Annotated in this window: 41 protein-coding genes, 1 pseudogene and 1 riboswitch (1 of these 43 running past the window's edge); of the genes and pseudogenes, 16 read left to right on the top strand and 26 right to left on the bottom strand. The window is 71.1% G+C overall.

Translation table 11 applies throughout. The annotated features are described in order from the left end of the window. Positions 1–452 carry the final stretch of a diguanylate cyclase gene (locus ACTHK2_RS09825; protein WP_440245530.1) on the top strand. 604 nt of this gene lie to the left of the window's left edge, so only the last 452 of its 1,056 coding nucleotides appear in the window; its start codon lies beyond the left edge, outside the window; it ends in the stop codon at positions 450–452. Between the two features lie 165 nt (positions 453–617). Beyond that, the gene (locus tag ACTHK2_RS09820) at positions 618–3,209 is read left to right on the top strand and encodes a putative peptide modification system cyclase (RefSeq protein ID WP_440245529.1); all 2,592 of its coding nucleotides are present in this window, start codon (positions 618–620) and stop codon (positions 3,207–3,209) included. Between the two features lie 8 nt (positions 3,210–3,217). Here the strand turns inward: ACTHK2_RS09820 and ACTHK2_RS09815 are convergent, their stop codons facing one another. Continuing rightward, positions 3,218–3,505 carry an NHLP-related RiPP peptide gene (locus ACTHK2_RS09815; protein WP_440245528.1) on the bottom strand — a complete coding sequence of 96 codons (288 nt, stop codon included), beginning with the start codon at positions 3,503–3,505 and terminating at the stop codon, positions 3,218–3,220. Positions 3,506–3,665: 160 nt separating this feature from the next. Here ACTHK2_RS09815 and ACTHK2_RS09810 point away from each other — a divergent pair, with 160 nt between their 5' ends. Then, positions 3,666–4,829: a putative peptide maturation dehydrogenase gene (locus ACTHK2_RS09810; protein WP_440245527.1), complete on the top strand. Its 1,164-nt coding sequence runs from the start codon at positions 3,666–3,668 to the stop codon at positions 4,827–4,829. A gap of 125 nt (positions 4,830–4,954) precedes the next feature. Continuing rightward, complete coding sequence (locus ACTHK2_RS09805; RefSeq protein WP_440245526.1) at positions 4,955–7,507, top strand: putative peptide modification system cyclase; 2,553 nt, start codon at positions 4,955–4,957, stop codon at positions 7,505–7,507. Here ACTHK2_RS09805 and ACTHK2_RS09800 read toward each other — a convergent pair. After that, complete coding sequence (locus ACTHK2_RS09800; RefSeq protein ID WP_440245525.1) at positions 7,485–7,748, bottom strand: hypothetical protein; 264 nt, start codon at positions 7,746–7,748, stop codon at positions 7,485–7,487. The two genes, ACTHK2_RS09805 and ACTHK2_RS09800, sit on opposite strands and share 23 nt — an antisense overlap. Positions 7,749–7,882: 134 nt before the next feature. Between ACTHK2_RS09800 and ACTHK2_RS09795 the strand changes: the two genes are divergently transcribed. Next, positions 7,883–9,085, top strand: a complete 1,203-nt coding sequence (locus tag ACTHK2_RS09795) for a putative peptide maturation dehydrogenase (protein WP_440245524.1) — start codon at positions 7,883–7,885, stop codon at positions 9,083–9,085. A 35-nt stretch (positions 9,086–9,120) separates the two neighbouring features. Here the strand turns inward: ACTHK2_RS09795 and ACTHK2_RS09790 are convergent, their stop codons facing one another. The 7 genes from ACTHK2_RS09790 to ubiK form a co-directional block, all read right to left on the bottom strand. Then, positions 9,121–11,235, bottom strand: a complete 2,115-nt coding sequence (locus ACTHK2_RS09790; RefSeq protein WP_440245523.1) for a molybdopterin cofactor-binding domain-containing protein — start codon at positions 11,233–11,235, stop codon at positions 9,121–9,123. A 73-nt stretch (positions 11,236–11,308) separates the two neighbouring features. Then, positions 11,309–11,782 carry a (2Fe-2S)-binding protein gene (locus tag ACTHK2_RS09785; RefSeq protein ID WP_440245522.1) on the bottom strand — a complete coding sequence of 158 codons (474 nt, stop codon included), beginning with the start codon at positions 11,780–11,782 and terminating at the stop codon, positions 11,309–11,311. Positions 11,783–11,894: 112 nt separating this feature from the next. Continuing rightward, complete coding sequence (locus ACTHK2_RS09780; protein WP_440245521.1) at positions 11,895–12,485, bottom strand: nucleotidyltransferase family protein; 591 nt, start codon at positions 12,483–12,485, stop codon at positions 11,895–11,897. Then, positions 12,469–13,500: an XdhC family protein gene (locus tag ACTHK2_RS09775; RefSeq protein ID WP_440245520.1), complete on the bottom strand. Its 1,032-nt coding sequence runs from the start codon at positions 13,498–13,500 to the stop codon at positions 12,469–12,471. Before ACTHK2_RS09775 ends, ACTHK2_RS09780 begins: the two co-directional genes overlap by 17 nt. A gap of 75 nt (positions 13,501–13,575) precedes the next feature. Next, positions 13,576–15,354 carry a potassium/proton antiporter gene (locus tag ACTHK2_RS09770; RefSeq protein WP_440245519.1) on the bottom strand — a complete coding sequence of 593 codons (1,779 nt, stop codon included), beginning with the start codon at positions 15,352–15,354 and terminating at the stop codon, positions 13,576–13,578. Between the two features lie 60 nt (positions 15,355–15,414). Continuing rightward, complete coding sequence (locus ACTHK2_RS09765) at positions 15,415–16,914, bottom strand: YifB family Mg chelatase-like AAA ATPase (RefSeq protein WP_440245518.1); 1,500 nt, start codon at positions 16,912–16,914, stop codon at positions 15,415–15,417. A gap of 204 nt (positions 16,915–17,118) precedes the next feature. Next, on the bottom strand, positions 17,119–17,385 hold the full coding sequence (ubiK, locus tag ACTHK2_RS09760; RefSeq protein WP_440245517.1) for a ubiquinone biosynthesis accessory factor UbiK: 267 nt from the start codon (positions 17,383–17,385) through the stop codon (positions 17,119–17,121). A 298-nt stretch (positions 17,386–17,683) separates the two neighbouring features. Here ubiK and ACTHK2_RS09755 point away from each other — a divergent pair, with 298 nt between their 5' ends. Then, positions 17,684–18,022 (top strand): P-II family nitrogen regulator, encoded by a 339-nt coding sequence (locus tag ACTHK2_RS09755; protein ID WP_131993732.1) that lies wholly within the window; start codon positions 17,684–17,686, stop codon positions 18,020–18,022. An 18-nt stretch (positions 18,023–18,040) separates the two neighbouring features. On the opposite strand, the gene ACTHK2_RS09750 is transcribed toward ACTHK2_RS09755, so the two are convergent. The 4 genes from ACTHK2_RS09750 to ACTHK2_RS09735 all read right to left on the bottom strand — a co-directional run bounded on the left by ACTHK2_RS09750 (position 18,041) and on the right by ACTHK2_RS09735 (position 29,593). Next, entirely contained in the window at positions 18,041–21,151 is a 3,111-nt protein-coding gene (locus tag ACTHK2_RS09750; RefSeq protein ID WP_440245516.1) for a diguanylate cyclase, read from the bottom strand. 61 nt (positions 21,152–21,212) lie between these two features. Continuing rightward, positions 21,213–21,770: a TMEM165/GDT1 family protein gene (locus ACTHK2_RS09745; RefSeq protein ID WP_440245515.1), complete on the bottom strand. Its 558-nt coding sequence runs from the start codon at positions 21,768–21,770 to the stop codon at positions 21,213–21,215. Between the two features lie 87 nt (positions 21,771–21,857). Continuing rightward, positions 21,858–21,945: riboswitch (yybP-ykoY riboswitch) on the bottom strand. Positions 21,946–22,004: 59 nt separating this feature from the next. After that, complete coding sequence (locus ACTHK2_RS09740) at positions 22,005–27,035, bottom strand: S8 family serine peptidase (RefSeq protein ID WP_440245514.1); 5,031 nt, start codon at positions 27,033–27,035, stop codon at positions 22,005–22,007. Between the two features lie 167 nt (positions 27,036–27,202). Further along, positions 27,203–29,593: a winged helix-turn-helix domain-containing protein gene (locus ACTHK2_RS09735; protein WP_440245513.1), complete on the bottom strand. Its 2,391-nt coding sequence runs from the start codon at positions 29,591–29,593 to the stop codon at positions 27,203–27,205. 305 nt (positions 29,594–29,898) lie between these two features. Here ACTHK2_RS09735 and hemP point away from each other — a divergent pair, with 305 nt between their 5' ends. Then, on the top strand, positions 29,899–30,099 hold the full coding sequence (hemP, locus tag ACTHK2_RS09730; protein ID WP_440245512.1) for a hemin uptake protein HemP: 201 nt from the start codon (positions 29,899–29,901) through the stop codon (positions 30,097–30,099). A 33-nt stretch (positions 30,100–30,132) separates the two neighbouring features. Beyond that, positions 30,133–30,774, top strand: coding sequence for a hypothetical protein (locus ACTHK2_RS09725; protein ID WP_440245511.1), 642 nt, complete (start codon positions 30,133–30,135; stop codon positions 30,772–30,774). A 24-nt stretch (positions 30,775–30,798) separates the two neighbouring features. Here ACTHK2_RS09725 and ACTHK2_RS09720 read toward each other — a convergent pair whose 3' ends face one another. From ACTHK2_RS09720 to bioB, 5 genes are read right to left on the bottom strand one after another with little or no spacing between them, the layout of a single operon-like run. Continuing rightward, a complete protein-coding gene (locus ACTHK2_RS09720) occupies positions 30,799–31,794 on the bottom strand; it encodes a multidrug resistance efflux transporter family protein (RefSeq protein WP_440245510.1) in 996 nt (331 codons plus the stop codon). Next, entirely contained in the window at positions 31,791–32,651 is an 861-nt protein-coding gene (gene bioC / locus ACTHK2_RS09715; protein ID WP_440245509.1) for a malonyl-ACP O-methyltransferase BioC, read from the bottom strand. Before bioC ends, ACTHK2_RS09720 begins: the two co-directional genes overlap by 4 nt. Further along, positions 32,648–33,409, bottom strand: a complete 762-nt coding sequence (gene bioH / locus ACTHK2_RS09710) for a pimeloyl-ACP methyl ester esterase BioH (RefSeq protein WP_440245508.1) — start codon at positions 33,407–33,409, stop codon at positions 32,648–32,650. The genes bioC and bioH overlap by 4 nt, the downstream gene beginning before the upstream one ends. A gap of 11 nt (positions 33,410–33,420) precedes the next feature. Further along, positions 33,421–34,680, bottom strand: coding sequence for an 8-amino-7-oxononanoate synthase (gene bioF / locus ACTHK2_RS09705; RefSeq protein ID WP_440245507.1), 1,260 nt, complete (start codon positions 34,678–34,680; stop codon positions 33,421–33,423). 28 nt (positions 34,681–34,708) lie between these two features. After that, the gene (bioB, locus tag ACTHK2_RS09700) at positions 34,709–35,722 is read right to left on the bottom strand and encodes a biotin synthase BioB (protein WP_440245506.1); all 1,014 of its coding nucleotides are present in this window, start codon (positions 35,720–35,722) and stop codon (positions 34,709–34,711) included. A 110-nt stretch (positions 35,723–35,832) separates the two neighbouring features. On the opposite strand from bioB, the gene ACTHK2_RS09695 reads away from it, so the two are divergent. After that, positions 35,833–36,552 carry a double zinc ribbon domain-containing protein gene (locus ACTHK2_RS09695; RefSeq protein WP_440245505.1) on the top strand — a complete coding sequence of 240 codons (720 nt, stop codon included), beginning with the start codon at positions 35,833–35,835 and terminating at the stop codon, positions 36,550–36,552. An 84-nt stretch (positions 36,553–36,636) separates the two neighbouring features. On the opposite strand, the gene ubiA is transcribed toward ACTHK2_RS09695, so the two are convergent. Next, on the bottom strand, positions 36,637–37,620 hold the full coding sequence (gene ubiA / locus ACTHK2_RS09690) for a 4-hydroxybenzoate octaprenyltransferase (RefSeq protein WP_440245504.1): 984 nt from the start codon (positions 37,618–37,620) through the stop codon (positions 36,637–36,639). 401 nt (positions 37,621–38,021) lie between these two features. Here ubiA and ACTHK2_RS09685 point away from each other — a divergent pair, with 401 nt between their 5' ends. Continuing rightward, positions 38,022–39,662, top strand: a complete 1,641-nt coding sequence (locus ACTHK2_RS09685; protein ID WP_440245503.1) for an FMN-binding glutamate synthase family protein — start codon at positions 38,022–38,024, stop codon at positions 39,660–39,662. Between the two features lie 49 nt (positions 39,663–39,711). Here ACTHK2_RS09685 and ACTHK2_RS09680 read toward each other — a convergent pair whose 3' ends face one another. Then, positions 39,712–40,116: a hypothetical protein gene (locus tag ACTHK2_RS09680; protein WP_440245502.1), complete on the bottom strand. Its 405-nt coding sequence runs from the start codon at positions 40,114–40,116 to the stop codon at positions 39,712–39,714. Between the two features lie 208 nt (positions 40,117–40,324). On the opposite strand from ACTHK2_RS09680, the gene ACTHK2_RS09675 reads away from it, so the two are divergent. From ACTHK2_RS09675 to ACTHK2_RS09655, 5 genes are all read left to right on the top strand, one after another. Further along, positions 40,325–43,297 carry a ligand-binding sensor domain-containing diguanylate cyclase gene (locus ACTHK2_RS09675; RefSeq protein WP_440245501.1) on the top strand — a complete coding sequence of 991 codons (2,973 nt, stop codon included), beginning with the start codon at positions 40,325–40,327 and terminating at the stop codon, positions 43,295–43,297. Between the two features lie 117 nt (positions 43,298–43,414). Further along, positions 43,415–44,890, top strand: a complete 1,476-nt coding sequence (locus tag ACTHK2_RS09670; protein WP_440245500.1) for a hypothetical protein — start codon at positions 43,415–43,417, stop codon at positions 44,888–44,890. Positions 44,891–45,027: 137 nt separating this feature from the next. Further along, positions 45,028–46,464, top strand: a complete 1,437-nt coding sequence (locus ACTHK2_RS09665; RefSeq protein WP_440245499.1) for an amino acid permease — start codon at positions 45,028–45,030, stop codon at positions 46,462–46,464. A gap of 67 nt (positions 46,465–46,531) precedes the next feature. Continuing rightward, positions 46,532–47,506: a hypothetical protein gene (locus ACTHK2_RS09660; RefSeq protein ID WP_440245498.1), complete on the top strand. Its 975-nt coding sequence runs from the start codon at positions 46,532–46,534 to the stop codon at positions 47,504–47,506. A 204-nt stretch (positions 47,507–47,710) separates the two neighbouring features. Next, positions 47,711–49,423 (top strand): alkaline phosphatase, encoded by a 1,713-nt coding sequence (locus ACTHK2_RS09655; protein WP_440245497.1) that lies wholly within the window; start codon positions 47,711–47,713, stop codon positions 49,421–49,423. Between the two features lie 73 nt (positions 49,424–49,496). On the opposite strand, the gene ACTHK2_RS09650 is transcribed toward ACTHK2_RS09655, so the two are convergent. From ACTHK2_RS09650 to ACTHK2_RS09640, 3 genes are all read right to left on the bottom strand, one after another. After that, positions 49,497–50,591 carry a hypothetical protein gene (locus tag ACTHK2_RS09650; RefSeq protein ID WP_440245496.1) on the bottom strand — a complete coding sequence of 365 codons (1,095 nt, stop codon included), beginning with the start codon at positions 50,589–50,591 and terminating at the stop codon, positions 49,497–49,499. Between the two features lie 134 nt (positions 50,592–50,725). Continuing rightward, positions 50,726–53,062, bottom strand: coding sequence for a winged helix-turn-helix domain-containing protein (locus ACTHK2_RS09645; protein ID WP_440245495.1), 2,337 nt, complete (start codon positions 53,060–53,062; stop codon positions 50,726–50,728). After that, on the bottom strand, positions 53,059–53,667 hold the full coding sequence (locus ACTHK2_RS09640) for a class I SAM-dependent DNA methyltransferase (protein ID WP_440245494.1): 609 nt from the start codon (positions 53,665–53,667) through the stop codon (positions 53,059–53,061). The genes ACTHK2_RS09645 and ACTHK2_RS09640 overlap by 4 nt, the downstream gene beginning before the upstream one ends. 96 nt (positions 53,668–53,763) lie before the next feature. Between ACTHK2_RS09640 and ACTHK2_RS09635 the strand changes: the two genes are divergently transcribed. Beyond that, positions 53,764–55,257, top strand: a complete 1,494-nt coding sequence (locus ACTHK2_RS09635) for a hypothetical protein (RefSeq protein WP_440245493.1) — start codon at positions 53,764–53,766, stop codon at positions 55,255–55,257. A gap of 2 nt (positions 55,258–55,259) precedes the next feature. On the opposite strand, the gene ACTHK2_RS09630 is transcribed toward ACTHK2_RS09635, so the two are convergent. The 3 genes and pseudogenes from ACTHK2_RS09630 to ACTHK2_RS09620 all read right to left on the bottom strand — a co-directional run. Then, positions 55,260–55,919 carry a hypothetical protein gene (locus ACTHK2_RS09630; protein ID WP_440245492.1) on the bottom strand — a complete coding sequence of 220 codons (660 nt, stop codon included), beginning with the start codon at positions 55,917–55,919 and terminating at the stop codon, positions 55,260–55,262. Between the two features lies 1 nt (position 55,920). Further along, a complete protein-coding gene (locus ACTHK2_RS09625; protein WP_440245562.1) occupies positions 55,921–56,418 on the bottom strand; it encodes an RNA polymerase sigma factor in 498 nt (165 codons plus the stop codon). A gap of 230 nt (positions 56,419–56,648) precedes the next feature. Beyond that, positions 56,649–57,671: pseudogene (locus ACTHK2_RS09620) on the bottom strand (hypothetical protein); the annotation flags it as partial.

Raw genomic sequence — 57,671 nt, 5'->3', positions numbered from 1 at the left:
AGCGGCTCGGCGAGCATCGCCTGCCCGGCACCGTGCTCGCACTGCTGCTCGTCGACCTCGACCGCTTCAAGCAGATCAACGACCGCTGCGGCCACCTCGTCGGCGACCAGGTGCTGCGCGCGATCGCCGAGGAAGTGCAGAACGCGGCCTCGTCAGTCGACGTGCCGTGCCGCCTCGGTGGCGACGAATTCGCGCTGCTCATGCAGGTCACCGGCGAAGAAGAACTCTGCGCGCGCGCGACCCAGGTGATCGGCGCGGTGCGTGCGTTGCGCTTCCCCGGTTGCAAGGAAGGTCTTTCGGTGACGGTGAGCATCGGCGGCAGCCTGTGCGGCGAGCATGCCGACTGGGCGGTCTGGTACAGCGATGCGGACGCCGCATTGTACGAGGCGAAAGGTCGCGGCGGCGACGGATACCATGTGGCGACGCCCGGCAGCGTGCGCTGCGTCGTCTGACACGAAGACTCCCTGCGCGCGGGAGCGAGAGCGGACCAGCGCGCACATGCGGCGAATGCCGGCCTCGGGCCCGCATCGCCGATGCACCAATCCGGTGGCGTCGCATGCCCCGCCGCACCGGATCAGGACGCGCGGCTCGCGCAGCGCGCTGGAAGGCAGCCAGGCATGAACGCATTGCTCCACCCGTCAGCATCGACCCCGCACGCCGCAGCGATCCCGCTGCTGCGTACGCTCGTGCTGTGCGACCTGGTGGATTCGACGGCCCTGACCCAGCGCCTCGGCGACCAGCGCGCCGCCGACCTGTTCCGCAAGCACGACCGTCTCGCGCGCGCGCTGCTGCCGCTGCACGGCGGACGCGAAATCGACAAGACCGACGGGTTCCTGCTCATGTTCGAGCGACCGGTGCAGGCGGTCGCGTTCGCACTCGACTACCAGCGCGCGTTGCGCGACCTCAACGAAGCCGAAGGCAGCACGCTTGCGGCGCGCGTCGGCATCCATCTCGGTGATGTCGTCGCCTGGGACAACAGCCCCGAGGACATCGCGCGCGGCGCCAAGCCGATCGAAGTGGAAGGCCTCGTCAAGCCGATCACCTCGCGCCTCATGCAGCTCGCGCTGCCGAACCAGATCCTCCTCTCGGGCGTCGCGCACGCGCTCGCGCACCGCGCGCAGGGCGAGCTCGGCGAACGCCTCGAGACGGTCCGCTGGCGCACGCACGGGCGTTACCGCTTCAAGGGCGTGCCCGATCCGATTCCCGTGTTCGAGGTCGGCGACGAGGGCGTCGCACCGCTGAAGGCGCCCCCGTGGTCGGGCAAGGCGCACCGCGAGGTGCCGTTCTGGCGCCGCCCGGCCACGCTCGGCATCGAACTCGCCGCGTTGCTGCTGATGCTCGCGATACCTGCCTGGTATCTGTTCCGCCCGGCATCGGCGATCGCGTTCGCCCAGCGCGACTGGGTCGTCGTCGGCGATCTCAAGAATTTGACGGGCGACGCGCGCTTCGACGAGTCGATCGAGACCGCTTTCCGAATCGGCCTCGAACAATCCCGCTACGTCAACGTGCTGTCCAGCCTCAAGACGCGCGAGACGATCCGCCTCATGCAGAAGGACCCGTCCGCGACCGCCGTCGACCGCGCGGTCGGGGCGGAGGTCGCGCTCAGGGACGGCGCACGCGCGCTGATCCTGCCGACCATCGCCGAGATCGGCGGCAGGGTCCGCGTCACCGCAGAGGTCGTCGATCCGAACACGCAGACGACCGTCTATTCGGAGTCGGCCGACGGCATCGGCGCCGAATCCGTGCTGGCATCGCTCGACACGGTCAACCAGAAGCTGCGCGTGCGTCTCGGCGAGGCGATGGCCGCGGTCTCGAAGGATTCGCAGCCGCTCGAGAGCGTGACCACATCGAGCCTCGAAGCGCTCAAGGCGTACACGATCGGCGAACGCGTCTACGCCACCGGCAGCATGGATGAAGCCAGGGCCCTCTACCGCCAGGCGCTCGTCGTCGATCCGGGTTTCGCGCTGGCGCACATCGCCCTCGCGCGCGTGGCGATGAACGTCAACCAGGCCGAAATCGCCAAGAGCGAGATGGCCGCGGCCCTCGCACAGGCCGACCGCCTCTCGCCGATGGACAAGCTCTACGCCGAAGCCTTGCAGGCGACGATGAGCGAACCGCGCGCGGCGCTCGACAAGTTGCGCATGCTCAACACGCTCTATCCCGGCCGCTACGAGGGCATCTACGGCTACTTCGCGTGGCAGGACGGCAATCGTTTCGAGGAAGCGATCGCCGCGCTCGAGAAGAGCGTCATCCCGCAGAATCCGTATCGTGCGACGAGCCTATACGTACTAGGCGCGCTCTACCTCGGCATGGAACGCTACGCGGACGCGCTCCGCGCCTTCGCGGATGCGAAGGCCTCGGGACTCAAGTCCGCGGGCGAATTCGCGGCGTCGGCGTACGCGGCGCAACGCGATTACGCCAAGGCAGATGAGACGCTCGCCGAACTCGAGCGCACCGTGCCTCCGAACGGCGAACTGAGCCTCGCCAGGCTGTGCATCCAGCTCGACCAGGGACAGTGGTCGGCGGCGCGCGCGCTGATATCCGCCGCGACGAAGAAGGATGCCGCCGTCGCCGCCGATGCCGATGCCGCCGTCGCCGCCGCACTCGGCTCGGGGCGGTTCGCATTGCCGCCGGCCGTGGCGGATGACCACCCGGCGGCAACGGCCGGTGCATCGCCATTCCGTACGCTGTTTCGCGCCTATGCCGACGCGCGCCGGGGCGATGTCGCGGCAGCGCGCAAGCAGCTGGAAGCGGCCGGCAATGGAGCCGAGCTCGACGGGCAGAGCCTGATCCTCGCCGACATGCACGCCGTGGCGCGAGCGGAGCTGCAGCGTGCATCGGGCAATGCGAAGGAAGCAGTGTCCATCCTGCGCGCAACCGTCGACGGCAGCGAGTTGCTCATCGTGCACGCAGCACTCGTCGACGCTTACGAGAGCGCGGGCGACCGCGAGGCAGCGCTGAAGGAGGCGCGCTACCTCGCCGGGCGTCGCGGGCGTGCCTACGCGGAGTACAACGCGGAGCGCGTGCTGTCGCCATACAACGTCGTCCAGGCCACGGCAGCGAGGCTGCGGAGTGCGGAACTCCTCGTCGCGCTCGGCAGGAAAGCCGAGGCCGACGTAGAACTCGCCGCGTTCCACGACGCATGGAAGGACGTGGCGGCGATCCCCGAACTCGCGCAGCGTGCGGCGAAACTCTCCGCCGCACGTTGAAGGCTGGCTTACTTGGTGCTGTCGAACCGCAGCCGGTTCGGGATGATCATGCTGTGCGCTTCGACGACCTTCGAGTCAACCATCTGCTGGTGTGCCTCGGCGAACGCCTGCTTGTCGGCAAGCCGCGTCGGCGCCAGGCAGGCCGCGTCGATGTTGACCACGACTTCATGCGGCACTCCGAGCTCGACGAGCGCGGCGGCCGGCTTCTCCGCGTAGCGCTGGCGGAATCCATCGTTGGTGGACAACTCGAGCAGCAGTTTGATCAGCTGCGCGTTCGTGAGTACGGCGTCACTCATCGTCGTTCCCCTGGGTAAAATGCCTGGTACGCACGCGGGTACGCCTGCGACGCCGGCACGACGGCGCAGGCACGAGGTGCCGGGCGATTGTAGCCGATGCCGAAAGCACGGGCGGGGGCAGGCTATGATCGATCGTCCCACCCACGCGAGACCAGACGCGATGCTGTTGCGCCGTTGCGCGATCCTCATGCTCGAGCCGCGCGAAAAGCTGAAGTTCGAACTCGGCCTAATCGCCGCCGGCAGCACCGGCCTCAGCCATGTCGTCGAATGGACGGCGATCGCGCCGCACGTCGGCGAACGCACGGTCGACGACGACGAGGTGCTCGTACTCGGCGCCCTGTCCCCGACCCAATGGCTCGATCGGGAAGCGCTGGCGACGAGGTATTGTGCGGGAACGATCGACGCGTTGCTGGAGAAGCAGCTGCTCGTCGGCGAAGGAACCGAGGCGGACGCGCGCGACCGCACGTTGCGCGAAACGTACTGGTCTAGCCTGCCGGCGGTCATGCATTACGCCACGCGCTGGAACGGCGTCGACACGGAAGCGGCGGAACGCCTGTTCGTCGAAACGACGCGCGGCACGCTGCTCGAACGCCTGGGCGCCGCCCCCGATGCCGTGCGCGAACGCACGCCGCCGGCCGCGCGCATGAAGCTGCCCCCGACGGCGAGGACGCCGCTGGATGGCATCCTGGACGCGCGCGTCACGTGCAGGAACTTCGATGACGGCGTGGAACTCCCGCTCGCGTCGTTCGCCGCCGTGCTCTACCGCGCCTACGGTGCACGCGCCGTGCAGGACTATGCGCCGGGCGTGCAACTGCTGAAGAAGGCCGCACCGTCCGCCGGCGGCCTGCACGCGACCGAGGCCTACGTGCTCGCGCGCCGCGTCGAGGGCCTGGACCCCGGGCTGTACCATTACCATCCGGTCAATCACGCACTCGAGCCGATCCGCCCGCTGGCGCGCGCGGAAGCCGGCGACCTCGCGCGGCGGCTCGTCGCGACGCAGAGCTATTTCGCCGGCGCGCATGCGCTCGTCGTGCCGGTGGCGCGATTCCGCCGCACGTTCTGGAAGTATCGCAATCATGCCAAGGCGTACCGTGCGCTCGTCCTCGACGTCGGCCACCTGTCGCAGACCATGTACCTTGCCGCGACCGAGCTCGGGCTCGGCGCGTTCATCACCGCTGCGGTCAACGAGATCGACATCGAGCAGGCGTTCGGGCTCGACCCGCTCGAGGAGGGCCCGCTCGCGGTGACGGGATTGGGCGTGCGCGGGCCGGAATGCAACGAGGTGGAATTCGACCCGCTCAACGCGGTGTGGCCGCGCTCCTGAGCGGCCTCCGGCCGGCAACTCCCGCGCGAAAGGCGGCTGTGTAACCGTTTTCGCGCGCGGCGCTGGCCAATCGCCGTCGATCGGGCGCAAAATGGTGCGAATGCAGCAAAGGGGCGGCAGGCAGGGTGACTGCTGACGAATCAGCACGGATCGACGGCATCGCCGGCACCACGACGTCGGTGTTGCGCACGCTCGTGCTCAGCGACCTCGTAGACTCGACCGCATTGGTCGAACGCCTCGGCGACCAGCGCGCCGCCGACCTCATCCGCAAGCACGATCGCGTTGCGCGCGCGCTGATGCAGCAGCATGGCGGCCGCGAGATCGACAAGACCGACGGCTTCCTGCTCGTGTTCGAGCGGCCGATCCAGGCCGTCGCCTACGCGCTCGCCTACCAGCGCGAACTTGCCGATCTCGGCGCGCAGGAGCAGATCGAACTCGCCGCGCGCATCGGCATCCACGTCGGCGACGTCGTCGTCTGGGACAACAGTGCCGACGATGTCCGCCGCGGCGCGAAGCAGACCGAAGTCGAAGGCCTCGTCAAGCCGGTCGCGGCACGCCTCATGGGCCTCGCCCTGCCGCGCCAGATCCTCATGTCGGGCACCGCCTACGACATCGCGCACCGCGCTCAGGGCGAACTCGGCGAAAAGCTCGCGCGTGTGCGCTGGCGCACGCACGGGCGTTATCGCCTCAAGGGCGTGCCCGACCTCGTGCCGGTATTCGAAGTCGGCGAGGAAGGCATCGCGCCGCTGCGCGCGCCGGCATGGAGCGGCAAGGCCCATCGCGAGATGCCGGTCTGGCGCCGCCCCTTGGCCGTGGTCGCAGAGCTGCTCGCGCTGCTCCTCCTCGTCGCCGTGCCGGCCTGGTACTTCTTCAAGCCCGCGCCGGCAATCGCGTTCGCCAACCGCGACTGGGTCGTGGTCGGCAGCCTCAAGAACCTCACCGGGCACCAAGTGTTCGACGACTCGCTGGAGGCCGCGTTCCGCGTCGGCCTGGAGCAGTCGCGCTATGTCAACGTCGTGCCGCAACTGCAGGTGCGCGATGCGCTCAAGCGCATGGAGCGCGATCCGGCCGCCACGGCCGTGGACCGCATCGTCGGTTCGGAGATCGCGTTGCGAGAGGGTGCGCGAGCGGTCGTCCTGCCGACTGTGGCCGAGGTCGGCGGGCGCGTGCGCATGACCGCCGAACTCGTCGATCCGCACACGCAGACATCCGTCTACAGCGATTCGGTCGACGCCGAAGCAGAGGAAGCGATGCTGCCCCGCATGGACGAGTTGCTGCGCAAGATGCGCGGGCGCCTCGGCGAATCGCTCGCCTCCGTCAGCGAAGCATCCAAGCCCCTCGCGCAGATCACCACCGGCAATCTCGACGCGTTGCGCGCGCTCGGCAAGGCGGAGGAGGAACACGGCCGCGGCAAGGTGAACGAAGCGCTCGTCCTGCTCAAGGAAGCGTTGCGCCTCGATCCGAAGTTCGCGCTCGCATGGGTACGATTGAGTACGTTGCAGAACGCCTATCTCGGCGATTCGCACGGCGCGTTCGACAGCCTGCGCCAGGCGGTGGCCAACCGCGATCGCTTGAGCGCGCGCGAACAACTGTTCCTCGACGGCACCCTGTCGCAGTACGAGGACGCCAATCGTTGGATCGACAAATGGACGGCCGCCGCCCAGCTCTATCCCGACGCGATCGCCGCGCGCCAGAACCTCGGCATCGGCTACCTCTGGTACCAGCACCGACTGGCGGAAGCGCAACCTCATTTCGAAGCAATCGCCAACTCGCGTCATCCTCTTCGCGGCGCGAGCTGGATCGCGTTGGCGGTCATCGAAACCGAGCGCGGCGACGACGTCAAGGCGATGGCTGACGTCGCCAAGGCGCGCGAATTGGCGAGCGTGATGCCGCATTTCGAGGACGTGGTCACCGATCTGGCCGCCCGTCGCTACGACGCGGTCTCGAAGCGGCTCGAGGGCATGCCGGCCACCTTGCCGGCCACGATCCAGGCCGAGAAGCAGTTGAAACTCGCCGCCATCGCGATAGACCAGGGCGACGACGCGGCGGCGGCGCGTGCGCTCGAAGTGGCAACGCAGTACAGCGTGAAGTCGACGTCCGCGTCGCAGCAGGCACGCGTTCGCCTGGCATCTGCCGCACTTCGGCTCGCAACGCGCGCCACCGACGCGAAAGCCACGCTCGATGCTCTGATCGATGCGGAAACAGCACGTCTCGCCGCGAGCCAGCCGACGACGGACGGAAGCGCCACGATCCATCTCTCGTTGGCCGCCATGATGGCCGCGCGCTCGGGCGGCAGTACCGGCAAGGCGCGCGCGGGGCTGGATGCGAGCCGGTCGATCGCGCTCGATCACGGCTACTACGATCGATCAGCGCTGTGGCAAACGGCCGATTGCGAGGTGCGTTTCGCGACGAAGCCGGCGGATCGGGCGAGCTGCCTCGAATCCCTCGTCGATGGACGCGAGTACTACCAGACACACGTTGGCTTGTGGCTTGCGTACCTTGCCTCGGATGCGGCCGCGAAAGCCGAGGCGCAGCAGCAATGGCTGCGCGCGCACCGAGGTCAGGCTGTCGCCGAACTCGAGAACGAGGTCGCTTTGATTCCCAATCTGCTGGATGCCCGGCGCTTGCCGGACACCCAGGCGCAGGCCGCCGCGGCTACTTCCGGCCCATCACGATGAAGATGAAGATGCAGCTCTTGAGGATCAGCGGATCGGCGATGAATTCCTTGTGCAGCTGCGCGACCTCCTCCATCGACGGCAGCGCACGAACGACCGGGACGTTGGCGGGATCGGCCTCGATACCGTAGGACTTGAGCGCGCTGATCGGGTCGCCGAGCATCTGCTCGCGTGCCTCCGGGCTCGTCGAAAGCGCCTGCAGCATCTTCGCAATGGCATCGTTGGACGGTGCGGCTTGAATCATGGTTGCATTCCCCCTTGGCGTAATTGTCGTCATGTCGCGAGAATCATGCCGTGCTCGCGGGCGCCGAGGAGCCTGGCCCCGCGCACGGCAAGTCCTTTTCTAGCACAACCCGGCCGGAGTAAAGCGATTTGGACGTGCACGACCCTGCGCTGAGGCGCTGCTGGGCGTTGTACCTGGAATCGAGCGAGGAGGTGGCGTTCGACGTGAACGCGTTCCTCGCCGGACGCGATCCGCGACGGCGCACGCGCCACTGGGTCGCCCTCGCGCCGCATCTCGACGCGCCGGTAACTGTCGAGGAAGCGGCGATCCTCGCACTCGGCAGCCTCAGTGAGGCGCAATGGACTGCCTACGCGGAGGTTGCAGCGAGGATCTCCGAACCGGTGTTGCAGGTCCTGATCGACGCAGGCCTCGTGTTCCAACGGGATCGGCCGACGCCCGCGCACCTGCGTGATCTCGCTCTGCGCGACGCCCAATGGCACCCCCTGCTGGCGACGACCCATGCGTTTACGCGCTGGAGTGGCGTCGACAGCATCGAAGCACAGCAGGCTTCGGGGATCCATTCCACCGCGGACATGATGCAGGCGGTCGGTCCGCCGCCTTCACACTACCGAAGGCGGGAAGACGCCGGCGCGCGCATCGATCTTGATCGCCCGCGCGACGCAGACCTCGATGTGCTGTTGCGCCGCAGGGCGACCTGCCGCAACTTCGATGTGTCCACTCCGCTCGCGCGGGCGGCTCTCGCCTCCGTCCTGCACCGCACGTTCGGCGAACAGGCGCAGGAAACGATCGAGCCCGGCGCCGTCGCGCTGAAGAAGAACCATCCCTCCGGTGGCGGCCTGCATCCGCTGGAGGCGTACCTGCTGGTGCGCCGCGTCGAGGACATGGCTGCGGGCCTCTATCACTACAACGTCGAGGCGCACGCGCTCGATCGACTGCCCGCGCCCCCAGCCTTCGACCCCGACGCGTTCGCACACACGATGGTCGCCGGCCAGCACTATTTCGCCGACGCAGCGGTCCTGCTCGTGGTCGCGGCGCGCTTTCCGCGTTCGTTCTGGAAATACCGCAGGCATCCGAAGATCTACCGCGCGATCCTGCTCGAGGCCGGCCATGCCTCGCAGAACCTCTACCTCGCGGCGACCGAGATCGGGCTCGGCGCGTACGTGACGGCTGCAATCAACGAAGTCGAGATCGAACAGGCGTTCGGCCTCGATCCCTTGTTCGAAGGCCCGATCGCTGTCTGCGGCTTCGGGCCGCGCGCGGAGCTGCGCACCACCGTCGAGCTCGATCCCGCGGGGCAGGTGTGGGATGCGGAGGGCCGGCTGAATCGGTCTCGATGACGGCACGGCGGCGGCGCGCCGCCGCTTGCCAATAGTCACGCCAGCCGGAACGGCAACGAACGCAACCGCTTGCCCGTGAGCGCGAACAACGCATGGCCGACCGCCGGTGCGATCGGCGGCGTGCCGGGTTCGCCACAGCCACCCATCTTGTCCGTGCTCGGCACGATGTATACCTCGACCTTCGGCATCTCCGGCAGGCGCAGCGCGGCGTAGTCGTTGAAGTTGTTCTGCTCGACGCGCCCGTTCTTCAGCGTGAGTTCGCCGTGCAGCGCCGCGGAAAGGCCATACGCGATGCCCGACTGCATCTGTGCTTCGACATTGAGTGGGTTGACCACCGGCCCGCAGTCGATCGCGCAGACGACGCGATGCACGCGCACCTTGCCGTCCTCGACCGACACTTCGGCGACCTGCGCGACGTAGCTGCCGAACGACTGGTGCACGGCGATGCCGGCCGCGCGGCCCTGCGGTAGCGGCTTGCCCCAGCCGAACTTCTCCGCGGCGAGATCGAGCGCGCGGCGTTCGCGCGCATCTTTCGGCAACAACGCGCGGCGATACTCGAGCGGATCCTGTTTCGCCGCATGCGCGAGTTCGTCGATGAAGCTCTCGACGACGAAGCCCGTGTGCGAATGACCGACCGAGCGCCACCAGAGCACGGTGACCGGGCTCTTCGGCGAATGCAGGTCGACGCGGTGCACGGGGATCGCCGCGAGATACGGCGAGTCGGCGGCACCTTCGACCGACGTGGCGTCGACGCCGTCCTTGACCATCACCGGTTCGAACGGCGTGCCCGCGAGGATCGACTGGCCGACGAGCGTATGCGCCCAAGCGGCCGGCTTGCCGTCGGCCCCGAGCTTCGCGCGCAGGCGCGAGAGCCACATCGGTCGGTAGTAGCCGCCATGGATGTCGTCTTCGCGCGTCCAGACCACCTTGACCGTACGCTTCGCCGCCTTCGCGACCTGCGCGGCCTCGACGATGAAATCGGACGCGGGGTTCGCGCGCCGGCCGAAGCCGCCGCCGAGGAAGGTCGTGTGGATACGCACCTGGCCGGGCCCGATCCCGAGCGCCTTGGCGACGTTCATCTGGTCGACGGTCTGGAACTGCGTGCCGGTCCAGACGTCGCAGCCGTCCGCGCCGATCGCGACCGTGCAGTTGAGCGGTTCCATCGGCGCGTGGGCGAGGAACGGCACTTCGTATTCGGACTCGATGACGCCTTCGGCGCCCTTCAGCGCGGCCTCGGCATCACCGGCTGCTTTCGCGGTCGAGCCGGGCGTCGCCGCGAGCTTGCGGTATTCCTCGCGCAGGCTCGCGGTCGAGGCCCGCGCGAACGCGCCTTCATCCCATTCGAGCACGAGCGCGTCGCGCCCTTGCTTGGCGGCCCAGAAATGCTGGCCGAGCACGGCCACGCCACTCGGCACCTCGACCACGTCGAGCACGCCCGCGACCGCCTTCGCCTTGGTGGCGTCGAACGTCTTCAACTTCGCGCCGAACACCGGCGCGCGTGCGACGAGCGCGACCGCCATCTCGGGCAGGCTCACGTCTATGCCGAACTCCGCCGTGCCGGTCGTCTTCGCCGTGCTGTCGAGACGGCGCGTCGGCTTGCCGATCAGGGTCCAGTCCTTGGGCTCCTTGAGCTTCACGCTCGCGGGCATCGGCAGCCTCGCCGCGGCCTGCGCGACGTCGCCATAGCTCACGCGCTTCGTGCCGTGCACGACATGGCCGTTCTCCACGCGGCAGTCCGCCGGCTTCGCGCCGAGCTTCACGGCCGCTGCGGCAACGAGCAGTTCGCGTGCCATCGCGCCGGCCGTCCGCAGCTGGTCGAATGATTCCCACGTGCTGGTCGAGCCGCCCGTCATCTGCATGCCGAATGCGGTGTGCGCGTATTCGGGCGCAGCCGGCGCATGCTCGACGCGCACCTGGTTCCAATCGCAGCCGAGTTCCTCGGCGACGACCATCGGCAGCGACGTCCACACGCCTTGGCCCATCTCCGAATGCTTGAGCAGGATCGTCACGCCGTTGTCCGGCGCGATGCGGATGAACGCGTTCGGCGACACCGGCGGCTTCGCCTCGGGCGTGGTTTCGGCGGCGAACGCGCGTCGCGCCGCGAGCGGGACGAAACATGCGATCACGAGGCCCGCCGCGGCGGACTTCACGAAGGCGCGGCGGGTAAGCCCCGAGGGCGTCGTCGCTGCGGTGGATTGGAATGGAACCGGAAGCTGCATGCCCTCACGCCACATGGCCGCCCTCCTTCGACGCGAGTTCCGCGGCGCGATGCACCGCGCCGCGGATGCGCTGGTAGGTGCCGCAGCGGCACAGATTGCCGGCCATCGCGGCATCGATGTCGGCGTCGCTCGGTATCGGCTTGCGCGCGATCAACGCCGCGGCGCTCATGATCTGCCCGGACTGGCAATAGCCGCATTGCACGACGTCGAGTTCCTGCCATGCGCGCTGCACCGGATGCGAGCCGTCCTTCGACAAGCCCTCGATCGTCGTGATCGACTTGCCCGCCGCGGCGACTGCAGGCATCACGCAGGACCGCACCGCCTGGCCGTCGAGATGCACGGTGCACGCGCCGCACTGCGCGAGCCCGCAACCGAATTTCGTGCCGGTCATGCCGAGCAGGTCGCGCAGAACCCAGAGCAGGGGCATGTCGGCCGGCGCCTCGACCTCGTGCGGCTGGCCATTGACGACAAGCTTCATCGGCGTCTCCGGAGCGGTGCGGGGCGTTCAGGCTACTCCCGCGGCGCGACGCCCGCCAGACGGTTGCAGGATCGGACGAGAACCGCGCACGAACAGGCAAGCCTCGCCGGTGTCAACGCAACCGGGCGAGATCGTCCGGCGAGTCGAGATCGCCTGCAAGCGCCGGCGCAGCAACAGCGACGACTTCGGCCGCACGCGCACGCAGCAGCGCGCGCGCGCCGGTATCGCCGCGCAACTGCATCGCGTCGGCGAACCACGCGCGCGGGAGCAATGCGGGCACGCCGAGCACGCCCGCGTACGCACTCGCAGCCGCTCGCACCGGCGTAGTGCGCCAGGCATCGCGCAACGCACGCAGGTGCGCGCCACCGAGCGCGGGCTGGTCGGTCAGCGCGACGAGTGTGCCTTCGCATTCGGCCGGCAGCGCGGCGATGCCCGCACGCAGCGAGGCGGCGAGGCCCTCCGCATGGTCGCGCGCGACGACGCATAGCAGGGGCAAGTCGGCGACGCATGCACCGAGTGCGTCCGCGTCATGACCGAGCACGACGACGAGCGCATTTGGCGAGGTTTCGAGCAGTGCGCGCGCCGCGCGCCGCAGCAAGGGTTCGCCGTCGATCTCGATCAGCTGCTTGGCGCGACCGAGCCGCGTCGATGCGCCCGCGGCGAGCAGGATCGCGGCGTGGGCGGGCTCACGCGCGCGCGGCACGTGCGAACTCCTGCTGCAGTTCCGCGACGATCGCGAGCGCGATCGCCTCGGCGCCTTCGCCGCCGAGGCGCAGCCCGATCGGCGCGTGCAGGCGCGGCTGCAGCGTGTCGCGCGCGTCGCCAATCCCGCCGAGCAACTCGTCGCGCCGCGCCGCGGGCCCGAGCAGGCCGACGTACGGCACCGCCGTCGGTGCGAGCGCCCGCAGGCAGCGCTCGTCCAGATCGAGGTTGTGGTTCATCACCAAGGCGGCATCGAACCGCCTCGTTGCGACGACACCCGCGAGTCCGTCGGGGCCGTCGCGATGCTCGGCGTCGACGCCGCTGCCGGCGGCGAAGCGCAGCCACCGCTCGCGATGCTCTGCCAGCTCCCCGCGCCAGCCGAGCAGGCGCGTCAATGCGAGCAGCGGACGCGTTTCAGGGCCTGCACCGAGCAGCAGCAGGCGCGGCGCCGGCGCGATGCGCACGTGGCGGTCGATCGCGAAGATATCGTCGTCGTCGGCGACGCCGCCGCGTTCGTCGAAGCGATGCCGCTCGTCGGCGACGCGCGCTTCGCCGCTGCCGCGCCGTGCGCCGTCAGTGACGAGGTCGAGCGCGAGTTCGAGGTCCTGCGCGTCGGCCGCGCGCAGCGCGCGGCGCAATGGCGCCGCGCCCGCGGGCAACGGCAGCAGCAGCACGTCGATCGAACCACCGCAGCCGGTGCCCGAGCCGAACACCCGGTCCTCGTCGCCGCTGGTGTCGAAGCGCGCCGCCTGTGCGCTGCCGTTGGCGAGCACGTCGCGCGCACGCGCCTCGAGTTCGGCTTCGAGGCAACCGCCCGAGAGAGCGCCGACGCGCACGCCGGCCGCATCGAGCAGGATCAGTGCACCGGGCTTGCGGTACGTGGAACCGCTGCTGCCGACGACCACGCACAGCACGCCGTCACGGCGCGCGGCGGCGAGCGCGTCGATGCCGGCGACGAGCGCGCGCAGCCCGCCGAGCGGCGGCGTGGAAGGCGATGGATCGACGTCGATCGGCATGCGATTCACGTTCACGGGAAACGCACATCATAACGACGCGGGTCGCACGAGGGCGCAGACCGCGTCACACGCCACTCAGCGCGCGACGAAACGTTTGGACATCAGGCGTGCGAGCCATGGCCGTCGCACGAGCACGTTGCCGAGGCGTTCGAGCTTGAGGCCGACCTTGCGCACGCCCTCGTCGTCGAGTTCGCGCGCGACCAGGCTCACCGGCCCCAGGCGTACGCGGTCGCCGACCTCGACCGTATGTTCGTAGCGGCGCGCGAAATGCTCGGCAAGCGTGAGCGGCGCGTCCTTCGCGCGCACCGGCACCGCGTAGAACTCGGCGACGTCGGCGAGGCGCACGTCGGCATCGAAGCTGAACTCGCCGAACATCTCGCGCTCGGCCTCGCGCGCTTCCTCGGGCGGCGCGAACAGCCAGGCGAGGCGATACACGCGCCCGGGCGGCGCGAGCAGGTAAGCGTAGTCGCCACCCGCGAGCGGGCCACTTGCTTCCGGCATGAGGATCTCGCCGCCGCGCACGATCATCGCGAGCTGCGCCCAGCCGGGCAGCCCCGCATCACCGAGGATCGCCGCGCCGGGTGCGACCGAGTAGCCGACCATTTCGCGTTCGAGCGAACCCGGCAGATCGAGCTCGACGCGCCGCACCGCGCGGTCGCGGTGCGGCAGCGCGACGTCGAGCAGGCGCGCGGCCAGCCCGAGCGTCCAGCCCTGCACGAGCAGCGAGGCGAGCACGACGATAAACGCGACGTTGAAAATCAGCTGCGCATTCGGCAGGCGCATCAGCATCGGGATCGAAGCGAGGAAAATGCCGACCGCGCCGCGCAAGCCGACCCAGGCGATGAAGCCGATCTCGCGCTTGCCGTAGCGGAACGGCGCGAGGCACAGCGTCACCGCGAGTGGGCGGCCGACGAGCATGAGGAACGTGGCGACGCCGAGCGCAGGCAACAACGCGGTGCCGAGCGTATGCGGCGATGCGAGCAGGCCGAGCACGAGGAACATCGCGATCTGGCACAGCCAGGTGGCGGCATCGAGCACCGACAGAAGATGGGCGAAGCCGGGCACGTTGCGGTTGCCGACGATGACGCCGGCGATATACACCGCGAGGAACGCGCTGCCGTGCAGCCAGCCGGTCACTCCGAACACGAACAGCGCGGCCGTGACGAGGAACAAAGCGGCGAGGCCACCGGACAGCGGGAGCTTGCGCATCGCCGCGGCGATGGCGACGCCACCGATGGCACCGCCGAGCGCGCCGACGCCGAACTGAAGCGCGAGCTCGAACGCGATGTCGGATGTCGCGACGCCGCTCGGCGCCGCGAGGTACTCGGCGAGCAGGGTCGTCAGCAAGACCGCAACCGGATCGTTCGCGCTCGATTCGATCTCGAGCGTCGCGCCGACGCGCGAACGCAGCTGCAGGCCGCCGGCGCGCAGCAGGAAGAACACCGCGGCCGCGTCGGTCGACGCGACGACCGAGCCGAGCAGCAACGCCTGCACGGGCCCGAGGCCGAGCAGCGCGCGCGCGGCGAGGCTGGTCAGCGCCGCGGTGACGACCACGCCGACCGTCGCCAACAGCAGCGTCGGCGCCGACACGCCGCGGAAGCTCTCCCGCCGCGTGCGCAGGCCGCCGTCGAACAGGATCACCGCGAGTGCGAGCGAGCCGATGCGATAGGTCGTGCCGACGTCGTCGAAGTGGATGCCGCCCGGGCCGTCGACGCCGGCGAGCATGCCGACGACGAGGAACACGAGCAGCAACGGCGCGCCGAAACGCCGCGCGATCAGGCTCGAGCCGATGCCAACGAGGACCAGCGCGGCGCCGCCGGCGAGCAGCCAGTAAGTGTCGTGGATTGCATTCATTCGTCGTGTCCCGGACGAGGATCATAGCCGGGCAGGCCTTTCGAAGATGTCGCAACCCGCTCAGCCGCCGAATCGGCGGTACTGGATCGCCTCGGCGAGGTGCACCGCATCGATACGGTCGCTGCCGGCGAGGTCGGCCAGCGTGCGGGCGACGCGCAGCACGCGGTGGTAGGCGCGCGCGGACAGGCCGAGCCGGTCGACCGCGCGGTCGAGCAGGGCATGCTGGTGCGCGTCGAGCGCGCAGTCGCGCTCGACTTCGCGATTGCCGAGCCACGCATTCGGCTTGCCTGCACGCTGCAGTTGGCGCGTGCGCGCGGCGACGACGCGTGCGCGCACGGTCGCGCTGTCCTCGCCCGCGAGGCCGTCGCGCAGCTCGGCGTGGGCGACGCGCGGCATCTCGAGCTTGAGGTCGATGCGGTCGAGCAGCGGACCCGACAGGCGCGCGCGATAACGTGCGACGACGTCCGCCGTGCAGCGGCAGCGCCCCGACGGATCGCCCGCGTAGCCGCACGGGCATGGATTCATCGCGGCCACGAGCTGGAAACGCGCGGGAAACTCGGCCTGGCGCGCGGCGCGCGAGATCGCGATGCGGCCGAACTCGAGCGGCTCGCGCAGCACCTCGAGCACATGGCGGTCGAACTCGACGATCTCGTCGAGGAACAACACCCCGTGGTGTGCGAGCGACACCTCGCCCGGACGCGGCAGCGTACCGCCGCCGACCAGCGCGGCCGCCGACGCGGTGTGGTGCGGCGCGCGGAACGCGCGTTGCTTCCAGTTCGCGACGTCGGTGTCGTGCCCCGCGACCGAGCGAACCGCGGCGAGCTCGAGTGCCTCGTGTTCGTCGAGCGGCGGCAGGATGCCGGGCAGGCGGCTCGCGAGCATCGTCTTGCCGGTGCCCGGCGGACCGACCAGCAACAGGTTGTGCGCTCCCGCGGCGGCGACCTCGAGCGCGCGCCGCGCGTGCGGCTGGCCGCGTACATCCGCCAGGCACGGCGACACGCTCGCGACGGTGTCGGGCATGGCGCCGCCTTCCGCACGCGGCAGCTCGATGCGCCCGGCAAGATGCGCGCACACTTCCAGCAGTGAACCGGCCACGCGCACGTCGGCTTCCTCGACCAGCGCCGCCTCGTGCGCATTGTCGCGCGGCACGATCACGCGCCGCCCGCGCCGCGTCGCCTGCAGCACGGCGGGCAGCACGCCGCGCACCGCGCGCAGTTCCCCCGACAGCGCGAGTTCGCCGATGAACTCGCAGTCGTCGAGCGCGGCACGCGGCAGGCTGCCGTTGGCGGCGAGCACGCCGAGGGCGATCGGCAGATCGAAGCGGCCGCCGTCCTTGGGCAGGTCCGCCGGCGCGAGATTCACCGTGACCCTGCGCTGCGGATATTCGAGCTGCGCGTTGAGGATGGCCGCGCGCACGCGATCGCGTGCTTCCTTCACCGTGGTTTCCGGCAGGCCGACGATCGAGGTGCCCGGCAGGCCGCCCGACAGATGCACCTCGCACGATACGAGCGGCGCCGCGATGCCGATCTGCGCCCGGCTGTAGACGATCGCGAGACTCATGCATGCGCCGGCGGGTCGGCGGAAAAAGAGCCCGCTGCCCGCGCCATGGGGTGAACTGCGGCGGGCAGCGGGCATCCCGGGAAATCGGTGCGGCGATCCATACGGGCGGCCTCCTGCCGCGGACGAGCGCCTCCGGCGCGCCGACGCTACGGCGCGTGCCCGACGTTTCGAAGGAGCCGCGGCGATTCGGGCCGCGGCACCGGATCAATGCCTGGGTGCGGTATTCGCGGCGAGGCTGCGCTCGAGCGCGAGGACCTGCTGCTCCAGTTCCTCGATCTTCTCGCGCGTGCGCAGCAGCACGCAGCGCTGCACGTCGAACTCCTCGCGCGTGACCAGGTCGAGGTCGCGCAGTCCGGACTGCAGCGCACTGCGGAAGTTCGCCGTGAGATCTGCGCGCGCATCCTGCAGGCCTGGCGGAACGAGGGCGGCGAGACGTTGCGCGAGCGTGTCGATGGCTTGGACGTGGATCATGCGTTCACCCTTGCATGCTGATGATGGCGTACATCCTAGCGGGCGGACCGCAGCCTGTACCGGCCGTTCGGACGCGTGCGCCTCGTGGATTCCGTGCGGACGACCGGCGGCGAACGCGATGTCCGCCGCCGGCCGGAGCCTCCCTGCGGCGCCGTTCCGTCGGCGCTCCTCCCCGCACCGCGCAGTCTAGGCGCGCGGGCGGGCGCCGCCATCCGCGGATTTCGGAATGCGCTGTAGGAAATTTCCTACCGGTCGATCGGCTATAGTCGCGAAGCTGCACCAGCCACCGGAGACCGCGATGCAGATGGTCATGGCGATCATCAAGCCGTTCAAGCTCGACGACGTGCGTGAAGCGCTCGCCGAAGTCGGCGTGCAGGGTATCACCGTCACCGAGGTGCGCGGCTTCGGTCGTCAGAAGGGCCACACCGAGCTCTACCGCGGCGCCGAGTACGTCGTCGATTTCCTGCCCAAGATCAAGCTCGAAGTCGCGGTCCCCAACGACCAGCTCGAGCGCGTCGTCGAGGCGATCAGCCAGGCGGCGAACACCGGCAAGATCGGCGACGGCAAGATCTTCGTCTGGCAGCTCGATCGCGTCGTGCGTATCCGCACCGGCGAACTCGACGCCGACGCACTCTGACGCAGGCGCCGCGCACGGTCACTCCGCGTCGGCGCCGCCGTCGTCGTCTTCGACGAACGCGAATCCGGCCACAATGCCTGCTTCCACGCGCGCGCCGGCGACGCGATCGCGACCGCCGCATTTGGCGCGGTACAGCGCCGCATCCGCGAACGTGATGACCTGGTCGACGCCGTGCAGCCGCGGTGCCCCGGGGTCGAACGGGAATGCGGCCCAGCCGATCGAACAGGTGACCGCCAGCGACGTTTCGCCGATCGCGAACGGCGTCGCCGCGATCGCTTCGCGCAGGCGCGATGCCGAGGCCAACGCGCGGTCGCGCCCGGTATCGCGCAGCACGACGAGGAATTCCTCGCCGCCCCAGCGTAGCGCGATGTCGCCGCGGCGCAGCAGCTCGCCGAGGCGCCGGGTGAACTCGACCAGTACGGCATCGCCCGCCGCATGCCCGTAGCTGTCGTTGATGCGCTTGAAATGGTCGATGTCGGCGAGCACGAAGACGAGATCGGCATCGCGGTCGCCGCGCATCGCGCGGCGAATCGCGCGCTCGCATTCGGGCGGTAACTCGAGGTCGAAGTAGCGGCGATTCCACAGGCCGGTCAACGGGTCGGTGAGTGACGCGCGAGCGAGCTGGCGATTGGCCTCGGCGAGCGCGCGCGTGCGTTCGGCGACCTCGCGCTCGAGCGCGCGGGCCTGCGCGGCGAATGCGCGTGCGCGCAACCGGCCGGCGAACACGCCGAGCAGGATCATCGCTGCCGCGTAGCAGGGGATCGCCCACGGCCGGCGCCACCACGGCGCGTGCACGCGCAATGCGCGCAACACAGGCCCGCTCTCGACGCCGTCGGCGGCACGCGCCCATGCGCGGAATTCGTAGCGGCCGGGCGGCAGGCGGCTGTAACTGCGCAGCGGATCGTCGTTCCATTCGCCCGGTCGCGCTTCGAGCCCGACGAGCTGGGTCCGGTAGCGCGTGCGGTAATCGCGCTGATAGGCGAGCAGGCTCAGCTCGAATGCGATGCTCGCCGCCTCGTCGAGGTCGGCGTGCTCGCCGAGTTCGCGCCCGCTGCCCTCCTCCGTCGCGGCGAGGATACGCAACGGCCGCGGCGCCGCGGGTGGGCGCTCGGCGGCGGGGTCGTACATCGCCACGCCCTCGATCGTGCCGCTCCACAACCGGCCTTGTGCATCGAGCAACGAGGCGCGCGTGAACTCGAGGTCCGGCAGGCCATCGGCAAGGCCGAACCGCTCGACATCCGCATCGACGCCACCGCGATAGCCTGGCGGCAGGCGCAGCACGCCGCGCGCGCCGAACAGGTACATGCGATCGCGCCGGTCGAACTGCAGCTGGTAGATCGACGTGGCATCCGCCGCATCCGGCAACGCGAAACGCGCGCACGCGCGATCGCGATCGAGGTCGACGCGCATCACGCCGCCGATGGTCGCAGCCCACAAGGCGTGCGCGCGGCCCGGCGAACCGCGTTCGCGCAGGTCGAACACCGCGGCGTCGCGCAGGTCGCCGCAATCGAGTCGCTGCCAGTCGCCGCCGCGCGAGAAATACAGGCCGTGCTCCGATCCGGCCCAGAGCGTCGGCGTGCCGTCCGCATCGCGGATGTCGCGCAGTACCCGCACGAAGAAATCCGCGGGCTGCCCACGCATGCCGTCCGCTTCCACCTGGCCCTCCCGCACGCGCGCGACGCCACGTCGGGTCGCCAGCCACAGCGTGTCGCCCTCCTCGCCGCCCGGCTGCAGGTGCAAGCCGAGGACGGTGTCGTCGGGCAGTGCCGAATTGGCGCTCGTATAGGCCTCGATGCCATCGCGCGCGACACGCAGCAGGCCTTCGCGCGTGGCGACCCACAGGTGCTCGCCGGCGCGCACGACGTCGAATACTTCGCTGCGCGCGTACTTCGCGGGCAGCCAGGAGCGCCATTCGTCGCCGTCGCGGCGCACGCTGCCGCCGCCGGTGCCGATCCATACCGCGTGCTTTCCATCGAGGAAGCGCGTTTCACCGATGCCGACCACGACGCGGTTCGGCAAGCCGGCGCGTTCGCCGAACGCCGACCAGGCCTGCGGTTCGCCGCGCAGCACGCCGCTGTGGCCGGAGCCGAGCCACAGCACAGGTGCGGGCTGGCCGGCATCGGTCACCAGCGCGGTGTTGATCGCGTTCTCCGGAAGACCATTGGCGGTCGTCGTGTGCCGCCAGTGGCCATCGGCGTCGAACTCGGCAAGGCCATTCGTCGGCAAGGTCGCCACGAGGCGCTCGTCGCCGCCCGCCTGCGGCATGCGCACGAAGCGGCTCACGCCACCCGGGAAGCCCGATCCGCCCGCGTATACGACGAGCGTCGCGCCGCCGACGCGGGCGACGCCGCGTGGCGTGCCGATCCACAGATCGCGTCCGTCCGCGCCACCCCATTCGGCGAGCGCCTCGACGGTGTCGTCGGGGAGGCCTTCGGCGCGCGTGAGCCGTTCATCGGCACGCCGCGCCGTGCCACGCACGTCGTCGATGCGCACGACGCCCGCGTCGCGCGTGCCGACGTAGAGCGCGCCGCTCGCCGCGCCGCGCACGGCGAGCAGGCTGCGCACATGCAATCCACGCGCGGCTTCGAGCGTGCGGCAGCCGTGCGCGTCGCAGTCATCGAGGCCGTCTTCGGTGCCGACCCAGATGCGCTCGCCGTCCGCCTGCAGGGCGGTGATGCCGGTGCGCGCATGCGCGAGCGTTCGTGGCTGGAGCCGGCCGCCGCGGTGGACGAACAGGCCGGCGGTGTCGGTGCCGACCCAGATCGCGCCGTCCGCGGTCGCCGCGAGCGCGGTCACGTAGGGCGGACGCTTCGCCGATCCCGTCGGAAAGAGCAGGTCGGTCCAGCGTCGACCGTCGTAGCGCGAGAGCCCTTCCTCGGTGCCCGCGTAGACGAAGCCGTCCACGTCCTGGGCGAGCGCACTGACCCAGTTGCGCGGAACGCCCTCGCGGCTTGCATAACGCCGGTAGCCCTGCCAGCGCAGCGACCCATCGCGCGTCGCCGCCGGGCCATCGACGACGACGCGCGGCGGCGCCGCTTCGGCCGCGCACGCCAGGAGCGCCAGCAGCGCGGCACCGAGGCCGGGCGCCAGCGCGCGCGGGCGGCGCAACCAGCGCGTGATTGGCAACATGGGACAAAAGATCGCGCGTCTCCGCTGGGGCAGGGCGTCGCCGCGTCCGGCCACAGCGACCTCAGCGCAGCAGGATCCAGGTTCCGAGCGCCGCGAACAGCAACGCCGCGCCGATGCGCGCGGCGCGCAGCGGCAACTTCGACGCGAACCGCGCGCCGAGCCAGACGACCGGAACGTTTGCAAGCAGCATGCCGAGCGTGCTGCCGGCGACGACCTGCCATAGCGGCGAGTACTGCGCGGCGAGCACCACCGTCGCGACCTGGGTCTTGTCGCCCATCTCGGCGAGGAAGAATGCGACCAGCGTGGCGACGAGCACGCCGTGGCCGGCGCCACGCGCGGCCTCGGCGTCGTCGGCCGAATCGGGCTTGAGTGTCCAGAGCGCGACCGCGAAGAAGCTCAGCGCGACGATCCACTTGAGCGCCTGCGGCGACAGCCATTGCGCGACGAGCGCACCGGCCGAGCCCGCGAGCGCATGGTTGACGAGCGTAGCCAGTAGGATGCCGAGGCAGATCGGCCAGGGGCGTCGGTACTTCGCGGCGAGGATCAGCGACAGCAGCTGGGTCTTGTCGCCGATCTCGGCGATCGCTACCGCGGCGGTCGAAACGAGCAGGGTCTGCATGAGAACTCCGGGCCGGGACATGGACGCAATGGATCGCGCGCGCAGTCCCGGGCCCGGTACTGCCTGCACGAACCAAAGGTCTTGCCGAAGGTCCCGTGGAACCCCGCGCGCGCCATGGCCTGCCGGCCAAGTGTGTTGACGCGCGCCACGCGCGGCGCGCGGCTACTCCCCGATGGAGCGCACGCAGTGTAGCGGCACGGGCGCGCGGCGGCCAGCCACGCGCCCGTACGTCGTTCAGTCGAAGCCGTCGGCGAAGATCGCGTCGGCGCCCCCGCCGACCTGCATCGTCACCGGCACGACGAGCGTGGTCGTCGCGCTCGCGAGGCACATCGAACCGCCGTAAACGCCGTCTGCGTGGCTCGTGGCATCGAACAGCGCCTGCAGCGTCTGCATCGCGTCGGACCCGATGTGCCCGGACGCGGGCGCGAGCGCCAGCCAGTCGACCGGCACTGCGTTCGCGCCGCACGGATCGCTCGCGCGCGTGTCGAGTTCGAGGATCAGGTGGACCCAGTCGAAGCCGGCTTCGGGGTAGGCGAGCGGCTCGTCGACGCCGCAGTCGTGCGCGGCCCAGTAGGCCGGCGCGATCTCGCCGTCGCTGTTGCCGCCCGGAAAGAACGTGCTCGCGCCGGCCACGCCCGAGGGCACGTGGATCTCGGCGACGAGCACGCTGTCGCCGGCGACGTGCAGCGGCGTGTCGAACGTGACGCTGATGCGCTCGAGGCTCGTGTCGGCGACGTCGATCGTCTTCTCCGCGAGCAGCTCGAGGTTCGCGAACGTGAACTCGCCGTGCAGCGCGTGTACGCGCACCGTGACCGGTTGCGAGCCCGTCGCCGACATCGCCGAGTCGACCGCGAAGGTGACGCCGCGCACCGTCGTTTCCATCACGGGCGCGCCGCGCGTGGCGAGGTCGAAGCGGCGCAGGTAACGATTGTCGAGCGTGTAGCCGGTCGGCGGGTTGATGCAGGCGAAGCTCGTGTCCTGCGTCGGCGTCGGGCTCGTCGTTTGCACGAGCGGCACCGGCGTAGGCACGGCCGGATCGCCGCCGACGCGCAGGCTCCAATCGGTCGGCGCTGCGCCGGTGTTGAGCAGGTCGAACGCGATCGCCATTGACTGCCCCGCGGCGACGTTGCCGACCGGCGCCGCCGGATCGGTGCCGAGGCACGGCTGCAGCGCGCGCAGGTCGATGTCCGCCGGCGTGTCGTTGCCGGCGACGACCGCGAACGCCTGCGTCACGGGCTGGTGCGCCGGCGCTTCGACCGTGAGGGTGAACGGTCCGTGCGAGGCCTCGACCCAGTAGCGGTACGCGCCGTCGTCGCCCGTCGTTGTCGTGTAGCTTTCGCCGGTCGCGGCATGGATCGCGATCGTCGCGCCCGCGAGTGCGGCCGGGTGCGCATCGCACGCACCCAGGCCGCGCACGGCGCCGACGAGCGCGCCGTAGCTCGCCGGTGCAGTGACCGTCATCGTCGCTTCAACGTCGCCGAACGGCCAATCGTAGGGCGTGTCTTCGGCGACGCGGATCGGCACGCGGTACACGCCCGGCTGCGCGAGTTCGCGCGCATCGAACAGGATGTCGAGCGCACGGCTCCCGCCCACGGCGAGCGTGCCGTGATCGGGCGTGACGTCGAGCAGGACATTCGCATTGATCGACTCGAACAGGTGCACCTGGTCGATGATCACCGAGCCCCACGGTGGCGTGCCGGTGTAGTGGAAGCGCACGCGCACGTCGGACGCGCCGGCGAATGCGCTGAGGTCGAGTTCGATCAATGCGCCGGGCCCGCTACCATTGTTCTCGCGCGTTTCGCTGTGGACGGTCGTCCACGTCGCGCCGCCGTCGGCCGAGGCGTCGATGTCCAGGCGAGGAGCGTTGTCGGCGCCTTCGAACAGCGACAGGAAGAATCCGACCGACGCCGTATGGCTGGCCGATAGATCGAGCGGCGGCGACACGAGCGCGGTATCGGACGCTTCGCCGCCCCAGCACGGATAGAGGTCGACCATCGCCGCGCGCCCGTCGCCGCCCGCGGTGTTCCATGCCTGCGCGGGATCGAGCGCGCTCCACGGACATCCGTCGCCGACCGTGACGATGTCCCAGCCTGCGGGCGGGAACGTCGCGACTTCGAAGTGCTCTTCGATCGCGGGGCCTTCGAAGCCGAACGCGAGCGGCGCCGTGCCGCTGTTGTCGGCGGTCAGCGATGCATGCGCGGTGGTGCCGAGCTCGACCGTCGCGGCCGGTGCCGCCGGATACAGGCGCAGCCGTCCTGCAGGCAGTGCGAGGTCTACGCGCGAGGTGGCGCCGTTCGTGACATTCGCCGACGCCGACGCTTCGCCGTAGCCCGCCGGCAGCGTCCCGCGCGTCGCGGTGACGCCCGGCGTGCCGCCCGGTGCGTGCGCGGCGAAGAAGCCGCTGCCGACACCCGGATCGTCGCTGCGCAGGGTCGCGACGGCGGTGCCGCCGGCGATGCGCACCTCGGCGCCGTCGAGGCCGAGGCCCGTATTCGCGTCGCGCACGTGGCCGACGACGAGGCCGCCGCTTGCCGGCGGAGTGCACGCGCCGACCACGCGCACGTCGTCGATCGCCCACGGTCCGCCGAGGCGCGGCTCGTTGTCGCTGCTGCCGTCGTCGGAATGGAAGCGCAGGCGCACGCCGCTCGCTGCCGCGGCCGACAGCGCGAGCGTCTCGTCGGTCCAGGTGACGCGCTCGTACGCCGACTTCGGTGCGCCGAGGGCGTTCCAGCTCGTGCCGCCGTCGGTGCTCGCCTCGACACGCGCGTGGCCGCCGGTGTCGACGTAGTAGCTGCGATACCGCAGCACCGGGCTGGCGATCGCGAGGTTCAGCGCAGGCAATTGCAGGTAGTCGCTGCGGCCGTCGTTGTCCAAGCCTTCGCCGGCGCCGAGTTCGTCGTTGGCGGCGGCGAAGCGCCCGTGCGCGGGAATCGGGAAGATCGAGGCACTCGTTTCGCTGCTGTCGCCGAAAAGCCAGCCGAGGCCCGCGCTCGAGCGGCTCCATCCGGGCGGCGGCGCGCTGCCGTTGTCTTCGAAGGTTTCGGCGAGCACGTTCGACGCGTAGGTGTAACCCGGCGCCTCGCACGCGATGAGGTCGGCGTCGAGTGCGAAGTCCTGCTCCGCGGCCGCGGCCACCGAAGCGAGCTCGCGCGATGCCGCCTGATAGCCGGCGACATCGCTCGCGACGTCGAAGCGATAGGGGCGTCCCTCGGGCAGGCGCACCGAATAGCGCCCGCTCACGGGATCGCTCCACACCGGCCCGTCGGGATAGCCAGAGATCGTGATCTTCGCGTGCAGCGGCCAGCCAGTCGCCGCATCGACGACGCGGCCGGCCACCTTGACCATCGGCGCCGTCGCGAGCACGACGTCGTGCAATGTCGTCGCATCGGCCTGCACGCGCACGCCGCCTTCGCTCGACGGCAGGTAGCCGTAGGCGGAGACGCGCACGGTGTAACCGCCGCCTGCGTCGACCGGCATCCGGCGCACGTAGCGGCCGTCGATGCCGCTCGTCGCCTGGTAGACGCGCACGTTCTCGTCGACGAACACCTCGATCTTCGCGCCCGCGATCGGCGTGCCCGTGGCGCTCTCCACACGGCCGCGGATGAACCCCTGCGGTCCGCACGCGTGCGCGGCGGCGTCGACGGCGCGTGGCGCGTCGACCTCGCCCCAGCCGGTCGCGTAGTTCGGCAGGTTGCCGATGCCGGGCGGCGGCGAGCCGCCGCTCGCGTAGTCGATCGGCCGGGCGGTCTGCATGAGGATGCCGCCGAGCGCCGCGTAGTCGCCGCGCAGGCATTCGCCCGCTTCGAGCATGAGCGCGACGAGGCCGGCGATGTGCGGCGCGGACATCGACGTGCCGGTCATCGTCGCGTAGCCATCGCCGCCGTCGATCGCGGAGAGGATGTCGACGCCGGGCGCGACGACCTGCGGCTTCATCGTCGGATAGCCGCGCGGGTCGGGGTAGTCGGGCAGGCCCGCGCTCGCCTCCAGGCCAGGGCCCCACAACGAATGCGGTGCGTAGGCACCGTCGTGGTTGCCGGTCGAGCCGACCGCGAACGCGCTGCCGAGCGAATCCGGGCTCGTCACCGTCGACAGGCCCGGCGGCTCGGGCAGGCCGCAGTTGCCCGCGTTGCCCGCAGCGAACACCGGGAAGATGCCCGCGGCGACCCAGGCCTCGACGACGTCGCGGTAGAAGTCGTCGGCGCTGCCGTCGCAGAGGGAGTAGCTGCCCCACGAGTTGTTGACGACCTGCGGGCGCAGGTCCGGGTTCGGCGCGCTGCCGTCCGTCTTCGTCGGAGCGAGCATGAACTCGCCGCACGCGGGCAGCGCGAATTCGCTCCCCTTGATCGGGAGGCCCAGGCAGGCGATCCAGCGCGCGCCCGGCGCGACGCCGGTGCGGCGGCGCAGCTGCGCGTCGCCTGCGCCGTTGTCGCCGACGACCGTGCCGGTCACGTGGGTACCGTGGCCTTGGCCCTGCGAGCCGTCGGGCTCGCTCGTCTCCAGCAGAGGCGCGTACCAGTTGTAATCGTGCACGAAGCCGCCCGCGCCGAGGTTGCCGCGATACTGCTGCACGACGGCTTCATGCCGGTAGAACACGCCGTCGTCGATGATGCCGACGGTGACGCCGTCGCCGGTGGTGCCGTCGTTCCAGACGTGATCGGCGCCGATCCAGGCGACGTTGTCGGTTGCGCCGTCGGCGTCGTGGGGCCGCGCCGCGGTGCGCACGGCCGGATGCTCGGGCGCGATCAGTTCAGCCTTCGGCAGCTCGCGGATGCGCGCGACGCCGGGTGATTGCGCGACGCGCTGCAAGGTCTGCATGTCGCCCTGCTCGACGAGGATCGTGTTCTTGATCCAGTACGCATGGAACGCGACGCCGCGTTCGCGCAGCAGGCGCCGCACGACCGCCTGGCTGCGCTCGGCGGTGTCGCGCAGGCGTTCGTAGACGTAGCGGCCGCGTGCGGTCCAGTCGAGCGAGCGAGCGGCGGAAAGATCCGCGCGCTCGCGGAACTCGATCGCGAAGCCGCTGCGCTCGCCCGCGGCGAGCCGGCGTTGCAGCGCCGGTGCAATCTCGATCGAGGTCGTCGCGGGGTTGCCGGGCGCGGCCGCGCTGCCGCGGATCTGCGCCGCGGGCGTGCGCACCGCGCCGGTCGAGGCGAGCAGGCCGTTGCAGAACACGAGCAGGGCGGCGCCGAGCATGGGCGACAGGAAGCGGCCGGGCAGGCGTGGGCGGCGGGCGCGCGCCGGGCGCGCGGATGCGACATCGTGCATGGAACTCTCTCGTCGGTTTCGGCGGCGGGACGCGCATGTCGACGAGGGCGCGATGCCGATCGTCGCCGAGTCCCAGTCGCGCAGGCTAGGCGAGCGGACCTGCGCTTCGCATTCGCGAACCCTTTGCGTGTCCTGTGCTGCCGCTGAAAAGCAGCTGCGACAACGCTTTAGCGCGCGGCGGTGCGCACCGGCTCACGCGTGAGCTCGTCCGGCACGACGCGTTCGCCGGCGAGGCGGCGCGCCTGTCCGAGTGCCTCGCGCCAGGGTTCGACCTGCGCGAGCGCGTGGTAGAGGCGCACCTGCAGCAGCGCGGCGTCGTAGCTCCGTGCCGCCCAGCTCGCCATGCGCGCGGCGACCGGCCCGGCGCGGGCGAGTTCGCCCCGTGCGAGCATTGCCTGCGCATAGGCCATGCTCACGCGCAGCACGTCTTCGGGCACACGCTGGCGCTCGGCCTGCGCGAGCGCGGCGGCGAAATCCGCATCCGCCCGCGCGGCCGCGCCGCTCGCCGCGGCGTGTTCGGCACGCGCGAGCACGGCATAGAGCCCGGCGACCGGCGCTCCGTCGCCTCCGGCCCAGCGCGCGAACGCGTCGACGTCGTCACGCGCGGCCGCGACGTCGCCCCGCGCGAGGCGCGCGCGTACGAGCGTGAGCCAGGCGCCCGCCTGCTCGCGCGGCGTTTCCGCCTGCCAGCTCGTCTTCAGCACGTCGGCCGCCTCGTTCGCCGCGACAGCCGAATCGCCGCGGGCGAGCGCCTCGCGCGCGCCGATGATGCGCGCGGAGCCGAGCAACGGCGCGTCGCCCGCGCGCGTCGCGTCGGCGACGACGCCGTCGAGCAGGGCATGTGCTTCGCCGAGGCGGCCGTTGGCCGCGAGCACGTCGACGCGGGCGAGCGTCGCGTAGCGCTTCCATTGCGGATTCGGCTCGCGCTCGACGAGTTCGCGCAGGCGCGACTCGCCGGCGAGCGCCTCGGCCACGTCGAGCTGGTAGAGCCTGGCGTACGCCGCCGCGACGCGCGCGAACAGCTCGCTCGTGAGGTCATGGAAATTCGCGAGCTGGTCGGCGCCGCGCTCGAGCAGCGGCAGCGCTTCGGCATAGCGGTCGCGCCGCGCCTCCAGGATGCCGAGGTTGGCATCGATGCGCGCGAGGCCGAGCCGGTCGCCCACGCTCTCGAGCACGACGCGCGCCTGCGCGAAATCGGCGACCGATTCGTCGAAGCGAAACATCGCGCTGCGCGCGATCGCGCGGCCGGTCAGCGCGCGACCGAGTTCGGGCGACGGCGATGCGTCGCCGAGCAGTGCTATGACGCTGCCCGCGATGCGTTCGACCGTCGCGTAGTCGTCGCGGCGCAGCGCGACGTTGCCGAGACCGTTGAGCACGCGCGCGCGGAACAGCGGGTCGTCGCCGGACGATCCCGCGGCGAGCAGCGACTCGAACGTCGCCTGCGCGGCATCGAGGCGGCCACTGCGAAAATCGATGCCGGCGCGGCGGAAGCGCACGTCTGGGCGCGCGGCCTGCTCCGCATCGAGCGTGTCGAGCAGCGCACGCGCGGTGTCGGGCTGGTCGGCGAGCATCGCGGCCTCGGCCTGTTGCAGCACGCCATCCAGCGCGCGTTCGCGCGGCGAGCTGAGGTCGTCCTCGTGCGGCGGCACGAGGCCGAGCTGGGTCGCGGTGCGATCGGCGGCGATGCGCGCGGCTTCGAGCAGGTCGCGCGCGTCGCCTTCGACGAACAGTGGCGGCGTGCGTCCGTGCAGGCTCTGGACGCTCACGCGCCAGGAGCCGCCCGACTGGCTGGCGCGCGCACGCAGTATGAGCGCGGCGGCCGATGCGCCGGCAATCGCCTGCAACTGCGCCGCGTCGGGTTCGCTGCTGCCGAGATCGCGCGCGAGCGGGATCACGTTGTCGCTCGGCACCATCGCCTGGCCCGCGCTGCGCAGCCGGTCGGCGATGAGTTCCATCGCGCCGAGCCGCGCCCACGCGTACTTCGCATCGGCATCGACCGCGACCGGCAGCAGCAGGGCGACGTTCGCGTGCGTGCGCGGCGGTGCCGGCGTGCGCGGCCACCACACGGCGACGGCGAGCAGCAGCACGGCCGAAGCACCGGCGAACATCGCCGCGAGTACGCGGCGGGCGCGCCGTGGACGCGCGGCCGCAATCGTGACGTCGAGTGCACCGCGCTCGTCCGCATCCGGCACCGATCCTGCCGGTTCACGGGGCGTCGGGCCGCCGTCTTGTGCGCGCGCCGCGTCGATCGTCTCGACCGGCGCGACCCACGCGTAGCCGAAGCGCGGCACCGTGCGGATCATCCGCCGCGATTCGTCGGTATCGCCGAGCGTGCGCCGCGCCCGCAGCATCACCTGGTCGAGCAGGTTGTCGCTGACCTCGCTGCGTCCCCACACCGCAGCCATGAGCTCGTCGCGCCCGACCGCACGATCGCGATGCTCGATCAGGTAGGCGATGCAGTCGAACGCCTTCGGCGGCAGCGCGAGCAGTGCACCACCACGCCAGAGTTCGCGCCGCGCAGGATCGAGCCGGAAGTCATCGAAGCGAAACTGGTGCAAGCGCGGCGATCCCGACGGTCGTGTTCGAAGCGGGCGGACGTTACGCGCGCCCGGCAGCGGATGGTAACGGCGAACCGTCCGTTCGGCTCCCGCGTGGCGTGGCGCGGTGACGGCGGCAGCGTCGCGATTTCCTGGCCCGATGACCACGGATGGCTCGTCGGTTTGCATTTTTTTGCCGCAGGCCGTACGCGGCGGGGAGAGGGCACTCAAGGCGCCGCCGTGGGTGGCGCAGCCAACGAATCAATGCGTTGACATTCAAATGAGAATCATTATCATCAACGGCGCCCATAGAAGGAGCGATGGCCATGCTCGACTCGATTGCTGCACAGGCGCCGTCCACGGAGCCGACCGTCATCTTGCCGGATCGACCGGCCGCACCGCTGCGCGCGGCACGCATCAGCAGTAGCGTGCTGCTCGGTCGCGGGCGCGAGCTCGTGATCGAGCATGCGGGGCAGGAATATCACCTTCGCCTCACGCGCAACGACAAGCTCATCCTCACCAAGTAGCGCCTGCCGCGAAGCGCCCTCGATGCGACGACGATGAACATCTTCGACGACACCCGCGACATCGACGGACCCCTGCCGAACGAAGGACCGCCGTATTCACCGCCCGCCGTGCGCACATCGCGCGGTCTGGACCTCGCGCGGCTCGCCGACGCCCTGCCGAAGCTCGGCACGGTACTCTGGCTCGAGCGACGGCTGCCCGCAGCGGCGCTCGCGCCGGGCCTGCGGTCGCGCGGCGTCGTGTTGCTCGATCATCCCGCGCTCGCGGTGCTCGCACGCTGCAGCGACGTCAGCGCGTGCGAAGCGGTCACGCCGAACGGGCCGCGCGAGTGGCTCGCGTTCGCGAGCGACGACGGCGAGCCGCGCGCGAAGCTGTTCCTGCTGCCCGACAGCGACTATCTCGCCTGGGACCAGATGACCGCGCAATGCCGCAGCCCGACGGGCGACGCTCCGGTGTCCCGCTGGAGCGCGCACGCGGCATTCCTGCGCAGTGCGCTCGCGCGCATCGCCGGCGGCTGGCGCGCGCGCCTGCTCGCGTTCGAGCAGCGGCGCCTGCCGTGGCTGTGCACGCTCGATGCGCGCCCGCCCTTGCGCATCTCGCTGCTCGGCCTCGACCTCGCGCGCGCGATCGCACGCGACGAGGGCGCCGAACTCGTCTCGCCATTGCACGCAGCCTGATCCGCCGCGGCGCGCGGATGCCACTCACGCGCCGCGATCGCAGTGCAACGCGCGCGTCGCGCGTCGATCACCCGCGGCACGGCGCCCGACCAGCACGCCGAGTGCGACGATGCCGGCGACGACGAGCACGGCGCCGAACGCGGCCCAGCCGTGCGGCACCGCTTCGCCGAGGAAGAGCACGCCGAGCACGCTCGAGAACAGCAGCTCGGCCGCCTGCATCGCCTCGACCGCGCCGAGCGCGGCGGGGTCGTCCTGCACCATCGCGGTCGCGCGGAAGAACAGGATCGTCGCGATCGTGCCGGTGAGCAGCGCGACGCCGGCCGCGAGCAGCACCTGCATCAGGGGCGGCGTACCCGCGGCGTGACCCGCGTACGCCACGACGAACCACCAGAACGGCTGGCTCGCGAGCGTCATGCCGAACACGCGCTGGGTCGCGTCGAGCTGTTCCCCGGTACGTTCCAGATGCAGCAGGATCGCGCGATTGCCCAGCGGATACAGGAACGCGGACAACGCGACCGCGCCGAGCGCGAGCCAGGCGCCGCGATCGAGCCGGCCGTGGAAATGCGCGCCCTGCATGAGCGCGACGCCGAGCACGATCAGCGCGCCGAACGCGAGCGCGGCGAGCGGCAGGCGCGCCCGCGCGTCGCGATACAGCAGTGGCGCGAGCAGCATGCCGGCGATCACGGTGAGCTGGAACGTGCCGGCGACGAGCCACGCCGGCGCGAACGCGGCGGCCCAGGTGAGGCAGACGCAGAAGAGGCCGAAGCCGACGCCGCTCCACGCGAGCCAGGCGAACGGATGCGTGCGCAGCGCCGACCACACCGCGCCGAAGCCGCCGCGCCAGGCGAGCACGCACGCGAGCATCGGCAAGGTCAGGAGATAACGCAGCGAAGCCGACCACGCCCAATGGCCGCCGCCGGTCGCCATCGCGCGGTTGAGCACGTAGGTCGCGGTGAAGAACAGCGCCGCGGCGAGGCCGAGCGCGACCGCGACGAGTCCGTGCCCGCGCCGCGCGCTCATCGACGCCGGCTGCCGCGCAGCCGTTCGATCGGGAAACTCGCGACGTCGCCGCCGCGCTCGCGGCGTGGCTGCCCGGGTGCCGGCGCGCGCGCGATCGCGTAGACGACCTCGTAGGTCGCCGGCAGCACGCCGTCGACGCGGAACGGCTCGTAGGCCGCCTCGACGCGCGCGAGATGCGCCTTGCCGGTCAGCGTGCGCTGGCGCTGCACGTCGGCATTGGTGGCGCCGATCGCACGCAGCTCGCGCATGAGCCCGCGCAGGTCGGCGTAGGTGAGCACGAAATCCTCGCGCTCCATGACCGGGTCGCGAAAGCCGCTCGCGAGCAGGCCGTCGCCGATGTCGTGCATGTCGATGAAGCGGCTCACGTGCGGCGTGCGATCGACCTCGGCGAACGCCGCACGCAGTTCCTTGAGCGTGTCCGGGCCGAAGGTCGAGAACAGCAGTAGGCCTTCTGGACGCAGCACGCGGCGGAACTCGGCGAGCGCGAGGCCGGGATCGTCGCACCACTGCAGGCACAGGCTCGAGTGCACGAGGTCGACGCTCGCGTCGGCGAGCGGCAATGCCTGCGCATCGGCACCGATGCGCGGGAACGCGGTATCCACTTCGCGCAGCATCGGCAGCGCGAGGTCGAGCGCGATGATCGATGCATCGGGATAGCGCGCGCGCAGCGCGACGCAGCCTTCACCCGGGCCGCAGCCGACGTCGACGATGCGCTGCGGCGCGAAATCCGCGACCTCGTCGAGATGTTCGCGCAGGCGCAGCCCGACTTCCGCCTGCAGCGGCGAGTGTGCGGCGTAGCTCGCCGCGGCGCGGCCGAAGGCGCGGCGGATATGTGCGCGATCGAGGCCCGCGCTCATGCGGGCAGCCCCGCCGCGAATTCGATGAGCGCATCGGTGATCGCGGGTGCGAACTCGAGGAACGGCGCATGCCCGCTGTTGAACTCGAGCGCACGCGCGTGCGGTGCGTGCGCGGCGGCCCACTGCAGCGCACCGGGCGGTACGAGGCGGTCGCGCCGGCCGCCGATCCACAGGCTCGGCATCGCGAGGCTCTCTAGCGACTCGCGCAGGTCGTTCGCAGCGAGTGCGGCGAGGCCGTCGCAGAGCGCCTCGAGACGCGGCTCGCCGCGAGCGAATACGAGCTGGCGCAGTTCCCGCAGCTGGGCCTGCGCATGCGGCGAGCCGAGCGTTTCCAGCGCAAGGAACCGCTCGATCGCATGCCGGTAGCGCGCATGCAGCTCGTCGGCGAACTCACCGAAGACGGTCGCGGCGACGCCATGCGGCCAGTCCGGCGCGGCGACGAAGCGCGGGCTCGACGCGAGCATGACGAGGCCGCGCACCTGCGCCGGAACGTCGAGTGCAGCGCGCAGCGCGACGAGGCCGCCGAGCGACCAGCCGACCCAGAGCGCGCGCGGCGTCGCCGCGGTGATGCGGCGCGCACTGTCGGCGATGTCGAAGTGCACCTCCTCGCGCGCGAGTCCATGGCCGGGCAGGTCGACGAGGTGGACGCGGAAGTGTGGTTTGAGCGTGTCGAGCAGCGGCGCGAAGATGCCGCCGTGCATCGCCCAGCCGTGGATGAGCACGAGGTCGGCGCCCTCGCCGTGGATTTCGATGTGCATGTGGTCTCGGCTCAGGCCTTGCGTCCGCGGCCGCGCCGCGCGCGGACCGGAGGCGAGGGGTCGGGAACGGAAGGGGGCGCGGGTGCCGCGGCATCCGCATGCACCGACGCGCGCGCGCCCGCGAGCGCATCGAGCAAACGCTCGACGTCGCTTTCGGCATGGCGCACGGACAAGGCGACGCGCAGGCGCGCCTCGCCTTTCGGTACGGTGGGCGGGCGGATCGCGGGCACGAAGAATCCGGCCTCGGCGAGCCGCTGCGACAGCGCGAGCGCGGCTGCGCTGCCGCCGACCCGCACCGGCTGGATCGGCGTGCGCGAATCCAGCAACGCGATGCCACGCGCCGCCGCACCGGCGCGGAAGTGCGTCACGAGGCGCCGCAGATGGTCACGGCGCCAGCCTTCATGGCGCGCGACGTCGATCGCGACGCGCGCCGCCGCTGCGAGCGCGGGCGGCAACGCGGTCGTGTAGACGAACGTCCGCGCCGACTGCACGAGGCCGTCGACGAGCGTCGCGCTGCCGGCGACGAACGCGCCGGCGACGCCGAGTGCCTTGCCGAGCGTGCCCATCAGCACCGGCACGTCGTCCTGCGAGAGGCCCGCTTCGGCGACGCTGCCGGCGCCGTCGGCGCCGCGCACACCGAGGCCATGCGCATCGTCGACCATCAGCGTCGCGTGCCGTTCGCGCGCGAGCCACGCGAGTTCTTGCAGCGGCGCGACGTCGCCGTCCATGCTGAAAACGCCATCGGTCGCGAGCAGCGCGCCCGCTTCGGGCTCGGCCTCGAGCTGGCGCGCAGCGCTGGCGACGTCGCCGTGCACGTAGCGCTTGAGCGTGCAGCCGGCGAGGCGCGCCGCGTCGATGAGGCTTGCATGGTTGAGCTTGTCCTGCACGCAGACGTCGGCGGCGCCCGCCAAGGCGCCGACCGCGCCGAGGTTGGCCATGTAGCCGGTCGAGAACAGCAGTGCGCGCTCGCGCCCGGTCCAACGCGCGAGCGCGGCTTCGAGTTCCGCATGTTCGTCGCGGTGCCCGCCGAGGAGGTGCGCCGCGCCGGCACCAACCCCCCAGCGCGCGGCCGCGCGCGCGAGTGCCTCGCGCAGCGCCGGATGCTGCGCGAGGCCGAGGTAGTCGTTGCTCGCGAAGTCGAGCAGGCCGCGGCCATCGACGACGATCGTCGCGCCGTCGATCGCGTCGACGGTGCGCAAGCGGCGCAGCAGCGAGGCGCGCGCGCGTTCGGACTGCGCGTCGGCGAGTCGGGCGAGCAGGTCGGGGCGCATCGGCGTCGCCGTCGACGGTGGCCGCGGATCAGGCGACCGCTTCGGCAGCGCAGCGTTCGACGATGTCCGCGTGCACCGTGGTCGATTCGACCTCGACCTCGAGCGCATGGATGCCCAGGCGCGTGAACAGCGCCTGGTCATGTTCGACGTCGGGGTTGCCGGTGGTGAGCAGCTTCTCGCCGTAGAAGATCGAATTCGCGCCGGCGAGGAAGCACAGCGCCTGCAACTCGTCGCTCATCTCGGCGCGGCCGGCCGACAGGCGCACCATCGATTTCGGCATGACGATGCGCGCGGCCGCGATCGTGCGCACGAACTCGAACGGATCGAGCATCGTCGTGCCCGCGAGCGGCGTGCCGGCGACCTGCACGAGGCGGTTGATCGGCACCGAATCGGGGTGCGCGTGCAAGGTCGCGAGCGCATGCAGCAGCCCGGCGCGCTGCTCGCGCGATTCGCCCATGCCGACGATGCCGCCGCAGCAGGTCTTGAGTCCGGCGTCGCGCACATGACCGAGCGTGTCGAGGCGGTCCTGGTATTCGCGCGTGTGGATGATCTCGGAGTAGAACTCGGGCGCGCTGTCGAGGTTGTGGTTGTAGTAGTCGAGCCCGGCATGCTTGAGCGCGTGCGCCTGCGTTTCGCTGAGCATGCCGAGCGTCGCGCAGGTTTCCATGCCGAGCGCCTTGACCGCGCCGATCATCGCCGCGACCTTCGGAATGTCGCGGTCCTTCGGCGAGCGCCACGCGGCGCCCATGCAGAAGCGCGTCGCGCCGGCTGCCTTCGCCGCCTGCGCCTTGGCGAGCACGGCGTCGAGACCCATGAGCTTTTCCGCGTCCACGCCGGTCGCGTAGCGCGCGGCCTGCGGGCAATAGGCGCAGTCCTCGGGGCAGCCGCCGGTCTTGATCGACAGCAGGGTCGACACCTGCACCGCGTTCGGGTCGTGGTGTTCGCGATGCACGGCTTGCGCGCGCGCGACGAGGTCGGCGAACGGCAGGTCGAGCAGGGCGAGGATCTCGGCGCGGGTCCAGTCGTGGCGCAAGGCGGTCATGCGGAATCCGGAACGTCGTACAGGAAGGGGCTCAGGGGCGCGCTCGCGGCGTCGGCGCCCGGTGAGGCAGGCTCGGCAGTCTCGGCGTGGCGTGGGAGGCTGTCAACCGGATGGACGTCTTCGGGGTTGACGGCTGGCTCGACCGCGGCCTGCGCCTGCTGTTGCCGCCGCGCTGCCTGCTCTGCGGCGGCCAGGGCGCGGGGACGCGGGATCTGTGCGCCGGCTGCGCGGGCGATCTCGCGCCGAATGCGCCCTGCTGCCCCGGCTGCGCGCTGCCGCTGGCGACGCCCGCGCCGGCCTGCGGTGCCTGCCTCGCCCGCGCGCCACCGTTCGCCGCGGCCTGGGTCCCACTGCGCTACGAACATCCGCTCGACCTGCTCGAAGCGCGCTTCAAGTTCCACGCCGACCTCGCCGCCGGTCGGGTGCTCGCCGAACAGCTCGTCGACTGCGCGCGTCGCGCGCCGCCCGCACTGCCGCAGCTGGTCGTGCCGGTGCCGCTGCACACCGCGCGCCTGCGCGCGCGCGGCTACAAACAGGCGCTCGAACTCGCGCGACCGCTCGCGCGAGCGGTCGGCGTGCCGTTGCGCCACGACGTGCTGCTGCGCTCGCGCGCGACGCCTGCGCAGACCGGTCTCGATGCGAAGATGCGTCGGCGCAACCTGCGCGGCGCATTCGCGGTCGCGCCGGATTTCGCCTGGCCCGACCACGTCGCCTTGTTCGACGACGTCATGACGACCGGCGCGACCCTGCACGAAGCCGCCCGCACGCTGCGCCGCGCCGGCGTCGCCCGCGTCGATGCCTGGGCCCTCGCCCGCGCTCCACGCAGGTAGGTGGGCCGCAGCGGCGCGGCATCTGTGTGCCTGCGAGGCACTCGCCCGAGAGTGCCGCCGCGCGGACGACGCGCGTGTCCGCGATCAGCGGATCGCCAACGCGAACAACAGTCCGAGCCAGATGAGCAACCCGACGATGTTGTTGTTGCGGAACGCGGCGAAGCACGCACCGCGTTCGCGGTCGCGGATCAGCCACTGCTGCCAGCCGAACAGGCCCGCCGCGCCGGCGAGGCCGACGAAATACGGCCAGTCGAGGTGTACGCGCGTGCCGGCGAGCAGCATCGCGAACAGGAACGTCGCCATCAGCACGCCGATGATCACGCGATCGGCGTCGCCGAACAGGATCGCGGTCGACTTCGCGCCGACGCGCAGGTCCTCGTCGCGGTCGACCATCGCGTACTCGGTGTCGTAGACGACCGAGAACAGCACGTTGGCGAGGAACAGCAGCCAGCACAGCTGCGGCAGCGAATTGGTCACCGCCGCGAACGCCATCGGGATCGACCAGCCGAACGCCGCACCGAGCACGACCTGCGCGAGGTGGGTGACGCGCTTGGTGAACGGATACACCGCGGCGAGCGCGGCACCGACGAAGGCGAGTTTGATCGTCAGCGCGTTGGTGAACAGCACGAGCACGAACGCGAAGACGAGCAGGCCGACGAACAGGAGCAGGGCCTCCTTCTTCGTCACGCGCCCCGCCGCCATCGGCCGTCCGCGCGTGCGTTCGACGTGCGCGTCGAGCCAGCCGTGGTCGGCGTAGTCGTTGATCACGCAGCCGGCACTTCGCATGACGAACACGCCGAGCGTAAAGATCACGAGCGCGCCCGGCGGCGGGAAGTCGTTCGCCGCGAACCACAGTGCCCACCAGGTCGGCCACAGCAGCAGCAAGGCGCCGACCGGGCGGTCGAGGCGCATCAGCACGAGGTATTCGCGGATGCGCGCGCGGTGCGCGTCCGGGACGCAGCCGAGCAGCCAGTCGATGACGCGCGCACTGCGCGTGGACGTATCGGCCGGACGCGCCGGCACCGCGGCGCGCGGCGGCGGCTCGGCCTTGCGCGCGAACGAGGGCACGACCGCCGGCGCCTCGTCGGCGGGCGAGGCATCGGGTGTGGCGTGCGTCGTCGCCGGCGTGGGCCTCGGCGACGCCGTGCGGCGGGCTGGCGCCCGCGCGGCCGGCGCTGCAGCCGCGCGCACGTCGTCGCGCGCCGTCCCGCCCGCATCGGCGGGCGCGGCGGCCTTGCGCGCGCGCGGCGCACGTTTCGGTGCGGCCCCGGCATCGGCAGGCGCCGCGCTGCGCCGCGTCCTCGGCGTCGCCGCGGGCGTATCGCTGCCGGCCTCGCTTTCGCCCGGTGTGCGTCGACGCGGTGGCTTGGGGCGCTCGCTGTCTTCCATCCCGCCGAGTTTAGCCCGCAATGGCGGGCGTGGAACCTCGGCTATGCTGCCGCATCACGCGAATCGACCCGGAGTCGCCGATGGAACACTGGCTGCCCTCGCGCTATCTCGCCTTCATCGCCTGCGTCGTCGTGTGCGCGCTCGCGTTCTCGGGCTGGGAACTCGGCCTCGGCGTGCGCCTCGTCGCGCTCGCCAGTGCGGTGCTCGTCGTCGTCGGCCTCGCCGATCTCCTGCAGAAGCGCTCGACGCTGCGCCGCAACTACCCGTTGATCTGCCACGTGCGCTTCTTCTTCGAGTACGTGCGGCCGATGCTGCGCCAGTACGTGGTCGAGTCCGACAACGAGGAAGTGCCGTTTTCGCACGTGCAGCGCGAGGTCGTGAAGCAGCGCGCGAAGAACATGCTCGACGTGCGCCCGTTCGGCAGCGAACTGGACATGTACGCCGAGCGCTACGAATGGCTCAACCATTCGATCCGGCCGAGCCGCATCGACGGCCACGATTTCCGCATCGAGGTCGGCGCGCAGTGCGCGGCGCCGTATTCGGCGAGCGTGTTCAACATCTCGGCGATGAGTTTCGGCGCGATTTCGCCGAATGCGATCCGCGCGCTCAACGAGGGCGCGCGCCGCGGCCGCTTCTACCACGATACCGGCGAGGGTTCGCTGTCGGCCTACCACCGCGAGAACGGCGGCGACATCGTCTGGGAACTCGGCTCGGGCTATTTCGGCGCGTGCGAGCGCGCGGGCGTGTTCAGCGAGGCTCGATTCGTCGAGAAGGCGGTGCTCGAGCAGGTCAGGATGATCGAGATCAAGCTGTCGCAGGGCGCCAAGCCCGGCCACGGCGGCGTGCTGCCGGCGCCGAAGGTGAGCGCGGAGATCGCCGCGACGCGCGGCGTCGCGATGGGCGAGGACTGCATCTCGCCGGCGCGCCATTCCGCGTTCGACACGCCCGAGGGCCTGTTGCAGTTCGTCGCGCGCCTGCGCGAACTGTCGGGCGGCAAGCCGACCGGCTTCAAGCTCGCGGTCGGCCATCCATGGGAATGGTTCGGCATCGCCAAGGCGATGACGACGACCGGCATCCTGCCCGACTTCATCGTCGTCGACGGCGGCGAAGGCGGTACCGGCGCGGCGCCGCTCGAATTCACCGACCACGTCGGCGCCCCGCTGCGCGAAGCGCTCATGCTCGTGCACAATACGCTCGTCGGTCTGGAGCTGCGCGATCGGATCCGCATCGGTGCGAGCGGCAAGGTGATCACCGCGCTCGCTCTCGCGCGCACCCTCAGCATCGGCGCCGACTGGTGCAACGCCGCGCGCGGTTTCATGTTCGCGCTCGGCTGCATCCAGTCGCAAAGCTGCCACACCGATCGCTGCCCGACCGGCGTCGCGACGCAGGACCCGAGCCGCTGGAACAAGCTCGACGTGCCGGACAAGGCGTCACGCGTGGCGAACTTCCACGAGAACACGTTGCGCGCGCTGAAGGAACTGCTGCAGGCGGCGGGCCTCGAGCATCCGTCCGAGCTCGGTCCCGAACACGTGATCCGTCGCGTTTCGTCGAACGAAGTGCGCTCGCTCGCCGCGCTCTACCGCTTCCTCGAACCCGGCGAACTGCTCGGCGATGTGGTGCCCGAGCACGCGGTGTTCCAGCGCTTCTGGCGCGTGGCGCGCCCGGACTCGTTCGCGCCGCCGGAAGAACTCAGCGCGCGTCGCCGCAGCAAGTCGCGCTGACCGCGCGCCACCCGGGACGCGCGTCGCGCCCCGGGCGGCAAGGACCGCATCACTCGCGGTTCGTACGCGCCTGGCAGCGCGCGAGGTCGCGATTGTCGATGCGCCAGATGCGGTCGGCGCCGCACAGCGAGACATCGCGCACGATGCATTCGTTGTCGTCGTCGTCGACCATCTTCACGTCGTACTTGTCGCAGGTGATGCCGGTCAGCGTGAAGGTCCCGTCCGGATGCACGGCATGGTGGCCGAGCTGGTTCGGGCCCCAGTGATCGCTGCCGACCGGAGCGAAATAGAGTTCTTCCAGTGACCAGCGCGATTGATTGCGCAGTTCGACCTGCGAATCCGACGGCCGATCGTCGCCTTTCATCTTCGCCTCCAGGTCCGTTTGCGCAAATGCAGGCGCGGCAACGAGCGCTGCAGCGAGGGCAAGCGAAGCGCGATGGATGGACGTGTACATGATGCCTCCTCGGGGCGGTTCGAAGTGGATACGACGTCGGCGATTCGAGCACCGCGGCTCGCCGCGCCGCAAGAAACGCGCGCTGAATGTTCAGTCGGCGGATAAGCGGGCCGCGGTTCAGATTCGGCGAAGGGATTTTCTCGCGTGCCCTCGGCCATGCGGGCGTCGCCGCCGTACACTCGCGCCGTAGGGGCGCGCAGGGGCCAGCATGGGGATTCGCATACGAGCGGCGATCGTCGGCGCGATGTTCGCGCTGCTCGTGGCGACCGCGCGCGCACAACCGGACGGCGCGCTCGAATGGCGTGCATTCCGCAGTTTCACGAGTGCGGACGGGCTCCCGCAGAACAGCGTGCTCGCGCTGCTGCAGGACGCCGACGGTTACGTCTATGCAGGCACCAATCATGGTCTTGCGCGCTACGACGGCCGCGCGTGGCACGCGATCGACTTGCCGACCGGCGAACAGGCGTACGCGGTCGGCGCCCTCGTGCAGGCGCGCGATGGCGCGTTGTGGATCGGCACCGATGCGGTCGGCGCCTGGCGCATCGCCGACGGTGTCGCGAGCGCGGTGCCGTTGCCCGGCGCGGAAGAGATCAACGCGTTCTGGGAAGCGCCCGACGGCCGCCTCTGGATCGCCGGCTCCGGCGGCCTGTTCCGCTGCCGCGTCACGCGCTGCGAACGCATCGACGCACTGGGCGAAGCGGGTGCGCGCGGACTCTACGGCGAAGCGATCGACGGCACCTGGCGGCTGTGGGTCGGCACGAACTACGAGGGCGTGATCCAGCTCGAAGGCATCGACGAGGCGACGCCGCACCGCAGCGGCGTCGTGTTCGATCGCTCCAACGGCCTACCCAACAGCGTCGGCCTCGCGATCGTGCGCCACGCGGGCGACCTCTGGATCGGCAGCGGTCGCGGCCTCGCGCGCTGGTACGGCCGGCGACTCGAATCGTGGACCGGCACGCGCGGCCTGCCGAACGCGATGGTATTCGCGCTGCAATCGGACGTCGACGAGCAGGGCCGCCCCGTGCTTTACGCCGGCCTGCGGCCGGGAGGGCTGCTCGAGATCCGTGCCGATGGCACGTGGCGCCTCATCGACAGCCAGCACGGCCTGCCGTCCAACGCGGTCGCGAGCCTGCTGCGCGAGCGTCATCGCGGCGCGCTGTGGATCGGCACGATGAGCGCGGGCATCGCGCGCGTCGAGCGCCATCGCTGGGCGCTGTTCGACGAGCGCATGGGCCTGCCAGACCGCATCGTGCTCGGCGTCGGCTGGTCGGCTCCTGCGCGCATGCTCTGGGTCGGTACCGCGAGCGGCGCCGCGCGCTGGAGCGACGGGCGCTTCGTGCCGTTGCTGCCACCAGCGCGCAACACCCAGCTCGTCTACGACCTCGTCGATGCGCCCGACGGCAGCCGCTGGATCGCCCACCGCTCGGGGTTGCAGCGCTGGCGCGGCGACGCGCTCGAACTCGACTTCACCGTCGACAACTCCGCGCTGCCCGCGGTCTCGGCGGACCGGCTCGCGCTGCGGCATCTCGCCGACGGTGGCTACGAACTCTATGCAGCGAGCGGCCACGGCCTCGCGCGCTGGCGTGCCGACGAGGGCTTGCGCCGCGTCGAAAACGTGCCCGGTCTCATGCCTGGCGTCGCGGTGCCGCATCTCGTCGCCGCGCCGGAGCCCGGCGGCTCGGGCGAAGACCGCGTCTGGGCCGCGACCGCCGACGGCCTCGCGCGCCTGGACCATGATGGTTGGCACGCCGTCGAGGCGCCGTGCCTCACCGGTCTCGCGCCGTTCGCGCTCGATGTCGAGGACGGCGGTGCGCGCCTCTGGATCGCCTCGCGCAACGGCCTGCGCCGGCTCGACGCCGATGGCGCCTGCGCCGCCTTTCCCGCGGCGCGCGAACTCGGTGCACTGACGCGCGTACGCGTCGTCGGCGACGAGGTCTACGTGTTCGGTGCACGCGGCGTCATGAGCCTGCGTCGCGACGGCGGCAGCGACCAGCAGGGCCGCGTGTACGGCCCCGAAGCGGGCCTTTCGAGCCCGGAGATCGGCGCCGTCGCCGTCGACGACCGTGGCCGCGTGTTCGGCGCGACCGCGGTCGGCCTCGCTGCGCTGCAGCCTGAAGTCGATGCCGCGGCGGCCCGCGCGCCGTTGCGCCTGCTCGCCGCACGCCACGGGCGCGCGCAGCAGCCGCTCGCGGGCGGGGCGCAACTGTCGCCCGACGACAGCAGCGCAAGCTTCGACTACGGCCTGTTCGCCTTCGACCGCGAGTACGCGACACGCTATCGCGTGCGCCTGCTCGGCCTCGAGGATGCGTTCGGCGCATGGAGCACGGCGACCAGCGTCGCGTATCCACGCCTGCCGCCGGGACACTATCGCCTGCAGGTCGAAGCTCGCGACGCCGACGGCGTCGCCGCCGAACCGATCGATTTCGCATTCGGTGTCGATGCGCACTGGTGGCAGCGGCCGTGGGCGATCGCCGCGGCGGCGCTGCTGCTGCTCGCGCTCGGCCTCGGCATCGGCCGCTGGCGCCTCCGCGCGGCGAGCCGCCGCGCGCAGGCGCTCGAAGCGGAGGTCGCGCTGCGCACGGGCGAACTCGCCGCGGCGAACGCGCGGCTCGAACAGGCGGCGGTGACCGATCCGCTGACAGGCCTCATGAACCGCCGCTACTTCGCGCTCGCCGCGCCGACCGAAGCCGAGCATGCACGACGCGCACCACCGACGCATGCGCTGCTCGTCGTGCTGCTCGACGTCGACCATTTCAAGCGCATCAACGACGAGTGCGGCCACGATGCGGGCGACGCCGTGCTGGCCGAGATCGCGCGCCGCCTGCTGCGCGTGGCGCGCGCGGGCGACATCGTGCTGCGCTGGGGCGGCGAGGAATTCCTGCTGCTGCTGCGCGATGTCGAGCGCAGCGCCGCCGACGAACCGCTGCGCGGGCTGCTCGGCGAACTGTCGTCGACGCCGGTGCAGGCCGGCACGCACGGTCTCGCCGTCACCGCGTCGATCGGCGCGATCGCGTTCCCGCCCGCGGACGCGCCCTCGCTCGGCCTCGAACTCGCGATCGCGCGTGCCGACGCGGCGCTCTACCGCGCCAAGCGTGAAGGCCGGGCACGCGCGATGCGCGTCGACCCCGACGGCGACGGCACGCCGCCCTGCGTCTGCGTGTCGCAGGCCCTCGGTACCTGACGCGCCGCTTGCGCGTGCGGCCCAACGGGACACAATGGCCCGTCCGATCGCGGAACCCGAAGCTCCGCGGCATCGTCCGACGGCGCACGCGCCGCCCTGCCCGAGGGAGAGATCGCCATGAAGCGCCGGCCCCTGCTCACGCTCCGCCCCGCATCGCTCGCGCTCGCCGGATCGTTCGCGGCCGCCGCGCACGCGCAGTGGTCGTCCGATGCGGCGAACAACCTCGTCGTCGGTGACGCGCCCGGGGGTACCACGCAGCCGAAGATCGTCGCCGCACCGGACGGCGGCTTCTACGTGAGCTGGTTCGCCGATGCGAGCGGCTACGACGTGCGCCTGCAGCGCCTGGACGCGGGTGGCCACGAACAGTGGCCGCACGACGGCGTGCTCGTCGCCGACCGCGGCTACAGCTTCACCTACGACTACGGCCTCGCCGTCGATGCCGCGGGCAATGCCTACGTGTCGTTCAACTGCTGCGCCAACGGTTCCGACGACGAGCACATCGCGACGAGCAAGGTGCTCGCCGACGGCACGCTCGCGTGGGGCGCCAACGGCCTCTCCGTGTCCGCACCCGCATCGACCGAAGCGGTTTACAACGCATACGTCACGGCGACCACCGATGGCGACATCGTCGTCGCGTGGTCCGCCGACAGCGGCGTACGCGCGCAGAAGCTCGATGCCGCCGGCAACGCGTCGTGGACCGCTAATGGCGTACTGCTGAACCAGCCGAGCGGCGTCAAGCTGCTCGGCGGCGTGCAGCCCGGCCTCGGCGGCGATGCGATCGTGTCGTGGTCGAACCAGTCGGGTCCGACGCGCATCCTGCGCGCACAGAAGCTCGCCGCGGCCGATGGCGCTCCGCTGTGGGGTGGCGGCACCGCCGTGCGCGTGTTCGGCGTCGGCAACCTGCAGGCCGGCTACTACCCACCGTTCCTCGCCGACGGCGCGGGCGGCGGCGTGTTCTGGGACTACGACGCGATCGGCCTCGTGCAGAACGCACGCGTGCAGCACATCGACGCGGACGGCAACCTGCTGCTCGGCACCGACGGCGTGCTCGCGACGACCGACACCACCCACTCGCACCTCGGCACGGTCGCGAGCTGGGACGCCGCGAGCGGCAGCATCTACGTGGTCTGGAACGACTACCTCAATTCCGGCGGCGCCGATTTCGACGGCGTCTCGGCGCAGCGCATCGACAGCACCGGCGCGCGTGCGTGGGGCGACACCGGCAAGGTGCTCGTGCCGCTCACCGAGGCGACCGACGGCACCCATGTGATCTCGCAGCTCACTGCCTTGCCGATGCCGGACGGCGTGCTCGCCGGCTGGGTCACCGGCGCGATTCCCGCCGCGAACCAGCCGCTGACGGTCGCACGGCTCGACACCGCCGGCGACTACGTCTGGGCGGCGCAGACGGCCGTGGTGAAGAGCGACCGCTACACCGGCCGCACGGTCGCCACGAGCGGCAGCGGCGGCTTCGCGGTCTACGCATGGCAGGACGGCGACGCCGACGCGACGATCCGCGTGCAGAACCTCAATCCCGACGGCACGCTCGGCATTTCGATCGTCGACGAGATCTTCGCCGACGGCTTCGACGGCTGAGCGCCGCGCCCGCGCGACGTCTTGCGCTACGCCCGCGGCGCCGCCTTGCGCGCGCGGCACGTGACTCGTGCTGCACTGCGCCTGAGCGCGAGGCGGCGTTGCCGCTATGATCGCGCTTCCGTCCAGGGGAATGCCGCATGAGCCTGCTCGCGCAACTGACGCGTCACAAGCCGATCGAACAGCTGCAGGCCGAACTCGGCTCGCGCCGCGACTTCCGTCGCGTGCTCGGCGTCTGGCAGCTCACCGCGATCGGCCTCGGCGGCATCATCGGCGTCGGCATCTTCGTGCTCGCGGGCCAGCAGGCCGCCGCGAATGCGGGCCCGGCGGTCGCGCTGTCCTTCATCATCGCCGGCATCGCGAGCGCCGCCGCGGCGCTCTGCTACGCCGAGTTCGCCGGGCTCATCCCGGTCACCGGCAGCGCCTACACGTACAGCTACGCGACGCTCGGCGAACTCGTCGCCTGGCTGATCGGCTGGGACCTGCTGCTCGAATACGCGCTCATCGTCGCCGCGGTCGCGAGCGGCTGGTCCGGCTACGTGCTCAACCTGTTCGACGCGTTCGGCCTGCACCTGCCCGAAGCCTTGCGCGGCGCGCCGCATTCGGGCGACGGCCGCGTCTTCAACCTCATCGGCGCGCTCGTCGCGATGGCGGTCGCGCTGCTGCTGACGATGCGCACCGAATGGGGTGCGCGCGCGAACACGCTGATCGTCGCGATCAAGGTGGTCGCGGTCGTGGTCGTCATCGGCGTCGGCGCGTTCTACGTCGACCCGGCGAACTGGCATCCGTTCGTGCCCGAACGCGTCGTCGGCGCGGACGGCGTCGGCCACTACGGCTGGCAGGGCGTCGTCACCGCGGCGGCGGTCGTGTTCTTCGCGGTGTTCGGCTACGACACGCTCACCACCGCCGCGGAGGAAGCGAAGGACCCGCAGCGCGACCTGCCGCGCGCGATCCTGCTTTCGCTCGGCGTGTCGATGACGCTCTACATCGCGATCACGCTCGTGCTGACCGGCATGGTGTCCTACACCCAGCTCGGCAACGACGCGCCGGTCGCGCACGCGTTCCAGGCACTGGGCATGAAGTGGATCGGCGCGGCGATCTCGGCGACTGCGGTCGCGAGCATCCTCAGCGTGATCTTCGCCTTCATGCTCGCCGCGGCGCGCATCTGGTTCGCGCTGTCGCGCGACGGCCTGCTGCCCGGCTGGTTCGCCAAGGTGCACCCGGGCTACGGCACGCCGCACCGACCGACGCTCGCGCTCGGCCTCTTCACCGCGCTCGTCGCCGGCCTGTTCCCGCTCGGCGAAGTGGCCAAGCTCGTCAACATCGGCGTGCTGTCGGCGTTCATCGTGATCTGCAGCGCGGTGCTGATCCTGCGCCGGCGCAAGCCCGACCTGCCGCGCGCGTTCCGCACGCCGTGGGTGCCGGTCGTGCCGGTCGTCGGCATCGTGTTCTCGGTCTGGCTCTTGTCCGAGCTCGCCGCGATCACCTGGGCCGTGTTCATCGGCTGGGTCGCCCTCGGCCTTGTGATCTATTTCGCCTACGGCATCCGCCACAGCCGCCTCGCCGCGTCGCGCTGATCCGCGCGTACCGCGGCGCGGTACACTCGTATACGCGCCGGCCGGCACCCCGGCGCTGGAGCGCGCCATGGCCGGTCCGATCCGCGAGTATCCGCTCGACCGCTGCGACCTCTTCCTGGCCCGCTGCAAGAGCCGCAGCAAGGCGATCAAGGTATTCGCGACCGGCGATTCCTGGCTGGCCGCCCCGGGCGGATGGTGGCGCGGCGCGTCGGTCGTCAACCTGCTCAACGACGACGACTGGGTGCGCGCGATCGACCCGACGCATCCGGGTTTCAACGTACTGTCGATCGCCAAGGTCGGCTTCGAGATGAAGCAGATGCCGGGCGACCATGACCTCCTCGCGCTCGACTACGTGCGCAGCGAGTTCGCGCGCCAGCAGCGGCCGTTCGCATTCGACGCGTTCATGGTCAGCGGTGGCGGCAATGATTTCATTCCGAAGATCCAGAGCTACGTCAGCGGCGGCGACGGCGACGCGCACATCGACGATGCCGCCCTCGACGCGATCTTCGAGCAGGTCGCGAACCGCTGGGGCGCTTTGCTCGCACGCCTCGTGCCCGGCAGCGCGCCGGTGCTCACGAACGGCTACGGGCCGATCAACCCGACGCTCGAGCCCGGTTCCACCTGGTTGCCGCTGCTCGGCATCGGCCCATGGGTCGGGCCGTGGCTGCTGCAGCATTGCGGCCTCGATGCGGTGCATGCGCGCGCAATCGTCGACGAGATCATGAGTCGCTTCAACGCACGGCTCGCGGCATTGCCGGGCGTCGCCTATTTCGACCTGCGTCCACTCGTCGCGGCGATGCCCGCCTCGTTCTGGCACGACGAGATCCACTTCACCGCGCCCGGCTGGGAACGCGTCGCACAGCGCTGGATGGAGGAACTCGATGCGCGCGTAGGACGCACGCCGCAGGTCGGTGCGGCGACCCTGCGCGGCCTGCGCATGCCGGCGCTCGCGGGGTCGCCCTCGATGCCGAAGAAAAAGGCCGCGCCCACGCGCAAGCCAGCCGCGAAGCCCGCGCGCGGCCGCGCGCGTCGGCCGCGCTGAGCGCAGCGCCCCGATCGCGCGCGCAGGGGAACGACTCGCCGGACGCGAGACACGTCGCGTCGGCGCTCGCGTCGAACACGCTGGATCCCGGCTTTCGCCGGAGGACGAGCAGGGTGGGTGCGTCGATAGCGCGCTCACCCTCGCGATGGCACCTGCAACGGGAATGTGCTGCACTGTCGCACTGTGTTCGTGAGGAGTCGCCCGATGCCGTACCTGTACCTGCGCCTCGTCGCCGCCGGCGCCGCGATCGGTCTGGCGTGTGCCGGATGCGCGCCGGCAAGGCCGCGTGCCGATGCGACCGGCAGCGCGATCGACGTGCCCGTCATCCATCATCCGGACGGAGAAACGCCGGACTGGTGGTTCCGCGCCGGCGCCGCCGCCGCACACGCGAACCTGCCGCGGCGCGCGCACGCAAAGAACGTGATCGTGTTCCTCGGCGACGGCATGAGCATCCCGACGATCACCGCCGCGCGCATCCTCGATGGCCAGCGCAAGGGTGGCTCGGGCGAGGAGAACCGCCTGTCGTTCGAGAATTTCCCCGCGAGCGCGCTCAGCAAGACCTACGAGACCGACCACCAGACGCCCGATTCCGCCGGCACGATGACCGCGATCATGACCGGCGTGAAGACGCGCTTCGGCGTGATCGGCGTCGACCAGCGCGCGACGCGCGGTGACTGCGCGTCGAGCCGGGGCACCGAGCTCGTCAGCGCGCTCGAACTCGCCGCCGCGGCCGGGCTCGCGACCGGCATCGTCACCACCACGCGCATTACCCACGCGACGCCCGCAGCGACCTATGGCCACTTGCCCGAACGCAACTGGGAAGTCGACGCCGACATGTCGGATGCCGATCGTGCCGCGGGCTGCCTCGACTTCGCGCAGCAGCTCGTCGACTTCCACATCGGCGACGGCATCACGGTCGCGTTCGGTGGCGGGCGCACCGAGTTCATGCCGGCGAGCCAGAAGGATCCCGAGTATGCCGGCTTCCCCGGCAAGCGCCTCGATGGCCGCGACCTCGTCGCCGACTGGAAACGGCAGCCGGGCGCCGAGTACGTCTGGAACACGCAGCAGCTCGATGCGCTCGATCTCGCCCGCACGCGCCGCGTGCTTGGCCTGTTCGATGTCGAGCACCTCAAGTTCGAGCACGAGCGCGCGAAGGATCCTGCTGGCGAACCGAGCCTGTCGGAGATGACGCGCGCGGCCCTGACCGTGCTGCAGCACCGCCCGAACGGCTACTTCCTCATGGTCGAGGGCGGGCGCATCGACCATGGCAGCCATGCCGGCAATGCGTTCCGCGCGCTCGACGAAACGATCGAGTTCGCGCATGCGGTCGCCGTCGCAGACGAGATGACCTCGGCCGACGATACGCTGATCCTCGTCACCGCCGACCACAGTCATACGCTCACCTTCGTCGGCTACCCCGCGCGCGGCAATCCGATCCTCGGCAAGGTGCGCGGCGCGAGCGGCGAGGGCAAGCCGACCGACGACTACGCGCGCGACGCGACCGGCCTGCCGTACACGACGCTGCAGTACGCGAACGGCCCGGGCTACCCGGGCGCGAGCGCGCGCCAGCCGGAAGGCCCCAAGCGCTATCCGCATGACGGTAGCGGCTACCGCCGTGCCGAACACGGGCGTCCGGATCTCGAGCACGTCGACACCGAAGCGCCGGACTACGAGCAGGAAGCGATGGTCCCGCTCGGCGCGGAAACGCACGGCGGCGACGATGTAGCGGTCTACGCGCGCGGACCGGGTTCCGCCGCGGTGCACGGCTCGATGGAAGAGAACGCGCTGTTCCACGTCATTGCGCAGAACGCGGACGCGATCCGCGCCGAGCTCTGCCGGCTCGGCAGCTGCGACGCGAACGACGTGCCGGTGCGACGGCCGACGCGCGAGCACTTGCTCGGCGCGGCGAAGCGGTAAGCGCCGCACGGCAGCAAGAGGCCGCCGGTCGCGGCGCGCGCGGCCGGCGGCGTCGCGGCCCCGTGCTGGTGCGTCAGCCGTCGAAGCCGTCGTCGAAGATCGCGTCGTCGCCGACCGGTGTCGCGATGAAGCTGCCGACCTCGAAGTCGCCGACGCGGCCGACGCCGACGATCACGCCGTGGTCGTTGATCGCCGACGCCTTGAGCAGGTACGGGAAACCCGCGTCGCCGTCGCATTGTGCGAGCAGGTCGTAGGCGACGCCGTCGCTGTAGACGAATGCCTTGAAGGAAAGCGTGGCGAAATCCTGCGCGCGGCCGACGATCGTGCCGTCGGCATTGATGCCGTAGGCCGCGCCGGTCGAAAGACCGAGCAGCGCACCCGGGATTTCGGTCGCGATGCCGCCCTGGAATACGACGGGCACCGCGTGTCCGTCATTCGCGACGTCCATCTCGCCGACCGCGGTGCCGCCCTCGTCGATGCCGTGCGCCATGCTCGCGACATCATCGACCCCGGCCGCGATCGGCACGATGCCCGGCGTGCCGAACGTGCCGGTGGTCGCGTGCGACGCGGCGAAGATCGCATTCCAGCCGCCCACGATCGTGCCGGCATCGTTGATCGCCGACCAGTACGCCTGCGTGTCGGGGCCATTCGGCGGCACGCCGTCGTCGACGAGGCCGCCGGCCGCGCTCCAGCTGAACGCGCGGAATGCGCCGTCCTGCGAGGCAAGGCCGACGACGACGCCGGCGTTGTTGATGTCGGCCGGGTTGAGCTTGTTCGCCTGGTCGTCACCGATCACGACGTAGCCGTCCGGCTGCGCCGCGTCCCACAGCAGCGCGGTCGTCTGCGCGCCGTCGTCGGTGATCGTCGATGCGTAGCCGACGATCTGGCCGAGGTCGTTGATCGCGGTCGCCATCGCTTCGTCGCGGCCGGCCGGGCGCGACAGCGTGATGACCTGCCCGCCGTCGAACAGGAAGGCCTGGTTGGCGAAGTTCGCATCGACGTAATAGCCGACCGCCTGGCCCGCCTCGTTGATGTCGGCGACGTAGACGCCGTTGGAATCCGGGATCGTGATCGGCGCGAGATGGTAATGCGGTGCGGGCGTGCCCGCGGTGGCGTTCGCGGCCGCGAAGGCCGCGAGCTGGAAGAACAGGACAGGTCGCAGGTGCATGGAAGCCTCGTGAACGATGGTATCCGCCTGAGCGCGGGCCGTCCGAGCCTGCCGCTGCGCGCCGGCCCGGGCGTTCGAATCGGATGCGAATCGCGTTCGGATCGCGTTCCGACAAGGCATTCGGTGCGCCAGCCTCAGCCGGGTGGCGTGCCGAGCACGCGCGGGATCGCGCGCTCGCCGGCGAGACGGCGAGCGGTATCGAACGCGGCCTGCCAGGCCTCGCGCCGACCCTGCGCGCGGGCGAGGGCGAGCTGCACGAGCGCGGCGTCGTAGTCGCGGTCCGCCCACAGCGCGACCTGGCTCGCGATCGCGGCGGCTTCGGCGAGGCGCGAGCGCGCGAGCAGGTAGTCGACGTAGTCAACGGCGACCCGCACGATCGTGAGCGGCACGCCCTGCGCCTGGGCGAGCGCGAACGCGGACGCGAACATCCGTGTCGCGTCGTCGTCGCGATGCTCCGCCCAGGCCCGGTTGGCCGAGGCGAGCCGGCGCAGCGGGGTGCGCGCATTCGTCGCGGCGTCGGCGCCCGGCTCGGCTGCGCCGGCCGTCGTCCGGGTGCGGCCGAGCGAACGCTCGATGCGCGCGCGCAGCAATTCGACGTCGGCGCGGATGATGTCGCTGTCGGCGGAGGCGAGCGCCTCAGCCGGTACGCTCGCAAGCTCGGCGAGTGCGCCCACGCCGTCACCACGGCGCCAGGCGAGTCCGGCGCGCAGCAGACGGATGCGCTCGTTCTCGGCCACGTCGGCGGGCCGGCCATCGTTGGCCGGATCGTCGAGCAACTCGCCGGCTTCGTTGTGGCGGCCCTGCTGCAGCAGTTGCTCGGTGCGATACAGGCGCATCGACAGGCGCGAGTAGCGGCTCGGCACGCGCGCGCGTTGCGCCCACGACGCGTCCATCGCCTCCCATGCCCGCGTGTTGTCCAGTTGCGCGCGGCGCGCCTCGAACAGCAGCTGCAGCTCGCCGATGCGTTCCTGCACGAGACCGAGCGCTTCGAAGCGTGCGATCGCGGCCACGAGATACGGCTCGGCCTGCGCGGGATGTGCACGCAGCAGCTCCATCGCGCCGATGTTGCCGTCGACGCGCGCGACGCCGCCTTCGTCGCCGGCGCGCTGGAACGCGTCGCGTGCGATGCCGTAGTCGAGCAGCGCCGCCGGGTAGTCCTCGAGCGAGGTGCGGCTGACCGCGCGGCCGTTGTGCAGGCGGCCGCGCAGTTGCGGCTCGGGCGCATCGCCGAGCGCGTCGATGCCGTCGCCGAACCAGCGTCCGGCCTCGGCGTACTGGCCCGAACGCACGGCGATGAGGCCGCGCGCGGCGAGCAGCTGCGCACGGAAGACGCCCGCGGTTCCTGGCGCTGCGAGCATTTCCTCGAGCGCGAGGCGCGCCTCGTCGAGGCGGCCCGCGCGAATGTCGACCTCGGCCAGTTGCAGGCGCAGGCGTGGGGCATCGCGTGCGAGCCGCGCGTCGCCGAGCAGGATCGTGCGCGCGGTGTCGGGCTCGTTCGCGAGCAGCGCCGCCTGCGCGCGCTGCACGGTTTCGCTGATGTACTCCGCATCCGCGCCGCTCGCCGGCACGCGGCCAAGGGCGGCGGCGAGGCGATCCGCTGCGTCGCGCACCGCCGCAATCACATTGACGTCGTCGGCGACCGCCGCGAGCGGCGGCGCGCCATGCGTTCGCGCGGCGCGCAGGCGGACGAACCAGCGACCGTCGCGCTGCGCGACGTCGCCTTCGACGAGCGTCGCCGCCGGTGCGGCGCGCCGAATCGCGACCGTGGCGTCCTGCGCCTCGTCACCGCCCGCTTCCTCGAGCGCGCGCAACTGGCCGACGGTCTGCTCGCTCGGTTGCACGACGAGCCCGCTGCGGCGCAGCCGATCGGCGACGAGGTCCATGCCACCGAGGCGCAGCCAGCGCTCGTCGCCATCGCCCGCGGCGAGCGGCAGCACGACGACGCGCGCGGACGACGCATCGGCGAGGACGGCTGCCGTGCGCCGGTGCATCCAGGCCCAGGACGCTCCCAGCGCGAGCAATGCGATCAGCGCGAACCCGGCGCTCGCGCGCCAGCGCCGCCGCGGACGCATCGCGGTGGCCCGTTCAACGGGCGGGGTCGGCCCGGAGCGATCGTCCTCGCGCGGTGCCGGCGCATCGGCCGGCGCGGGCGTCGCGTCGAGCGCGACCGTCGGTGCGACCCATTGGTAGCCGAATCCGGCCACCGTGCGAATCGCCCACTGCGTCTGGCCGTCGTCGTCGAGCGCGCGCCGGCATTGCACGATGAGCTGGCCGAGCTGCACGTCGGTGGCCGCGCCGTGGCGCCACAGCGCGCGGATGAGTTCGTCGCGAGCGACCGCACGCTCGCGTCGCTCGACCAGCATGAGCAGGCACGTGAACGCGCGCGCCGGCAACGCGATGCGCACGCCGTCCTTGCTCAGTTCGCGCGCCGGCGCATCGAGCGTGAACGCGCCGAAGCGGTACGCGCTCATGCGCGCGCCGGGATGCACTCGAGCGCGGCAACCGAACGCGCGAGGCGCGGCGACAGATACGCGTGCGAGCCGCACGCGAGCAGGCCGGCCGTGGCGAAGCGCGAGCGATACCAGGCGGGCGAACGCGCGATGAAGCCCGCGGTGTCACCGCCGGGATCATCGCGCGCGGTGAATACCTCGATGAAGGCGAGCCCCTCGAGCAGGTCCACGAAGCCCGACAGGCCGCGCGCGACCTCGCGTGCCGGCACGTAGTGCAGCATGTCGCTGCAGACGACGAGGTCGAAGCGTTCGTCGAAGCGCAGTTCGGCGAGCTGGCCGAACGTTGCGAGCCCGATGTTGCGCGCGCGGCCGTAGCGTGCGACCGCGTACTCGCTCGAATCGAGGCCGCGGTAGGCGAGGTGCGGCCGCAGCTGCAGCAATGGCGCGCGCCACGCCGCCTCGCCGCAGCCGACGTCGAGCACGTTGCGCAGCGGCCGCGCGAGGTAGTACTCGGCCAGATGCACGACCATCGCGACCTTGCGCGCGAGCTCGGCGCGCGAGCCGACGCGATGCGCCGGGCTGCGGTACCACTTGTCGAAGTAGGCGCGGTCGTACGTTTTGTTCATGGCGGGCGGAGCCGGGGCACGGAAACGCCCATGGTAAGCGACACGAGCGCGCAGGCTGCAGCGGGCGGATAATCGCGGCGCAACGCGGGAGGGGCGATGGGCAAGCAGCGAGCGGGGCAGCGCATGGCAGCGGCCGCGCAACCGCCGCCGGATCCGCCGGCGCGCGGCTGGCGCGCCTTCGTGCTCGGCCAGGCGGCCGGTCTCGCGGTCAGTCCGCTGATCCGCTTCATCGCTGCGTTCCCGCTCGGCGTCGCGATCGTGCTGCTCAGCACCGGCTGGCTGGTGGGGCCGGCGCGGCTCCTCGATGCCTGGCACTACCGCAGCTACACCGCATCGGTCGACGGCCGCATCGTCGATGCCTGGCTCGCGCTCGACTTCGACGCGGCGGCGCAAGGCGATCGCGGCAACTGGGCGGGCCCTGCACGCGCGACGCATTGCGCGATCGTCGCCTGGCAAGGCGAGTGGGGCGATCCGCTGCGACGCGCCTACTGCGGCAATCGCATCAACGTGCACGGCGAGGAAATCCTGCCGATGCTCGTCGACGACGTGACGATGGCGCCCGGCGTGCCGTTCGCGATGCCGCGCGACGCGCGCGGTTTCGCGGTGCCGACGGTCCGCATCGGCCAGGCCGAGAGCGCCTGGCTGAAGGCGCACCCGCCCTTCAGCGCCTTCGACGCACGCGTCTCGCGCAGCGCATGGGATGCGCTGCGGCGGCGCCTCGATCGTCCGCTCGATGCGGCGCTCGCAGGCTGGGGCACGCCGGTGCCCGCATTCCCGCTCGCGCTCGATCCGCGCGATCCCGCCGGGGGAATGCCGGCGGCGTTCGTCGCCGACAAACGCCACCCCGGCAACGCGGGCGCCTGGCTCGCCGGAGCGCTTTTGCTCGTGGTCGGCGCCTGGCTCTGGTTGCGCGGCATGGGGCTGCTCATGGCGGGCCTGCCGCGCGCAGCGATGCTGTTCGCCGCGCTCGGGCCGCTGCTGCTGCTGCCGTGGTGGGGCGAACGCATGCCGGGCGCGCTCGCGCACGTGCAGCCGCAGGTTGCCGAGGTCGTCGGCGACATGCTCGCCGACATCGACGTCACCGGCCGCCTCGTCGCGTCGTCGCCCGATGCGGCGCAACTCGCGCATGGCGGCGAACAGCTCGCCTGGCGCATCGGCGAAGGCGCTTACGCCGAGACGCTCGGGCCAGTCGGTTGGGGCACACCGCCAGCGCCGCCGGCAGATGCGGGCAAGGCGCTCGCGGCCCTCGTCGAGCGCGCATCCGCGCATGTCGCTGCGCTCGCACCGGAGAACCGCGCGGCACTCTTCGCGCGCCTGCGCGAGGACAAGGAAGCCGGCCGCTACGGCGGCGGCCTGCTGTTCGTGCCCGCCGCGATCGCCACCGGCTGGGACGGAGCGCGCGGCGAGGACGAGCGCCGCGCCGCGGTGGGGTTCCTCGATGCGTGGGTCACGTCACCGGTCGAGACGCCGAGCCCCTACGAGCCCGGTTTCGCCGCACGCGTCGAGCTGTTCCGCCGACTCGGCGACGTGCCGGATGCGGCGATCGCGAACCGCGCGCGCTCGATCGCCGAGGGCGCGCGGCCGCACTAGCTTCAGTCGCGTTCGAACGCCGCGAGCTCGTCGAGCGCCGCCTGCGCGCGGCGGATGCTGCCACCAGCCGCGGAGTCGTCGAGCTTGCGACCGAATGCGGCGCGTTCGGGCCGGTTCGCCCAGCGGTGGAACCACCACGTCCCGAGCAGGCCGACCACGCCGATCGCGAGCTGGATGAGGGCGACGCCGGGCGCGTCCTCGAGCATGCGGCCGTCACCGAGCACGATCAGCAGCGGCACGTAGATGAACCACCAGGGCAGGCCGACGACCATGCCGCCGATCACGTAGGCACGGCGCAGCGCGAGCAGCCGGCGCTGGATCGCGAGCACGGGTTCGGCGTAGTCGATCGCGGCGATGCGCGCTTCGACCACGGCGCCGACGATGACGAGGCCGAGGCAGTACGCGTGCAGCACGAGGCCGCACACGAGCAAGGCGGGCTCGTGCAGATGCCGCACCCAGTACGGCGCGAACACGAGCATGCCCGCCGCGCCGACGAGCATCTGCAGCGCCTGGCCCCAGGCGAGCGGCCGCAGGCCGCGCCGCGCGCTGTCGGTGCGGCTGTTCTTGAGCAACAGGAAGCCGAGCGCGTTCTGCTGCTGCAGGCGGCGGTCGAGGGTCTGCCAGGCGTGCTTGAGGTCGTCGAGTTCCATGGTCGCTTCCATTTCATTCTCCCAGTTCGTTGCGGATGCGCGTTTTCAGGCGGCCGATCTTGGTCGCCACGTTGGTTTCCGAGAGGCCGAGGATCTCGCCGATCTCGCGCTGGCTGCGCTCGTCGAGATAGAGCAGCATGAGCGCGCGGTTGAGCGGGTCGAGCCGCTCGATGCAGCGGTACAGCGCGCGGACGCCGTCGTCGGCCTCGCGTTCGGCGTCGGCGTCGTGGCTCGGCTCGCCACCGGCGTCGTCGAGCGGCAGGTGCCGGCGTTCGCCAGCGCTGCGCGCATGCGAGATCGCGACGTTGAGCGCGACGCGGTACATCCAGGTCGAGAACGGCCGGCCGCGGTCCCACGCCGGCAATGCCTTCCACAGCTGCGCCGCGATCTCCTGCGCGAGGTCGCGCCGGTCCTCGCTGTCGCGGCAATACGCGTGCGCGATCTTCAGCACGATGCCGCGATGGCGTTCGAGCAGCTGTTCGAACTGCGCTCGCTGCGCCGCCGTCGTCATGGTCGCCCCTGCAATGTCCACCCCGGCCTCCGATCCTGCCTCATGCCAAGGTGATACGCGCGCGGGCGGCGGATATCACACGCACTGGTGCACGGCTGAGTAGCACGGCCGAATTTGCTGGCTACGTTGAAACCTGCGGGCGCCTCGAAACGGCCGAACGGGCTGCAAGCCTGCAAACCGTCATTCCGGCGGAAGCGCGAAACCAGCTGTCGCCAGGGTCGGATAGGACCTCAACGCTCCACCCAACGCAGCTGCGCGATGTCGAAGTCCGCGAATGGCTGCAGTCGCTGGTCCTGTGGCTTGAGCAACTTGAACTTGCCACCCTTCTCGCGGCCGACGAACAGGCAGCGGCCGTAGGCCGAATGTGCCGGCCCCTCGGCCTTGCGCACATCGACGGGATCGCCCCAACCGCGCGGGCCCTTGATCTCGACGAGCGCGATCTGATCCTGCGTTGCGCGCTGCCGAATGGCCACGATGAAATCAGGATGGAACGCCGCGCCGTCATTCCAGCGATACAGCACCAGGCTCTCCGGCCGGCGGGCGGGATTGCGATGCCACCAGAGCACGTCGTCGCTGCGATCCAGCAACCTGGCGAAATCCCGCTCGTCCTGCGAGTCGAAGCCCGGCGGATGCACGCCGTATGCGCTGCGGCGCGAAGGCTCGAGACGCTCGCCGGATACGATCGCGGCGGGCAGCTCGATACTCCGGTCCGACACCTGCTGCATGCGTGTCGCGCGATACGCGTTCGCGAGCAGTTGGGGGTGCCGGACGAGCACAAGATCGAGCGCCTGGTCGATCGCTTCAGGGTCGGACGGCACGGCGAAACCCGCCTCGGGCAGTTTCGCGACGAAGCGTTCGGTCAGTGCCCGCAATATCGCGCGTGCGTCGACATCGAAAAGTCCCAGTTGCCGGTTCAGGCGTTGCGCGATCTGCGCGGCACCGAGCTGAGCCAGCACGTACGACTCGCGATCTTCCTGCACGATGGCGAACACTTCGCGCTCGACCTTCAGGAGGCGCGCAAACGTCTGATGCATGGAGCCGAGCACGGCGGGCGAGAAGTCGACGTGATCGGCGACCCGCTGCTCGAGCGATCCCTGTGGGGCGGGGAGGTCTTCGGTCACCAAGCGTCGAGGCACGCCGTCGCGCAAGGGATAGCTGAGTTCGCGGCGAGCGTCGGCCGCAAGAACGCCGACCACGGGTACCGAAGGCGCTGTGGACGAATCCAGGGGCGAAGACGCATCGATCCCGAATAG

Source organism: Dokdonella sp. (assembly GCF_051958935.1).
Lineage (GTDB): Bacteria > Pseudomonadota > Gammaproteobacteria > Xanthomonadales > Rhodanobacteraceae > Dokdonella_A.
This window is presented reverse-complemented; position numbering and strand designations above follow the sequence as displayed.

Excerpts from the sequence above, each read along its gene's own strand:
- ACTHK2_RS09655 (WP_440245497.1), top strand. The coding sequence starts at position 47,711 with ATGCCGTACCTGTACCTGCGCCTCGTCGCCGCCGGCGCCGCGATCGGT.
- ACTHK2_RS09640 (WP_440245494.1), bottom strand. The coding sequence starts at position 53,667 with ATGAACAAAACGTACGACCGCGCCTACTTCGACAAGTGGTACCGCAGC.
- bioB (WP_440245506.1), bottom strand. The coding sequence starts at position 35,722 with ATGACCGCCTTGCGCCACGACTGGACCCGCGCCGAGATCCTCGCCCTG.
- ACTHK2_RS09645 (WP_440245495.1), bottom strand. The coding sequence starts at position 53,062 with ATGAGCGCGTACCGCTTCGGCGCGTTCACGCTCGATGCGCCGGCGCGC.
- ACTHK2_RS09815 (WP_440245528.1), bottom strand. The coding sequence starts at position 3,505 with ATGAGTGACGCCGTACTCACGAACGCGCAGCTGATCAAACTGCTGCTC.
- ACTHK2_RS09740 (WP_440245514.1), bottom strand. The coding sequence starts at position 27,035 with ATGCACGATGTCGCATCCGCGCGCCCGGCGCGCGCCCGCCGCCCACGC.
- ACTHK2_RS09670 (WP_440245500.1), top strand. The coding sequence starts at position 43,415 with ATGAAGCGCCGGCCCCTGCTCACGCTCCGCCCCGCATCGCTCGCGCTC.
- ACTHK2_RS09695 (WP_440245505.1), top strand. The coding sequence starts at position 35,833 with ATGGACGTCTTCGGGGTTGACGGCTGGCTCGACCGCGGCCTGCGCCTG.
- ACTHK2_RS09820 (WP_440245529.1), top strand. The coding sequence starts at position 618 with ATGAACGCATTGCTCCACCCGTCAGCATCGACCCCGCACGCCGCAGCG.
- ACTHK2_RS09750 (WP_440245516.1), bottom strand. The coding sequence starts at position 21,151 with ATGTTGCCAATCACGCGCTGGTTGCGCCGCCCGCGCGCGCTGGCGCCC.
- ACTHK2_RS09635 (WP_440245493.1), top strand. The coding sequence starts at position 53,764 with ATGGGCAAGCAGCGAGCGGGGCAGCGCATGGCAGCGGCCGCGCAACCG.
- ACTHK2_RS09745 (WP_440245515.1), bottom strand. The coding sequence starts at position 21,770 with ATGCAGACCCTGCTCGTTTCGACCGCCGCGGTAGCGATCGCCGAGATC.
- bioH (WP_440245508.1), bottom strand. The coding sequence starts at position 33,409 with ATGCACATCGAAATCCACGGCGAGGGCGCCGACCTCGTGCTCATCCAC.
- bioF (WP_440245507.1), bottom strand. The coding sequence starts at position 34,680 with ATGCGCCCCGACCTGCTCGCCCGACTCGCCGACGCGCAGTCCGAACGC.
- ACTHK2_RS09785 (WP_440245522.1), bottom strand. The coding sequence starts at position 11,782 with ATGAAGCTTGTCGTCAATGGCCAGCCGCACGAGGTCGAGGCGCCGGCC.
- ACTHK2_RS09665 (WP_440245499.1), top strand. The coding sequence starts at position 45,028 with ATGAGCCTGCTCGCGCAACTGACGCGTCACAAGCCGATCGAACAGCTG.
- ACTHK2_RS09725 (WP_440245511.1), top strand. The coding sequence starts at position 30,133 with ATGAACATCTTCGACGACACCCGCGACATCGACGGACCCCTGCCGAAC.
- ACTHK2_RS09660 (WP_440245498.1), top strand. The coding sequence starts at position 46,532 with ATGGCCGGTCCGATCCGCGAGTATCCGCTCGACCGCTGCGACCTCTTC.
- ACTHK2_RS09775 (WP_440245520.1), bottom strand. The coding sequence starts at position 13,500 with ATGCCGATCGACGTCGATCCATCGCCTTCCACGCCGCCGCTCGGCGGG.
- ACTHK2_RS09680 (WP_440245502.1), bottom strand. The coding sequence starts at position 40,116 with ATGTACACGTCCATCCATCGCGCTTCGCTTGCCCTCGCTGCAGCGCTC.
- ACTHK2_RS09630 (WP_440245492.1), bottom strand. The coding sequence starts at position 55,919 with ATGGAAGCGACCATGGAACTCGACGACCTCAAGCACGCCTGGCAGACC.
- ACTHK2_RS09650 (WP_440245496.1), bottom strand. The coding sequence starts at position 50,591 with ATGCACCTGCGACCTGTCCTGTTCTTCCAGCTCGCGGCCTTCGCGGCC.
- bioC (WP_440245509.1), bottom strand. The coding sequence starts at position 32,651 with ATGAGCGCGGGCCTCGATCGCGCACATATCCGCCGCGCCTTCGGCCGC.
- ACTHK2_RS09685 (WP_440245503.1), top strand. The coding sequence starts at position 38,022 with ATGGAACACTGGCTGCCCTCGCGCTATCTCGCCTTCATCGCCTGCGTC.
- ACTHK2_RS09625 (WP_440245562.1), bottom strand. The coding sequence starts at position 56,418 with ATGACGACGGCGGCGCAGCGAGCGCAGTTCGAACAGCTGCTCGAACGC.
- ACTHK2_RS09770 (WP_440245519.1), bottom strand. The coding sequence starts at position 15,354 with ATGAATGCAATCCACGACACTTACTGGCTGCTCGCCGGCGGCGCCGCG.
- ACTHK2_RS09810 (WP_440245527.1), top strand. The coding sequence starts at position 3,666 with ATGCTGTTGCGCCGTTGCGCGATCCTCATGCTCGAGCCGCGCGAAAAG.
- ubiK (WP_440245517.1), bottom strand. The coding sequence starts at position 17,385 with ATGATCCACGTCCAAGCCATCGACACGCTCGCGCAACGTCTCGCCGCC.
- ACTHK2_RS09800 (WP_440245525.1), bottom strand. The coding sequence starts at position 7,748 with ATGATTCAAGCCGCACCGTCCAACGATGCCATTGCGAAGATGCTGCAG.
- ACTHK2_RS09675 (WP_440245501.1), top strand. The coding sequence starts at position 40,325 with ATGGGGATTCGCATACGAGCGGCGATCGTCGGCGCGATGTTCGCGCTG.
- hemP (WP_440245512.1), top strand. The coding sequence starts at position 29,899 with ATGCTCGACTCGATTGCTGCACAGGCGCCGTCCACGGAGCCGACCGTC.
- ACTHK2_RS09720 (WP_440245510.1), bottom strand. The coding sequence starts at position 31,794 with ATGAGCGCGCGGCGCGGGCACGGACTCGTCGCGGTCGCGCTCGGCCTC.
- ACTHK2_RS09755 (WP_131993732.1), top strand. The coding sequence starts at position 17,684 with ATGCAGATGGTCATGGCGATCATCAAGCCGTTCAAGCTCGACGACGTG.
- ACTHK2_RS09765 (WP_440245518.1), bottom strand. The coding sequence starts at position 16,914 with ATGAGTCTCGCGATCGTCTACAGCCGGGCGCAGATCGGCATCGCGGCG.